Raw genomic sequence first — 57,671 nt, forward strand, 5'->3', positions numbered from 1 at the left:
TTTTCGCGCTCAGTTGCTTCTAATTTTCTCTTCATGTGCGCATTTGATCATACTAGATCCATGATTTCAATATTTTTTTTCGGATTTTGATTTCCGATGGGTATATACTTGGAAATTATTTGGCTTAAATAACAACGGACTTAGTTCTGTAGAGTTTTCATGAAATACCTCAAAAAGCCCGTTAGCCGCGATTAGATGCAAATTGTATCTCCACCTTTGTCTTGGTGATAAATTGATTGCGGGGCTTTTGATTTTAAACTTTCAAAGATTATTTTTTTCCTCTCGACCAAGTCTGGATCGAATACAATAGGTACAAGCAAAGCGGTATAGATTGGAAACTGTCCATTTTGATTTGCTACTTCAGGTATAGCACCATTTTCTAAAAGGACGTTCACTGTATGAACGTAACCTTTATTAGCTGAAATATGAAGTGGAGTCATCCCAAAGTTATTCTTTAAACTCCAGGTTTCTTTCGGCAATGATGAATGATTTTCTAAAAACCGATCATAGCCTTCTGCTGCAGCATATTGAATTGCTGTTAAATTATTTAGCTCAGGAATAATAACAGAAAAATCTGCAGAGACATTAGACAAAAACTGATCAAGATATGATTTTGCTAATATTAAATATTGCTTATATTGTTTCTCCGGCTCACCATAAAAACTAATATCTCTAGAGACGTGTTCATAGCACCATGTTTTCAACCTTTCTAAGTATTGAATAGTATAGTCTGGAGATAAATTTAAATCTTTACAAAGATCTTGATAGTTTTTAACCATAACTACCTCGTCGTTCAGAAGCTCTACAGCCCGGGGCGATCATTCCTAACATTTAGTTCTTCCTTTTCTTGTTGTTCTTGTTCGTTTGAAATTTTTACTGCGTTTTTAAATTTATCTTTAAATTTAACAAATGTATTTGCTGCTTTATTTTCTTCAAGAGAAGGCGTGCTGGATCTATGAAGATGTCGATGAGATGCCATCGCCAGGAGCACGTTCCGTGCTTGCTGTGTTTTTCCTTCATTAATATTTCCACGCTCAGCTATGGGAACGTTCCTCATCGCTGACTCAATTCGATCGGCTTTTTTGTTCATTCCAACGGTAAATATGCCAGCATTTTTCCGAAATGATTCAACTGCTTCTCTAATATAGGCGATCGCTGGATTTTTATTCATCTGCTTGTGCATGCTATCCAACTCGCTTTGTATAGCAGCAATTTCGTCTTTTGTATTAGCATTTAATATAGCCGCTTTTTTTTCTGCAACAAACCGCTCCATTTCAATATCGTCTTTACCAAAGCGGTACTGATTTATTTGTTCTAGCAATGTTAAACAAGACTTTTGATTTCAAAGACAAGCCATGATGGGCAATTATTAGACTGCTCCAGCATGTTAAGGTTCAGTTCAGCGCTTGATAAGGTTATAATTTGCTTCCTACAAAACTCGAATGCACTGCCAACATTGTTTAAACATCATGAAAAAATTATTTCTTCAAAAGAACCATCAAAAACGTATACTCCAAGGCCATCGTTGGATTTACAGCAATGAAATTAATACCAAACTTTCATCTTTAAAAGACTTCGATGCAGGAGAGATGGTTGAGGTTTGTGATGCTCAAGAACAACCCCTTGGAGTGGCGTATGTAAACCCTCATTCTCTAATCACAGCAAGACTCTTGACTTCTGAAGCGACTTTACCTGAGGACTGGATTAAGTTACGCCTTCAAAATGCGCTTCATTATCGGCAGCAATTTTATGATAAGCCTTATTATCGCTTGGTTTATGGCGAAAGCGATGCCTTACCTGGTTTAGTGATTGATCGTTTTAACCATGATGTTGTTGTCCAGATTAATACGGCGGGTATGGAACAACACATTGATGTGATTAAAGAGGCATTAATTGAGCTAATTAAACCCAATTCTATTTGGTTAAGAGCCGATAGCAGTATGCGTGAGTTAGAAAATCTCTCAAAATATACCAAAGGGCTGTATGGAGAATTACCGGACTATTTAACCATCATTGAAAACGGCGTTCAATTTGAAATACCGCGCGAGAACTCACAAAAAACAGGTTGGTTCTATGATCATCGTGAAAATCGCGCTTTTTTAAAGAAATTTGCCCCTGGTAAGCAAGTGTTAGATCTATTTAGTTATGCTGGGGGCTGGGGAATTCAAGCTGCAATGGCTGGTGCAACCCGCGTTACTTGTGTAGACTCATCTGCCATCGCAATACAGCATGTTGAACATAATGCCCGATTAAATCAAGTTGAGGATCGCGTCAACGTATTGCAATCGGATGCATTTGACGCGTTAAACGCATTAAAACAACAAGAACGCTTTGATATTGTTGTGTTAGATCCCCCTGCTTTTATTAAACGACGAAAAGATGTTAAACAAGGCTTAACCGCTTATTATCGTGCTAATCAGCAAGCTCTAAAACTATTACGTCCTGGCGGCATATTAGTCTCAGCCTCTTGTTCTCATCACCTGTCAGAACAGGATTTACAACATGTCATTCAACATAGCCTCGCTCAAGCCGGTCGAACGGGTCGGATAATTTTACGAGGGCATCCTGGCTTTGATCATCCAATCCACCCTGCCATGCCCGAAACCGATTATTTGAAATCGTTTTTTGTACAAGTGGAATAAATATTTTATACTTTATTACTGCCTTGCCATTCTAATGTTTTTTTCTGGTCCAATGGGACTTGAACTTCTTGTTGGGTTAATATCCAAGCCTCCACGTCGGGTATATCTTGCCGTTACGGTTAATTCAACAGGTTGGCAGTGCGTTTGAATGTCCATGAAGATACGCTCAACGCATTGCTCATGAAATTCATTATGGTTTCGAAAAGAAATGAGATAGTTCAAAAGCTGTGCATGATCTATTTTTGCGCCAGAATATTTAATTTGGATTGAACCCCAATCAGGCTGGCCTGTGACCAAACAATTTGACTTAAGTAAATGGGAATAAAGTATTTCGCTGACGTTCTGGCTCTTATCTGTGGTCATTCGTTCTGGATTGATTTGATAGGAATCCACCTCAATATCCAAGGTATCCAGACAAACTCCATCGAAGGTCTCAATTGTTTGATTGAGAAAATCATCCAGAGCAAATATGGTGATTAACACCTCGCCCCCTGCTGCAATCTGAATATCTTTTGTTAGAAGAGCACGTAATTCGTCTAGCGAATCAAGACGCGTATTGTTAAAAGAATTCAAATACAATTTAAACGATTTTGATTCAATAATATTCACTGAATGGCAATTAATATCAAACCGCACAATGGCGTTTTGCGGCTTTCCTTTGCGATTAAGCCAAGAAACCTCGTAAGCATTCCAAGTATCAAAACCAAAAAAAGGAATGGGCTCAGGCACGCGAATTTCATCGCGTTTCCCTGTTCGAGGAATTGAGAATAATAGCTCCGGATTATATTCTGATACATAGGTAATTTTTTTTCCAAGCGGAGAGTTGTTTGCTTCTTTGCAATGATCATCAGTAAACATGGTCTATCTCTTGAGAATTTGGTGGTGTTTGCCATTTTTTGAAGTCGATTGTCTCATAAGTGTGTATTTTTGTAAAAATAAGGTCTAAATTTTAAATACATATGTATTCAAAAATTAAGTTATTGGTATGATTCATAAAAATGAACCCATTGATCCTTATTTTGAGAAGCTTATCGTAAAAATAAAAGATCTCAGTGGTCTAGATTTTAGTCAGTATCGTCTTTCTTGTTTGAAGCGTCGCATTGATAGTCGCTTACGTTTTAATAATCTCAAGACTTATAAGGAATATATTTTTTTTCTAGAACAAAATCCATGCGAACTTAGTGCATTATTGAATTATCTTACAATTAATTTAACTGAGTTTTATCGTGATATAGAGGCCTGGGATATTATTACGAACGAGGTTGCTCCTAGTATTATTGCACAGAAATTAAAAGAAAAACGATTACGCATTAATATCTGGAGTGCTGGGACCAGCAGTGGAGAAGAAGCTTATACCTTAGCGATGATCTTTTTAGAGGCACTTACAAAGCAAGAAATGCAGTTCTCGTTAATGATTTACGGAACGGACATTGATGAAGCTTCCTTGGAACGAGCTAAAGCCGGACGCTATCCCGCCAAAAACCTTGATTTTTTACCAAAGCCTTTATTAAACCGATATTTTAACCAAGACAATGAACATTATATTGCCTCGCCTTTGCTCAAAGAAGTGACCATTTTTAAGTGGCATGATCTAATTTCATCAAAACCCCTCAAAGCTATGGATCTTATTGTCTGTCGAAATGTCTTGATTTATTTCAACCGAACATTGCAATCCACGATTTTTGAAATGTTTTACAAATCGTTGCTGAAGAATGGGTTTTTAATGCTTGGCAAAACTGAATCCCTGTTATCCAATGTAGCCAATCAATTTGAGATTTATCATTCTCGAGAGCGAATTTATAAAAAAGTACCGGATTAGTTTTGTGCTAAACTGTTATAAATCAAGGGAAAAAAATCAAGGGGAGATTAGATGAAATTATACGCCAAACTCATGTTATGTTTTGGTTTGTTATTTCTCATTTCTCTTAGCGTTGTGTTTGTTGTGACAACAAAAAGCGCAACCGATGCGTTACGGGAATCTATTGGTAATGACTTAAAACATATTTGTCAATCCGCTGCAAATTCAATAGATGACTACCTGGAATCAAAAATCACTGACGCCAAAATCATTTCAGAAACGTTAATCACTCAAAGAGAAGATCCCCAAGCGCTTAATCGATATTTTACGAATCTTAAAAAAGAAACAAATGACTACCAAGATATATTTTTTGTCAGTAAAGATGGGATCATTATGGCTTCCACGGCGCACAATTTAATAAGCAAACGGATCGCCGAAGAAAGCCCCATATTGGACACATTTTTTAACAGCGCCAAAGCACTTAAGCCTGATGAAGTGCTATTTCAAGATGGCTATTACAATGAACAAACAAAAGCACTGGAATTACATATTTTGGTGCCTGTGTATGACGCCGAACCCACGCTGTTAGGCATCTTGGTTCTTTCCTTAGACATGAACACCATTAAAGAGTTCGTTGTTAAACTAGAAGAAAAAACACCTGGAGATAAAGCGGCATTTCTTGTCGATAGACAAGGAAGATTATTAGCTTCTAGCAATCCTGATGCAGCCCTCTGGAAAATTATTCCTGATGCAGAAATAAATCCTAAATTAAAAGCGATCGCAGCCAGTGATGAAGATGGTTATATGATCTATACCGATAAATCAGGAGATAGCGTCTTAGCGGGTTATGCGGATTTAGAAGAGTTTGGAATTAATAAGGGTGGCAGTTGGCAAGTATTTTCGGTAGCGCCAACGGATACTGTTTTTGCTCCAGTAAATCAATTACAAAACACTTTAATTTGGACCTCCTTGATTATTTTTGCACTGGTTTTGATTCTCTCTTATCTCCTAGCACGTTATATAACTAATCCATTAAACCAAATCTCTAAACGAATCACGGAAATTGCCAACGCGTCTGGTGACTTAACCCAACAGATTGAAATCAATACTCAAGATGAAATTGGTAAGCTTGCTGACGCCTTTAACCGCATGATTTTAGGAATTCGCGACATCGTTAAGCGGGTGTTAGAAACATCCGATGGTGTATCTTCATCTAGCCAGCAATTATCCTCATCTTCAGAAGAGCTAAGCGCTGCAACAGAAGAAATTGCTGCAGCAGTCCAGGAAATTTCACGTTCTTCACAAAGCCAAGCTCAACAAGTTCAAGAGGCAAGTCGAGTCATTGACGGGCTTAATAAAAACGTAGAAGAAGTTAAAAAATCCGCCCAGCAGTCCGCAGCCACCTCCGCTCAAGCAACTGAAGTCGCTCAACAAGGTGGTATGTCCATGTCAAACACGTTAAGCAAAATGAACGCTATTTCCGATAAGGTTATGGATACCGCTAAAGTAATTCAATCCTTACATCAACGTTCCGACCAAATTGGCGAAATTGTTGAAACCATAACCAACATTGCTGATCAAACGAACTTATTAGCCTTAAATGCTGCTATTGAAGCTGCACGAGCTGGTGAAGCCGGTCGCGGATTTGCCGTGGTGGCCGAAGAGGTTCGTAAACTAGCTGAGGGGTCGGCCAAGGCGGCTGAACAAATTGGGGAATTAATTTTAGGTATACAAAAAGAAACAGGTAATGCTGTTAAAGCAATGCAGCTAGGCAGCCAGGAAGTAGAAGAAGGACGTGAGATAGCTCTTAAATCCAGTGAGGCTTTAGAAAATATTATCTCAACCGTCGATAAAACATCGGAATCTATCCAGTCAATTTCGGATTCAACCCAGCATTTGGCCGAAGGCCATGAACAAATGGTTCACCGTATAGAAGAAATTGCATCAGCTGCGGAAGAATCCGCCGCAAGTTCCGAAGAAGTTGGTTCTTCTACTCAGCAGATGTCTGCGTCTATGCAAGAAATTGCTTCTTCTTCACAAGAGTTAGCGCAAATGTCGCTTATGCTACAAGAGTTAGTAAAACGATTTAAAGTGGATGAATCGATTAAACATGGATTAAATGAAGATGACGAATAATCAACAAGGTGGCGAAAGACAAGTGGTTATCTTTCGACTACAAACTGAAGAATTTGGTGTTGATATTCAGCAAGTCCGCGAAATCGTCCCAATGATGACTATTTCACGTCTTCCAAACGCTGCTGATCCTATAAAAGGGGTTATTAATTTGAGAGGACGAGTCATCCCAGTAATAAACTTAAAAGAACCGTTAGGGCTATTGAAATCTTCTGAACTGGATCAAGCCAATCGGATTGTGGTCGTTGAGGTAGATAATACCACCATTGGATTGCTGGTAGATGATGTTCCAGAAATTTTGAAATTACCAGAAAAAAAAATCCAACCCACATCAGAAATCATTAAACAGTGGGAACAGGTAAGCTACATTAAAGAGGTAGGAAAATTAGGAGAACGTTTAATTATCATTCTTAACTTATCAGAATTAATTACTATACCCGAACCACAAATATTAGAAAATCCCTCATACGGAGAAACGCATGAGTAAAATTGTAATCGTTGATGATGCGTTGTTTATGCGAAAAATGCTTTCTGACTTATTAAGTCAATTAGGTCATGAGATTGTAGGTGAAGGCACCACTGCAAAAGAAGCCATAACATTACATGACCGCTTTAAACCCCATCTAATCACGTTAGATGTGGTCATGCCAGAGGAGGATGGCATTAATACATTAAATGCCGTACAAGCCATAAAAAATAAAAACCAAAACACAGCGATTCTGATTGTGAGCGCTATGGGACAAGAGGCAATTAAAGAAGAACTTTTAAACGCTGGGGCAAATGATTTTATTACCAAGCCCTTTCAAGAAAACCAAATCGTTGAAGTCGTTAATAAATTACTTAAATGAGCGCAAAACAAATACACATTAATATAGCTGATCTTCAAGTAGCCAAATGCCCTGATGAATTAATTTGCATTGGTTTAGGCTCATGCATTGGTTTAGTGTTATACGATTCTCGCAACAAAGTTGGTGGTGTTGCTCACATCATGTTACCCAACTCCCGTAATGTTCAAACGATAACGCACCCTGGAAAATTCGCAAACACGGCACTTCCCGAATTACTAAAAAAAATGCGTGCAAAAGGCGCAAAGCAAGAACAAATAAACGCTTTAATATTTGGAGGGGCTAATATGTTCCCTGCCCGTGACCAGAGATATACCATAGGGAAATTAAATGTTGAAGCCGTGCTGCATGAATTAAAGTCCGCCGGTATTCCAGTTCTTGCAAGAGATATTGGTGGTCACAGTGGTCGAAGTATTTATTTTAATATTTGCAGCGGGCAGGTATTAATGAAAAAATTAAAAGAATCTATAGAAAAAAAATTTGCTTTTAATGGTGGAAGAGAATGAAAAGCGCCTCATCCAAACTACCAAGTAGATTAAAAAAACTTGTCCTTATTGGAGCTTCAACTGGTGGGCCTAAAGCCGTCAGAACAATTTTGCAAGATCTTCCGAATGATTTGCCCGCAGCTATTATTGTATTACAACATATGCCCGAATTGTTTATTGCAAATTTTGCAAACCGTTTAAATTCAGTATCTGCGCTTACAGTGGAGATAGCAAAAAATATGGATAGGCTTAAGCCTGGACATGTTTTTATTGCCCCCTATGGCTTTGACTTAATCTTAGAAGAAACACATGTTCCTGATGAGCCATATCGATTAATTTTGATCAAAAACACGGATTGCACCACATCGCCTTCCGTAGATGCAACGTTTAAGTCAGCTGCAGCTCTACTTGGTCACCATGTATTAGGTGTAATTTTAACCGGAATGGGAAAAGACGGTGTTAAAGGCTGTCTAGCCATTAAATTATCTGGAGGTAGGACCATTGCGCAAGATGAAGCAACATCAGCGGTATTTGGCATGCCTAAGTCTGCCATTCATGCCGAAGCCATTGATCGAGTTTTACCTATTCATAAAATCCCTAGTGCCATCATTGAAGAAGTAACAGGAGCATCATGAGTTCAGATCAATATCTAGAGCTATTCATTAGTGAAGCTCATGAACTACTGAGCACATTAACTCATGGATTAATTCAGCTTGAAAAAACTCCAGAGGATAAACAAACGCTGGATGAAGTGTTTCGAGCAAGTCATACCTTAAAAGGTAATGCTGCCGCCATGGGTTATGAGCAAGTTGTCAACTTAGCTCATGCTATGGAAAATACGTTTAGTCTGATCCGAGAAGGTCAGTTGCAAGTTTCGAAAGGTGTTGCCACTGAATTGCTTAAAGCGGTAGATTTACTCCAAACGATTATTGAGAATATCGAAACCGGCAAATCAATTGCTCTGGATGAAACACCTGTAATAGAAACACTAAACCAGCTGAGAGAGTCTTTCCCTAAAGACATAACGCTCGCAGTTGAAGCTACAGAAGAATTGGACGAACCTATCGTTAAAGACCATAAAAAAGAACCCTCTAGTTTAAAGTATGTTCGGATAAACTTAGAGCACCTCGAATCCTTGATGAATTTGGTCGGGGAATTGCATTTGAATAAGATGAGGTTTAAGCAATTATCAAAATCTTTTGAGAACGAAGCATTAGAAAAAAATGTACATGAATTGGAGCGCATAGCGAATCAACTACAAAGTGAAACCATGCAAATGCGTCTATTGCCTTTGCAATATTTGTTCAATTATTACCCTCGTCTAATTCGAGATGATGCCCAAAAGGAAAATAAAGAAGTCACATTGACCTTTAGTGGCTCAGATATTGGATTGGATCGAATGATTCTTGATGAAATTAATGACCTTTTGCTTCATATTCTTAGAAATGCACTAAGTCATGGCATTGAATCTCCAGAACAACGCAAGGCATTGGGAAAGCCAACTACAGGCCATATTCATGTGAGCGCGCGCCGCGAACAAAATCAAGTGGTGATTGAAGTAGAAGACGATGGCGCAGGCATAAATCTTGATGCGGTAAAAGCCAAACTATTAGAGCAAGGTTTGTTAAATAAAGACAGATTATCCCAACTTAGCGAACATGAACTCTTAATGATGATCACAAAGCCAGGCTTTTCTCTTCGAGAAGAAGTCACTGAACGGTCTGGCCGCGGCATGGGAATGAATGTTGTCAGGCGTAAAATAGACGCCGTTGGGGGAAGTCTTTCTATTGAATGCAAGCCTGGAAAAGGCTGTGTCTTTACCCTTTGCTTACCCATTTCCATGGCCATTATCCACGCATTATTGATTCGCTTAGAGCAAGAAACCCTCGCCATCCCATTACATTACATTCTTGAAGCTCAAAAGCTAGATCCTAAAGCGCTTCGAAAATCAGCAGGTCAGGAAATGTTTCTTTATCGTGATGAAGTGATTCCTATGTATCGTTTGTGCAAAGAACTTAAGTTTTCGTTATCCGAATCGACAAATGCACCTTTAAAATCGATGGCCGTTGTTATTTGTCAAGTAGAGCATCATAAACTGGGATTGTTGGTTGATGAATTTTTAGGTGAGCAGGAAATTGTTCTTAAAACACTTGAGACGTCCATCAATAAACTCGATGTCTTTTCAGGAGCAACGTTATTAGCCGATGGGCGAGCGGCGATGATCCTAGACGTTTCGACGTTAGTTAATCGAATAAGTTAATAAAAGGATAAATCATGAGTAAAGCCAATCAATTAAAGTTAGATGCCTTAAAAGAAATAGGCACTATTGGCATGGGGAACGCAGCAAAAGGCTTATCTGAATTATTGAATTGTCGAATTGAAATCACACCCCCTAAGGTGAAACAACTTCAGCTAAACGAGGTAACTGATTTTTTAGGGGGCGCAGAACAAATAACCTGTGGGGTGTTTTCCAGTCTAGAAGGAGACCTAACTGGTACAGTATTAATGATTTATCCTAATGATACGTCGCTGCAACTGCTGGAAACTTGGCTTGGGAAAGCACCGATTTCATTACACGCCTTAAAGAGTATAGAGAAATCTGCTTTAACCGAACTGAGCAATATTTGCTTAGGCGCGTATTTAAGTGCGATAAGCCAGCTTACAAGCTATACAATCATGTGCACCCCCCCTGTATTAGCAATCGATATGCTTGGTGCACTTACGCAAGACATGTTAATTAGCATCGCAGAGCAAACCGATGAAATCATTTTAATTGATACGGAATTTTCCTTACGAGATAAAAAGATAAAAGGATTTTTTTTATTGTCATTTTCACCCAACAGTCAGAAAAAACTACTCAAACGCTTGGGGATAGTACAGGATTAAAGAATGAAGATATTAATTGCTGATGATTCAAAGTTAACCCGAAAAAAACTTTCAGATGCTCTAGAAGAGCTTGGGCATGATGTGGTGGAAGCAACCAGCGGTGAAGCCGCACTAGAACTATTTCGATCCCAGCACCCTGACTTAGTGATTTTAGATGTAGTTATGGAAGGTATGAGTGGATTTGAATGCGCAAGAAATCTTCGTGCATTGAATCAAAGCGAGTGGATTCCTATTATTTTTTTAAGCAGCTCAATCGATGATGAATATATTTCTAAAGGCATCGACGCCGGAGGGGATGATTACTTAACAAAACCATTTAGCAAAGTCACCTTAGCAGCAAAAATAAAAGCCATGCAGCGGATTGCTGACATGCGGTCAAAATTAATAGACACGACAGACAAACTAAAAGTTTTATCTCGAACGGACCCATTAACAGGACTCAACAATCGCTTAGAGTTTGATAAAGTATTAGAAAAAACCATCGCGCGCGCTGAGCGTTATCAATTAAATTTTTCTTTATTATTCATAGATATTGACGGATTTAAAGAAGTAAATGATACGCTAGGTCATCATGCTGGAGATGAACTCATCAGCCAAGTGGCCCATCGACTTGCGTCAAGCATCCGAGTCGAAGATTTTATTGCACGACTAGGCGGGGATGAGTTCGCTATTATAATGCAACCCATTAAAACACCGACCGCTCCAGAAAAGCTCGCTGAAAAAGTGGTCGCCCAAAATAAACTTACTGTTCATAATAATCTATCTATTTCTCTCAGTGTTGGAATAGCCACCTACCCTGAAGCTGGAACTCGTCGAGAAGAATTGCTAATCCACGCTGATGAGGCCATGTATCAAGTGAAACAACAAGGAGGAAATGGATACAAACGATATATCCCAACGACCTAATCTTCTTACGTTTAAGTCAACAGTCAGTATCCATGATGTCTATGATGAAAAGATCCCGAAATTAAGGCTGCTGGATTTCGGGATCAGGATATACGTTTATAATTTCTTATTACTGGATCGCCGGCGAATATATGCGATAAAGAGTATTAGCACCAATAGCGGTAATAAGAAAGGAAATACGACAGGAGCAAGAACGACTGCCACAACAAACCCAACAACCCCCACAAGGCTTAACACAATAATGCCAATCCCCGTAAAAATAAAAAATAATAGAATTAAAATGACTGTTAAGACCGATGCAGACACCAAAATGCCCCAAACCAAGGCAGTCATTCCTATCGCTACGCCCAGTATAGGCAGAAAGAAATGCCACAGCAAAACTGCAGCCAAAATCAAAAAAAGCACAATAAATACCGCACGTTTTGAAACAGGTTTGTTGGAATGTGTCATATTCAGTCCTTTGTTAATTAAAAATCACAAAAAGCAATCACTATCAAATTAGCGCTAGATTTTTTTCATCTGCAATGAAAGCCCCCGTACTCCAATCAAAAAGGCCAAGGGAGCTATCAACACTATTAATGATACTAAAATTATTAGTAATATATCCAAAAAGTACAAGCAATTTATTATTTATTGAAGCAATAGAAACTGTTCAATGAGTCGATCATATCGCTCAATGTGGTTCTGTAAGTATGCCTTGATATTTATAAAAACCTTTTCTATAAGTAGAGAACCAATCACTTAACAAGGAAGGCTTATGAAATGCCCGGTTTGCCCCGATTCGGTTCTGCAAATGTCCGATCGCCAAGGGGTTGAAATTGACTATTGTCCAAATTGTAGAGGAATATGGCTTGATCGAGGTGAGCTCGATAAAATTATTGAAAAAGAGCAACAATTTCTATCTCGTTCTTCTGAAAAGCAAGAGCGATATGAACCCGATTATAGAAAGCACGGTCAAAAGAAAAAAAAGAGCTCATTTCTTGGTGATTTGTTTGATTTTTAATCTTTCATTTTAACTGTTTATAAGGAGATTGCAGGATGAAAACGTTTAAATATTTTATTAACTTACTGACTATTATCAGCTTTTTTATAGCCACCGCTGTATCTGCCCATACCTCACCTGATAAGAATGAACAAGCAAAATTAAGCACCATTTTAAAAAAACTATCGGATGAAGGGTATACAACCATTCAAGACGTTGAACTTGAAGATAATGTGTTAACGGTTGAAGGCGTTAATAAAGAAGGAACGCCCTTTAAAGTTCAATTGGACCCAAAAACAGGTAACATTTTAAAGCAAAAACAAATACAACCTAAATATTCCATCATAGAAGTAGTAAAAAAAGTTGAGGGTGCTGGTAACCTACAAATTGTAGAAGTTGAGTTTGATGAAGGTATATATAAAGTAAAAGCGTTGACGCCAGATCAAAAAGAAAAAGAACTTCGTATTGATCCACAAACAGGTGATATTAAGGCTGAAAATAATAAACATTAATTCGCTTACAAATTCTTCTTGTAAAAATTGAATAGCCTATAAAAAGATGGCCAGGATAACCTGGCCTAACTCTCTATAAAATGAATTATTTTAGAACTAATATGAAACAACTTATTTAAAACCAGATTACAAATGATTAATAATTGAAACAAATATCTAAATATGATACAGTATTGTATATTTTGAACTTGGTGTTTAAATTTATGGCAAAACCAGCGTCTCTCTCTAATAAAACCAGTAAAGCAGGTTTTTTTAAACAAAAAAAAACCAAAGCAACCAAGAAAACCAAGTCATTACGCCAAGTTAAAGCAAAAACGAATCTATTAACTAAACTTGGTATAATGAATATGACTGAGAATAATTATATTTCATCACCAGTCGATAAGCCAAATTTGTTTTCAGTTAGACCGGTGCATCTTTTAAGCAGACATGATGGCTATGGTGTATTTGCTGAAAAAGAAATCTCAGCAGGCACTTGGGTTGGTGAATACACAGGCCAAGAATTTTCACACCAAGAGTTTGATCACTATTTAGAAACCACCCCTGGCACTGACAATAGTTATGCCATGAGGATTGGAGATAAGGTCGTTGATGCAAGTAGTAAAGGCAACTATACCCGTTATATTAATTTTTCAGATAACCATGCAAATGTAGAATTCGTAAGCACTCAGCTTGACGATGAAGAAAGTGTCGTCTTGATTGCAACGCGTGATATTACTCCTGGTGAACAGCTACTAGTCGATTATAATACTTACGATGAGCGTGCGTCGAAATATTTTTATTTTTTAAATAGCCAAGACGGCTGGCTATCGACATCCGAATTCTATAAGGCTCACTTAGAATTCTATGAACAACATACCAGTCATCAAACTATTGAGGTTATAGAATTAAGCGCAGGTCAAAGCTATTATTCAACCCCCATTGGAATGAAAGTGCTTTGCAATGAATCATTGACTGCCATTAGTAAGTGTTCACCAAAAGAAGTCAACCTTCCCTATATTCGACTAAAAGACAATGTAATCATTGATGCCTTAGAAGCAGATTTATTCACACCTCTGATGATTGCCTGTTTATTAGGCCAAGTCGAGAATGTAAACTGGCTAGTTTCACAGGGAGCAGACGTCAACCAACAGCAAAATCATTCTGGCAATTGCCCTTTGTTTTTCGCACTAGAAGGCTATATGCGAAATCCAGAGCAAAGAAAGTCCTATGTTGATATCATAACATTGCTAATAGCCAATCAAGTCAATATAACAGTGCATGACCGCTTTGACATGACCTTTATTCATAGAGCATGTTCAATATTAACCACGGATGACTTTGAAAAAGTCATCCGTGTGATAACTCAAGTTTTAGGCGCATCCTGTAAAGAACCATTTACCTATCTTAACGAAGCTAACGAAGATATTTTAATCCACTGCCTGAATCTTAGAGATTTTTCAAAAGCCTCTATTTTGCTCGCTACCTACCCTGATTATTTTGAAGAAAATCTATATCAAGGTGAATTACAAGAGTTTAATAAAGAAATTTTTAGAAAAACCATCGATTCTTATTCAGAGCATGAAAAACATGAAGTTGTAACAATTATAACGCGCAATAGCAGCAAAATAACCACGGAATTTTTTTCTGAATTTAATTTGACGAATTTAACTTCTAAAAGTTCACCCTCTATGTACACCAGTCTGTAATCAATAAATTGGAAAACGATTACAGGGTACCATGGTATGTGACAGTTTCATTTTGCTACGACACCCCTATTGATTTTTTAGCATTAAATTGCAGTACATGTTATAATTGTTTAATTACAATACAACACGCTGATCCCTCCTCGCTTAGATGATCAAACAGAATTATCTCAGTCAGAAGCGCTATCTCTATAAAGGAAATGTTATGAGTTTTAATTCACTAGGGCTTATTGAGCCCTTACTTCGTTCAATCAATGAACTTGGTTATACCGAACCCACTATGATTCAAGTCAAATCCATCCCAGTTATTTTTAATGGTGGTGATTTATTGGCTTCTGCTCAAACTGGTACAGGGAAAACAGCAAGTTTTCTGTTGCCATTATTGCAGCAGATGAGTAAAAAGCCAAAGGCAAGAAGTAATGGTACAAAAGTTCTAATTCTCACTCCGACTCGAGAATTAGCCGCACAAATCCATGAAAATCTTCTTCAATACAACAAATACTTAAGCCTTAGAACTGAAGTTGTTTTTGGTGGAGTAAAAATTAATCCGCAAATGAAAAAATTACTTCCAGGCGTTGAATTCTTAGTCGCAACCCCAGGAAGACTCCTAGATTTATACCAACAACGCGCCATTCGTTTTGACGAAGTAGAGACATTTGTACTCGATGAAGCCGACCGTATGTTAGACATGGGGTTTATTCATGATATTAAACGAATTATTAAATTACTTCCCCGTGCCAGACAGAACTTAATGTTTTCCGCTACCTTTTCTAATGACATTCGCACCCTGGCAAAAAGTATCTTGAATCATCCCCAAGAGATCGATGTCGCCCCACGCAATACTTCGGTGCACACGATTAAGCAACGCGTCCATCCGGTTGATAAAAGTAGAAAGTCGGCCTTACTGAGCCATTTAATTCACAAAAACAAATGGGGACAAACGTTAGTTTTTTCACGTACCAAGCATGGTGCCAATAAACTGGTAAAACAGCTCGCTGAAGCCCAAATTCATTCTGCAGCAATTCATGGGAATAAGTCACAAGCACAGCGTACAAAAGCATTAGCTGATTTCAAATCAGGCGAAGTTCCTATTTTAGTGGCAACGGACATCGCAGCACGTGGTATTGATATTGAGAAACTACCTTGTGTAATTAATTTTGATTTACCTCAAGTACCTGAAGATTATGTACATCGTATTGGGCGTACTGGGCGGGCTGGAGAAACGGGGCTTGCCATATCGCTGGTAAGCGCTGATGAAGTCTTGCAGTTGCAATCAATCGAACAATTGATCAATCGTAAACTTGATCGAATTGAAATTGAAGATTTTGAGCCAAATCACGCCCTACCAACCACCATTACAACCATAAAACGAAAACCATCTCATACGCAAAAAAAATCAAATTTAAGCCCTAAACAAAAAATTCGCAAAAAATTTGTGGGCCGAAAATCATCTTAGTTGCAGAGAAACCATAGACTGAGTTTACCCATGATTGCAAGAGCCAAGTAAGCTTGTTTCGTGATTTCATGGGAAAACACTTCCGATAAATCCTCACCCAGAGGAAAACGAAATTACGCCATGTTGCTATTGGCCTGTTGATTAGGATTGAGGTTAGATGATAGGACTGCTTAGCGGGAAAAATTTTCGAGAGTACAGGATCTAAAAATACAACGCTCTAATTTTTATCAGCTAAAACTCACAGCTTGGGTTACATTAGATTTTCGTATTGAGCGTTATAAGTCTCTTCTATTTCAACACAATTATCTCCTTTAGCTTTAAAAAACAAATATTTTCTATGATGTTTTTTCAACGTACTACGGTGAGCTATGCTTACAATAGTACAATTTTCTATTTTTTTAGCCATGTTAAAAACACGCTCTTCAGTTTCCTCATCTAATGCAGAAGTTCCCTCATCCCAAAACAACCAATTTGGTTTTTTTAAAAGAACGCGCGCGAATGATAGAAGTTGTTTTTGTCCACCAGATAATATATTTCCCCATGATTTTTTCTCATTCAGATAAGGAATGAATTTCTCTAGACCTACTTTTTTTAAAACCTCAGAGTACTGTTCATCGTCGTAAGTTTGCTCAGTTTCAGGATATGCTAAAGCTACCCTTAAAGTATTATTAGGTATAGTCGGTTCTTGTGGTAGGATATATAGTTTTTTATGCGCTGGTATTGAAACTTTACCGTCTCCGTAATTCCAGCTCCCTGATATAACCTTGAATAAAGTACTCTTACCAAATCCGGATCTCCCTTGGAGCATCACATGTTCTCCAGGGTTTAATTTGAAGGTGAGTCCCCGCATTAAGGGGGTTGAATCTTTTAATAAAGGCTTGTTGATGGTTAAATTTTTTACTTTTATAGACTCTTTTTCTCTAACTTTTCTTGTTATATTCTGAGGGCTGCTATTTAGATCACTTTCTAATATATGAATTAGATCGGTAAGTCGATTAATACTGTTTTTATATTCAGAAATATTCTGATATGAATTCACAAACCAGTTTAAAGCAATACTTACCTGGCCAAAAGAAAATCCTACCTGCATCATCTGACTAAGGTTGATGAAATTATTAAAATATAAAGGTACTGCAAGTAAATACGGAATAATCGTATTAAACTCTAGATTAAAACTTTGAAATGCAGTTAACTTTGTATCAACGTTCAATTTTTCATTTTCAATCTGTTTAATCTCGTCCACTTTTGCAATCAAATTGGTCTTATAAAATTCCTCGGCGTGCTCCTCAGCAATATTCTCAGATTGTTGCGTTAATTGTGCTAAATCCTGACGAAACTCAGCTTCAACCACCTCCGATTTTTTATTTATTTTTGGAAGTTGCTTACCTATATAATAGGTTATAACAGAAGCCACTAAAGCAATGCCTATTGCTGTCAAAACTAAATATCCTGGAAAGATTACCGTTCCACCCAGAATCCATAACGATCCAATAAACGTGCATAAAATTGAAAAGGAATATAAAAAATCCAAGCTTAAAGCCAAGGTCAACTTCACATATTTATCAACATCGTCTTGTATCATTTGTTCAATATTTGCAAGCTCAGACGCGGTTCGTTTTAATTCTAAATAGTTATTCTTGCTTCCAAATAACTTATTTATAAATTTTAGAGTAAGCCAGTTGCGCCAAGATAATGAAAATTTTCCCACTAAATAATTTTTTAAGGAACTCACTAAAACATAAGCACTTACCAATCCTCCAAACTGTGCTAATGACATTAAGAACGGAGAAATTGCTTTCGCTTCCATAACAGCCCAAAAAACTGTAAACCATCCTGAGAATGCAAAAACCAAGCCAACCATTGCAATTACGCATAAGATCGCACCGATTAGCCATAACCATTTGATTAACTTATCTTCCTCAGATATTAAGTATTCTTTAAAAAAAGAGAATCCTTGAGCCAAGGTTGATGGGCTCTTTCTTTTCAGTGTAGGCATTTTTTGGCTTATTTGTTAAAATTTAATCTATTATATAGAAGGTAATTTTATTTTCAAAAGAATTTTTTCTGATATCCCATTCACGTGTTGCATCATAATTAAAATATCCCGAAGTTGTGGGCTAACGAGGGCTAAACCTTATGAAAAAAGTCTATGTAATCTGACAGCCATCCATTTGAAAGATTACGGGTATATAGGATTGTAGGATTTCAGTAATCATGTTAGCTTAAAAAATGTCAAAATAGTTCTTTATTTTTTTGATGAATAACAAACCCAGCTTTAAAGAAGCCTTTTTTGTTTTTCTACAAATTGCAGCTTATAGCTTTGGTGGCCCTGCTAATCAAATTGCTGTTATGCATCGCTTAGTGGTTGAGGAAAAACAATGGATTAATGAAAAAAAGTTCTTAAATGCTCTAAATTACTGCATGTTGTTACCAGGACCTGAAGCGCATCAATTGATCATTTATATAGGTTGGTTGTTGCACGACGTTCGAGGTGGGGTGGTCGCTGGAGTATTATTTGTATTACCAGGATTTTTGTCGATTCTTATACTTAGCATCCTATATGTCAATTATCAATCAACCGACTTAGTGCACATCCTATTTTATGGCATTAAACCGGCCGTTATTGCAATTGTTTTAAGCGCCCTTCTTCGTATCAGCCAAAAGTCATTAACATCTAAAGGTCATCACATTATTGCTTTACTCGCATTTATAGCTCTTTTTTTTCTTAACATTCCTTTTCCTATCATTATCCTGAGTGCTGCGTTAATAGGTTACCTACTAAATCGATACGATCTGGCCTTCGGTGTTGATAACGACAAGTCGCTTGATCAAGATGTTCAGGCCATTTCATTTTCGCCAGTGCAGTTGATAAAAACTTGCAGTATTTGGCTAACCATTTGGTTCCTACCTGTTTTTTTAATTATTTTCATAACAGGAATACATCATGTATTCACTCAAGAAGCACTCCTGTTCAGTAAAACGGCAATATTAAGTTTTGGCGGCGCTTATGCGGTTTTGTCTTATATTGCTCAACAAGCCGTACAAACATATGGTTGGTTAAAACCCGTTGAAATGCTGGATGGATTAGGAATGGCTGAGACAACACCTGGCCCCCTAATTCAAGTCGTTCAGTTTGTTGGGTTTTTGGCTGCCTACCGCTATGCTGGTGGAATGAACCCATTACTGGCAGGAATACTCGGTTCCATCATCACGACATGGGTTACTTTTACTCCTTCATTTTTATGGATATTTTCTGGTGCGCCCTATATTGAACAACTAAGAAATATACAGGCGCTTCATGGTATATTAACCGCTATTACAGCGGCAATTGTTGGTGTTATTCTTAACCTTTCGCTGTGGTTTGCTATCAATACTTTATTTGGTAAAGTTGATAAAATTCAAATATTTATCTTAGATACTTATCAACCCATCTGGTCTACCTTCGACTATGGTTCGGCGTTTATTATGCTGATTGCTTTAATACTCGCGTTCCGCTATAAGGCAGGCATAGTTCTGATTTTACTTACCGGCATCATACTCGGAAGCATTGTCAATTATGTGTTTTAATAGAATCGGACAGCGTTTTTCTTTACTGAAAAATTAGGAGAAAAAGAAAAACTTACCCCTGAACGTATTCCAATTTAATGGTTCACGTTCACATTTTGACTCTTATCCATAGGTCCTGTAAATTCAAACAGCTTAGCTTCACTAAATGCATCTTTAATATTACCCACTAATTTATAATTATCCTGCAACGTTACTTTCATAACCTTGGCCCCATTGGAAAAATCCAGCTCTTTAAACTCCACCCAAACACTGCTTGGTAAATTAGATTGCTGATAGTAATAAGTTTTACTGGTGTTATCGGCTATGGATTGCCATATCGTTGGTGAAATATTAGGAACTTTGGCATCAACCTTTCCCTGAGGTTGGGCAGTGTTTCTCATAACGGCCATCACGTCCGTCACTGCTTTTATATTATTATCTGGCGTGGGTATTTGATCCACATAATAACTGGCTCTCACATATCTATCCGAAGCTCTTACTGTTCCTGGTAACATATTTTCACCGCCGACTATTTCCCAATAGGTATTTAATGCCAACTGTTGAGAATATATTGGTGAGTTCGTCATTACTTTATATTGTTTACCGTGATGAATTACTAACTTTCCATTTAAGTATTCAAAAATTGCTGAGTCACCCGTTGAATCGGATAAAGAGAAATGCAGCGTAGGAGGCTTGGGATCAGCGCCAGGAATAGGAGAGGATACAACTTCGATTCTAGAATCTTTCATCGCTTGAACGGCTTCCGAAACACTTGCAAAGTTATCTAATAAATATTGTACATATCCCGCCCATGATAAGCCGGGGTTATTAATATCACGTTGACCAAATTTCGTTTCACCCAAATATAACGCGTTTACAGCCAGTCCTTGTTCATTCATTCCATCTGCGACAGCTTTATCGAACCCTGTAACGACAACACTTCCATATTTTGATATCCATTCCAAAGAATTTTGACCAGCAGCACCATTGCGCTTAAGACCCCGGGGTAAAATCCATAAGCTTGCATCCAGTGATTCAAACCAGTCCATGTTTCTACCAGTAATCACAAATTGCCCATCAGGGGAAGTATAGACAGCACGGGTGCAGGCTGTTGCAGGTTGTATGGCCATTAAATTAATGGAGAGGACACTTGCTGTACTCACTAAAACAGCAATCAATTTTTCCTGGAATTTAAACACAACACGCTCCATGTGATTCGTTTTAAAAGGTTATTGTTAATGTAACAGATAATTTAGACTTTACATATCACAAGATCAACCTTTGAATAAGGAATACCTCTGTACGGTACGTTTTCAAAAATCGTACCGTACAGAGAAGAAATACTGTTTTTAAAAGGAAAAGTTAATCCATTTCGACTTGTATACCAGGAGTTATCATTTTTCTTTTATTTTATCGCGTCCAGGTAGATAAAACATATACTGTATGAAGATTGCTCAATACGGGTAGTACTGGGGCACAAAGTTGGGTTTAATTTCCGTATTCCGCAAGCTTCATACAGGCTAAGCTTGCTAAATTTGTCATGCTCAGTATTTTTGATCATCGTTCACTAGTTATGAGGATTGAGCTCTGTACATGACAAAAAAACCTGTCATGTACAGAGAGGATTGAGTCTTTTATCTTCTCTTAAACCTTTTTTACAAAATAGTTTAAATGCCTCCGCAATGATCTGCTTCCCTGAAAAACATCATTTCTCAATGCATTTTTGTCGTGATCTTTATCATGACAACCCATGTGTAGGGGCTGTAGATGGTGGACTTGGTTGCGCATGAACTATGCGACCATCTGGCTGAGGAAAGAATGTTCCTCGAGTAAACAAAGAAGTGGGTGGCGTAGATGATACGGGCATCCGCAATGGTGAAGGCGCTTTAGGCTGCCAGTATGAACGCGTGCACTCATAAACAAGCTTTAGCAATGGAAATTTTTTAAAATCAATTTTAACGTGACGCTCTAAATGATCTTGCCACTGTTTTATCATCTCGTGATGCTGATGATTTTTTGGCGTTAAACAATACCAAGGGGTCTGCTGTAACGGGTAATCCGGCTGGCAACGTTTTACTTGATGCATTAACGTTAAAACAAGTAGGTATAAAGACACATAGGGATCATAATCTTTACGTGCTCTTTCATTCTCTTGAAGCAGATACTCAAGCTGCTGACTTTGATCAATCAATGGCAAAAAATCTTTTGCTCTTATATGACATAATACCGGTAAAACACAACAATCAATAAACTCTTTTAAGGCTCTGCTTAACCCATAGCGGGCGAGAATTATCTCCATTTTGGTAATGAATGATCGCCGGTGAAATACTGCTTTTTTATTCTCTTCTAAATAATTATGCAACATGGCTGACAGAAGCGTATTATTATTATCAAACAAGCACTTCAAGGAGGCATTCAATTGCTGACCAAACCGCTTATGTGGTGACGCTAAATGAGCATTAATTAACCGCAATATACGTGGCGGATCAGATAAAAATATCTCTGCTGGATTGGCTTCATTATATAAATAAGGATTTATATCAAGTTCATCTTTGCGCTCATAAGCCCCTAAACTATCAACGATAGGATAGCTTTCTTGATTTTCTTTGCCACAAATCACATGCATCGTGGTACCTAAGAAATCTCTGCTTTTAGCGTCTTCGGCTAAAGCATCCAAGACACTTTGATTCGGAAGTATCTTTTTAGATACGATATCCAATTCAATGTATGACACGACCGTTGCGTCACTACCATCCTCTGATTTTTCAAACTCTTCGATAATCACCCTTAACAGAGAATGATCCTGATTACCTTGTGTGGATACTTTTTCCAAGCCAAGTTTAAATAAGAACCGCTGTAATTGGTTTAAATCAACATTGAATAGAATACAATCTAAATCCGTTAGTTTTTGATGTTCAATTAACTTCAAAATTGAACTACCCGTCAAAATTAAAGGCATACCCAAATGCTCCAGAATACTAGAGCAAAGCGTTTTAAAAGGTTTAGGCAGCGCTTGTTTTTGTAGCCAATATTTTGTTTGCGATCCGTATAATTGTTGACACTCCTTGGCAATACGTTCCTGGTCATCAATTACATAACACCATAATTTTTCTTTCTCCGGAATGGCTGCTGGCTCAGAATTTGCCTGTTCTATAGCCAACACAGTTGTTGATGCAGCAGGGTTGAGCATCTTCTCAGCACCAGACGCGCGAGCAGCTATCTCATCCTCCTGGGAAATAGTAACGTCATCAGAGGATGGTTGTTCAGAAGAGATAGCCGCAGCCGCAGCAGCATCTCGCTTAGAATCTGCTTTTCTACGGTGTTTCTTTTTGAATCTAGGCAATGACATACTACTTTTTTGATCGCTATGAGTGTCTTTAGCGCGGATAAGTTGGGACTCTAATGCATGCTGATAAGCTAAATAGCTCTCAAACTGTATTAAATTTTTAATTTGTTCTCGTTCATCATCTGAAATATTCAGCTCGTTAAAAATGTTGGATAGCATAAAATACAGATCAATCAATTCTTTATGCCTTTCCTCACCAATATGACTTTCTAGCCCTTCACAAAATGGCTCAAGCGATGAATATAAAACCCCAAGAAAAACGTGTTTAAAATAATCTGTTGCGGCTGGATTTAACATTAACCCACTAAAAAGAGTTGATATTGCTTTTAAATTTTCAAAGTGCTTTTTATCTGGCAAGGTTTTTCTGATACTAAGTGCATGCAGAAAATCGATTAACTCAAGAAACGAAGAAAATGGACGCTTTAATTCTTTAGGCATTTTTATTTTCATTTCATTCATTTCTTGTTTAATGAATGATTGAAATAATGGCCATGTATCCATCCGCTCTATTTTGAGCAAATAAATTGCAATAAAAAAACAAAATTTATAAGTCAACAAATCGAGGTTGTGCTTATTGAATAAATTATCTTGATATATAGGTTTATCCTCGACACTCAACGTTTGTTCAAAATCCTGGAGACCGTTTTTTATGTTTTTTGCTAGCCAGTGCAGTATCTTTAAATGATAAACAGAGCGCTCTGATAAAAGAGCTTGTCCCCCGAATAAACGCTGTATCATATTTTGCATAGTATCAACCACATCAAGCACTTGATAGAGCACTCCTAACGGTCCATGCTGATATAGTAGATGAAGTAAAGACGGGACAATCGCTGGATATTTACTTAATAAGTTCATGGGAATGCTTTTTGGCAGTAAAAACATTCGTCCATAACTATTGGCAAGTTGACTTGGTGAGTAATGAAGAAATGGGTGCTGAAAGCCATTATGCGTCAATCTGTTCATCATATCATTTAACACAAGATAAAAAGCTGAGATGCGATCATTATCTAAGGTGGGGATACTTGTCTCATATTGGTTAAAAGCATCAATAATCTTTGCAACCATTGCCAACTGATACACATTAAAAATTGCTTTGCCATTTAAATAATTACTGTTTACAACAGAAAAGTTTCTTAATATCAACCAATGTTCAGTCAATAAATCTAAATGCAGCAACATAGGCCGCGGCTCAGGAGTCTCAATTAATTTAGTTTTGCTATTAAGTAGAAGTAGTAATTCATTTTGTACGGCTTTATATTTACAATGGGAAAGAATTTTTAAGGCAAGGATACTGTGTAAACTCACCAATAAATAATGTCTTGTCCATCTAAGAGATTGACCAATAGTTGAAAAATCTGATTCCTCAATATACCTTCTAATCAAAAAAGGCGTATTAAGCGACGTATTATTTAAATTTTTAATCGCGAATTGATAGACAAAAAACCTTACCCCATTATCTTTAGTTTGCCCATGTGTGTACGCCGTATTAAACAAAAATGTTTTAAATGTTGAGAAATCGGTTGTATCTATATCTTGGGGCGGGGGTTCTATTTCTGCAAAAATACATATTAACGCATCATAACAAACCAATTGATTTAGAAACTCATATAATAATTCGGTGTCATTTTTTTGCATTTCTTGCAACAAGCAGAACAGTCGCTTGAAGAGAGCGCGCTTTTTGTGTTGGTAATCTGGAAAAAATTCAATGGACGACCCAACATTAATACGAAAAACGCTTAAATAATTGTACATCGCGATGATGAGTTGCCAAATTTTTTCTATTGGCATATCGCTCTGTTTACTGGTTTTTTTTATATCAATAAAAGATTGTGAGAGAGGAGGCAAAACCACCTGGGTTGGCTCTTCAGTTTTAGAAGCGGCGATTATTTGTTGCAAAAGCCTTGCAATATCTAGTATTAAATGAGTGGTTATATTCCGTTGCTCATCGGTCAGTCTTAACGATTCAAACATTTACTTCGCAAACAAATACAAAAAAGAACAATTATACCTTATTTTAAACAAACCTTAAACTGCACAGACGAGTAAACTCGCGGGTTACGCATAATAAGCGTTAAAATAACGTTACGGTGTAGCCTCTAGAAATTCACTGTATAATTGCTAAATGAACTTATGTTTGAACACTGTTATTAGAAACAAACAAAAACCTCGAGAGATAATTGTGCGCCTAAAACACTGGATAAAACTGATTTTCTGGATAGCTCTTTTTCAACTCATAGGATTTTTATTGGGGATATTAACGCAAGCTAACCTCCATCCATGGTATGAGAGTCTTCATAAGTCGTCCTTAACACCTCCGGGCGTAGTATTTTCTATTGCTTGGGCTGTTTTGTATATCCTGCTCGCACTCATTGCTTGGATTTTATCAAATCAGGATAAAGAATCATTTAAACCAGTCAAGTATCTGTTTGCGTTGCAAATGTTGATGAATTGGACTTGGACAATGCTTTTCTTTCAATTCCACTGGTTAGCATTTAGTGCCGCTTGGCTTATTGTCTTAACCTTCATCAACTGTATTTTGATGGTGAACGGTATGAACAAGCACAAAATCGTTGGTTTGTTATTAATTCCATATGTACTCTGGCTTATGTTTGCATCTTATCTCAATCTATTTATCGCTCTCACGAACTAAAAAAATGACGAGGCTTATCGCCCCTGCTGATTGTTGCTTGTAACGAGCTACAGAAATCGGGCATTTCTTGATTAATAAATAGCTTGAACGAAAAGAACATTTTTGTTAGTTTTACCCAACTTATCAAATTATATTCATTTATGTTTAAAACAAAAGATCTCAATAAGCTCAACGATTTTTTCGATAAGACGCCAATATTAGTGGATGGCTATCAAGCGGAAATGGTCGAACAAACGGGCAACAATTGCAAACTGATAGCTATTTATAATGCACTTCAAGTGTTATTAAAACAAAAATATCCACATTTATCTGATAGAAAAATTCAAGCACTCCACGCTAGACGACTTTATACGTTAGATAAGATGACGATGTTAGATCACAAAACCGATATGTCCCAATTAGCCATTGCAAATCGGCAGGGTTCTCTGATTGGTGAGTTATATGGAATAGAAGCAATCGAAGGAATATTAAAAGCAAACATGTTAAATCCTAATTGCTTAAGTTTTGACAGTAAAGCTGCCTATGCAGAAGGACTAAAATCCCAACTAAAAGATCATAACTTACCCGCAATAGTTTTTTTTGATGCAGGATTTGACAAATTCTCCAGCCCTGCCTTTTATAAAGGCAAAAGAGAACATGGGGCTGTTGCACTAGGATATGGAGAAAAGGATGGCAAGACATGCATTGTATTATTTCATAGAAATCAATACATTGTTGTTTCTTTTGATTTATTGGTCGATTCAACATTTCAATTACAAGAACATTGTCCAGAAAGGTTCTATCGCTTTTGGCAATTTAAACAAAAAGAACCTCAAAACATTCAAATGCTCAAACTTTACAAAGACCTACACGCCGAAGTGCCTCCTTTGATTGAAAAAAAACAAAAGAGTCTTATTCGACTTCAAGCAAGGTATATTGTCAATAAAAGTTTAATTAATGCATTAGAAATATTGGGTGAAACTCCGTCGCCATACTATGAAAAACTTAGTACAAACCAATCAAAAACAGAAAAGAAAATCAATAAAACAAGGCTATGGCTAGATACATGGATTCCAGCAAATAGCGCAGCCCCAAGAGCGTTTGATGATAGCTATGTGTTAAGCGGCTTGGTTTCTATTAACCCAAAAAAACATACTCCATTACGCGCAACTTTTTTCGCGCCAAAAAATCCAAAAGCGATAGCGACCAAAAGTTCTTCGGATCCTGCACTGAGTTCGCAACCGCCAACTCAGAGAACATTTTAACGAACTGAGAAAGAGTCGCCGCTTGAGAGCTTGCAGTAGCTCAAACTTTATCTGACCGTTGCCAGTTTTTCAGAAGTATCTTTTAGGTCAAATTCAGTTGATCAATTTTCCTTCCAGATTTATTTGCCATCAATCTATACCCGCAGTGTCTATTGCCGTATTGCTACGGATAGGAGGCACTATGAGATCTTTTCGGTTCAGATGCCGAGACTTTGCCGGCATCATCATTAGCTGCAAGGAATGTTCGTTTAGGTTTAAACAGTGTGACAGCGGTGCAATAAGGTTCAGTTCGTTCTGCACTGAGTGCAGAAGTCGCTGCAGGCAAGAATACAGAGGCAGCCGCCCTTCTACTATCACTACTTTCTTCAACTGCCCTTAATTCATGGGCGTTGTCATCATGTTCATTTGCTGTAAATTCTTGAGAAATAACGGTAGGACTTTTAAATAAGCTCAGTTCATGAAGTGCACTAGAAGCACCTGCAACAAAAACCGATGCCCTATCTGCAGTAATTCCCGCACGATATTCTCTTTTTGCTGCAGGTGCTGAGTCTGTGCTAGCTTGGGCACTAGCAGCATGCGATTGACGCAACTCAAGATAGGCAGAATTTGCCCGCTCAAGAGCTATGGCATCGGCTTTTAAATCGTTTTGAGATTCAGCAAAAATCAAGCTGCTATCCACACTTTTAAACGCTAGAATATAGGCAATTTTGTTTTCACGAAAACGCATTGCACGGCCAGCAGATTGAGTGAATTCACTAGGATTATCTGTTTGTAGATAAATCACCCACTCAACCGCTTTATCGCTATAACCAATTTTAGCCATGCCTTTACATATCAGAATATTAGGGCTGCCGGGTTTACTGGCTTTAAATCTTGTTAAATTAGCTTGAGCATCAGGTTCATCCGAATTAATCTCGTAACACTTGATCCCTTTAGTATCCAATGACTGCTTGAGCATGCTTGAATATGATATATTTTGGAGATTGTCATTATTCGGTATATAAATGATCCCTTTTGAATCCTTCAGTTTCTTTCCATTTGGCGTTATTTGCTCAAGAATTGTGGGCATCATTTTTATGACGTCTAACACGGCCTGCAAACCATAGTCGCTACCAAAATAATCTAGAATACAAGGAGCTAAGACATTATCTTGAATGGCCTGTTGACGGCTGTATTCAAGTTTTAATACCCCAGGCTTTTGCCAGAATTTCTCTTTCCGACAGGGGGTTGCAGTTAAACCGGCAATAAACGTACTGGTTGCATTTGCATGGGTGGTGCTGAACATTTTAACTAGTCTACGCTGCAAATGCGCCTCATCTATCAACAACATGGCTGGGGTTTTATATCGGTCAATTGCTGGGTGCTCTTGATGATTCTGTATCATCTGATAGCTATTTTGACAAAATATTAACACGCATGGCTTGTTGTCTAGCGATCGATTGAGTATCAATGTTTCAGGACTCACTGAATCTACCCTGCCGTCTACTTTGATTATCTGACTCTTATTTACAGGATACTCTTCGGGAAGTGTCTCAAGCACACCCATAAAATCTTCATAGGCTTGTTGAACCAACTGTTGATAGGGCGTCACAATCACGATAGGTCTTTTTGTACCTGTAAGTAGAGCTGCGATGGCAAGATAAATTTGGATAAACGTTTTACCAGTTCCTGTTGCCATAATGAGGTTGGCAACGATGTTATCTTGAGTCAGATGAGGATTAAACTGTTGCAAAAGTTCTTTTTGGTAGGGTCGCAAATTACAATGGTCCATTATATTATTTATTTGCTTGCCTAGCTCAATTAAAAATTCTGCTTCGTTTAAATCGGGGAGACAAGCCATACTGTTATAAGATATTTTGTTCGCTACAGCATGTGTTCTCATTAAATCAGTTGTTTTATTATGATTAAGAAGTCGTTCATATCTTTCAACATTACTTTGAATAAGGGTTGTTAGAGTATTATGAACTCTACCCACCAGTTGTTGATGCATTTGTGATAGCCGCTCATACCCATTGCCAAATAACTCTTCTACGCTGGTGTGGCATAAGGAATCAGCCTTTTTGACATGTTTACTGCATAGGCTTTGTAAACTTGCACGACGTATACCAAATTCAGAACTGTTTAACACCTTATAGCCCGAAAGCTCCTCTTTGGAGTCAGCGAAGAGCATCGATAGAATGAGTTGCATAAAGTAGTCTTCACCCCACATGTTGTTCGCTGAGGCGGGATAAAAAGGCAGTAACCAATGAGCAGAACTGCTGCTTAAATTTTTAGCAATGGCTTCAAGGTTTAGCATAAAGATTTTAGAGCCTAACTCCCCAGGCCGATTTGGTCGTAAACGTTGGTGTGTGAACGTTGCTAAGCTTACACAAGCTGCTTTATGAGTTTTGGACTGTGCTGCAAAAATGTCAAAAAATTTTGGCCAAGATGGTAAGGCTTGAGAAGCATGAATACTGATGAGATTATCATCCAACATGATGGCATGCTCTGTTCGAATCTCCCTATTTAGATACATAGCGACATAAAATGCAGCAATTCGACGACTGTTCAAGAGCCCTAGTATTTCGTATTCACCATGCGCCAATGAACGTATTTTTTTTAGCTCTAAAAAATCAATTCCAATTTGTAAATATTGTTGAATTTGTTCAAATTCTTCTGTAGTACCAACCAGAATAATACGAACATTTGAATCGACTCTGTTATCAATTTGAGGGATATAAGCCTCTTCTTTACGACCAGAAAAAATAAAGATGAGCCGATCTGTTCCAGCAATATTAGGATGGTGAGTATGTAAATCGAGATCTATCTCCAGATCATCATATCGACTAGTTGAAAAAGGTATTTTCTTTCTTAGAGACTGGCTGATTGGGGTAAGGCTTTTTATTTGTGTAAGATTCAGTTTATTTTCATTAAATATTGCAATTTCGGGATCAATGGCATGTTCATGACGTTGATATGATCTCTCTGGCAGCAGAGGTATCTTTCCTCCTAAATATTTACTGCTAATCCCTGCAAGAACTTCTTGAGAGGCATGATTGGTGGCTTCAAAAAATTCGTCTGCAGCAGCCTGCTCTAGCAACGCTTTTTGTTCGGTTTTAAGCCGCTCTTCTTCAGGAAATAATTCTAAAGCCGTTGTAAACCCATATTTACAAGCCAAATCAGATGCAGTTTGACCTATTTTATTTGTTATGGATGAATTGACGTTGCCGTCCAGCAATGCCTTGACAATTTTGAGGCTTGACTCATGGTGTGATGCCAACATTGACGCAAAATGTAGTGCGGTGTCACCTGTTTTTGAGACAGCATTTACATCAATGGTTTGATGTTTTAGTAGTAACTGGACCATATCAAGATTGGCATTTTTGACAGCGAGGTGCAATACAGTATGGTCAAATTTATTAGGTTGGTTTAAATTCGCGCCCTGTGCAATAAGATATTCAGCCAATTTAATATTTCCCTGGGCAACCGCGATATGTAGTGCTGTATTATTTTCTGATCCACTTAACGAATTGATTGGCGCACCTGCTCTAATTAACATTTCTACGATATCGAAGCTATTCTTTTTAACTGCTAAATGCAGTGGGTAATTTCCCCTTATTTTATTTTCTAAATTAACCCCATGTTCAATGCATTGTCTTATGTCGTCTAACGAATTAGTTGAAATGGCGCGTTTAAGTTGTTTAATGAGTTCATTTTGAGCAGCGATTTCAGATTCATTTGCAGGTAATGGTTGGGAAACTATCGAATAGATATTATATGGAGCCATTAATAGCGTATTCGTTGCAGCTTCTAGCAAAGGTGGAGGAGAAGCAGGTGGTCCAGATCGTATGCAATAAGATAATAATTCATGGAGGAAATTGACGTGCAGAGCACTAAACGTACTATCTTGTTTTTTAAATGAAATTGAATCAAATCTAAGATTGGGGTATCTATCTGAAATTTTTTTGAAGTTTTTAACAATATTACCTTTAAATGCAAGTAATAATAACCCTAAACTATCTGCATCCAAGGTATCATCGATAATTTCAAACTCTAAATTTTCAAATGGTGATGATGAAGTTTTATATTGAAAATCATCGGCAGCCAATTCGTTTATGGTAACAACTATTGACATGAATTTTATCACTTTGGTTTTCTTGGTTGCTAAAATTACAGGAAAAACTCACCGCTGTCAAAATATATTACTTTTAGCGTTTTTATACTACACCCAAAAGCCATATAACAAAATAGATTAGGTGGTTGACGTACTTACATGAGCCCTTTGCTTGATCAATATATCCAGAATATAAAAATTAATCTATCCAAGGTTGTTAGGGGCACAATTGCTTGAAGACTCCTCCAGCCTAGAACCCGCTTTTTTTCTGTTAACCCCACCTGCTGGCTGAAAAAATTTGAGATCTTTAGTTGAAGACAAATCTACACCCTCTCTTGTAGCAGATTTTCGTTTAATCGATGCATCCTGAGAGGCGTATGGGGCAATTTTTTCAACAGGAGAAGACTTCAGGAGTTCTCCAAGAATAGGTTTTCTAATCGTCGCTGAATAGTATTCGGCGCTCTTTGGAAATTGGCTAACCAATGAAAATTGCGCACCATATTCTGTCTCCACATCAATCCATTGGTGATCCTCATGAAGATGACAAACGTATTTATCCCCATGCTTACTCATTAATTCCAGAGCATAACGCTGCAATAGGTTAAAATGAAATTGTTGTAAATCGCTAGATAAGATCAGTTGCTCATAAACAGTAAATACTGTTTGCATCTTCTCGCTAACATAGCAGCGAGGCAAGTCTAATTTATGCGCCATCGATAAAATATAATAGCAACAAAGCTTCTCGCGCCGAGATAAGTCCATTGTATTTATTTTGCTGGGATAATCAGGATCACCCATATATTCTATAATTTCAGCTATCAAATCCACTGACTCATGAGAACAACTTTCGGGGAATAAGGCCCAGTAGTTTAAGAAATTTACTTTTGACCTCTTCCGATATTCCTTATACTTCTCGGGATGCTCAATAAATGACACTTCACTTTCACGCCCACTTACACTAAAAGCAGCGGCGATTTTTATCATCTCTTCTAGATTGGTATTCCGAATGAATTGACATTGTGATCGAAAGGCCTCGTCATTTGCATGGATTGCAAAATAATCGATTACTAAAGGGATGTAGCTCATCACACGCTGTGTATGCGCCACCCCATGCACTGGTCTATGAATTTCTGTTTCATCAATCCATATTGAATCGGTTTCGTCTTTATATGGCTTACTCAAATAATTTAAAAACACATACCGTAACGCATGTTGTGACCAATATTCATCTCGATCATAGTCAGGGCTTGATACAATGCGAGCGGCTAGACCTTGCTCTTCTGGTAGATGTACGACTTGTAGACCCGGGGGTAAAATAACCTCATTTTCATCTTGCGAGTCCGAAAGTAAGCTTACGCTAGGATAGATAGGAGGAACCACGTAAAAAATGTATAAATTGTCTGTGGAATCAAAAAAATTTGGATTAATAATGCTGCTGGTGCTAGTCAATGCTGGTAATTTTGTGACTTGTGTTGTCCGATAAGCTAGAATATTTTTTCGCTCGTCCTCATACTCGTAACGTTCTCTACGATATAAGATCAAGTTTTTATCTGATAAAAGAGGGATTATTTCTTCATAATTTTCAGTCATCCGATCATATTCTTCTTGGGAGATGACGTTTCTCGAAAGCGCTTGCATTATCCATTCTTGATAAGAGTTGTATTCTATCTTATCCAATGGTTCTATAGCGCTTATCCTTTTAATTATTTCTTTTTCTCTGGTTAAAATATCCTTACGATGTAAGATACTGGGCAGCATGTTCAATGCATAAGTCACTAAAACGCCAATAAAAAAAACAAATTTAAATGGCTCGTGCTTAAGCAGTGCCTCGGTGTTTTCTGACCATTTCTCTCCCCTGAAAAACTCATTTATTCCAGAATAGTACTCCAGCGTATAAATAAAAATCGCTTTTTTTAATACTTGCGGCAAATAATTTAGCGCACTAATTGAATCTGAAGCTTCTAAGAACGGCTTTATGTTATTTTGTTTCATGAAGTCATCCAGCAACGCATTTAACTTACTCCATAAAGCATCGGAGGTTTCATCGGAAGGCATTAATTGAGTCAAATTTGCATTTTTAAATAACAAACTTAAATTCACTTCCTGTTTAACTTGCATGTCTTCATTAAGCTCAAAAATCACATACTCGTTTATTCGTTCATCGTACTCAAACCGAAATAAGTGGGGATTATCTATAAACGCATCTATCAGTGCCTGTAAATACCTCGTTGATGAGTTATAAATTAATGGTCCGTTCGACATGTATACGGATTGTTGGTAAGTATTGATGCTGTTTAGAAAAACCTGTTGGTTTAGTGAGGGCGTCACCTTAAGACCAAAGACCTCAACAATTAATTTTTGCGCATCATTTACTCTCACGCTTAACTCTGGGCGCTCGTTGAAAGCCTGTTGAACCTGTTTAAGTAAAATCTCAGAATAAGGAGGGGTTGACGTTAAGGAAGTTAATGCGGCCCCAAGTGCTTCAAGATACTGAATGTGTGTGTCTTCATTCAAATCAAACCCATAAGACAAAAACACATCTGGATAATGCATTAAAAAATTAAATAATTCGGGCGTTCGCTTCGATTGAAATTGAGAAAAGTGAGAGAGCATACTCAAAAAAGATTCACAACGATACTCGTGATTCGTATTTAGATAAAAAGCAAACTCATATAATTGATGATTTTCTTCTGAATAAGGATAACCTCGCTGAAATAAATCATTAAAAATTATGGTTTCACTGTAATATTTGTTCTGGTCAGTCAACACCGAATACAAAAATGCATGACTAGATGGAGTGTATTGAAAACCGGATTGTGCCAAGTTAATCACATATAAGTCGTTGGGATACTCCCTCAACAAGAAGTAGATTGATTTTGTTTCTTCTGAATAAAAACATCCTATCTTATAGAGTGCTTCAAGCAACCGTAAGCTTTGGTTAACAAGCGATACGGTCACGCCAGTGATAGTTAGAGCTACACAATTATAACTAGGTTGAATCAGAGTATTATAAATCGAATGTTGTTCCTTGCCATATAAACAACCTAGCTTTCTAAGCAATTCAAATATCTTCGGGGTATCCTTTGCACCAAGGAGTAATTTTTTATAAAAATCTTTTTTCTCTGGGACTAATGGCCCTATTTCTTGGAGAATGCGGAATGTTTCTCCTAGCTGTTCGACCGAAGCCTCGCTTTTCATTGCTTCAATATATAAAAAATGCCCCTCTGGCTTGCTCAAACAAAATCCGTATTGATGGACTTGTTGAAATATCGCGCCAAACTTATCCGCGTTCATATGATAAGGTATGGCATTGCAATAAATTAATTTATTTTCTTGATAATCAGGAATCAACTTTTTCAATATTCTCATCACTTTCAAAATATTGAGAGAACCGCCAGCCGAAGTCTTTCTAAAGTCAAGAAGTGTTTGGTATAAATCCTTGGTATCTAAGGAATAAGAGAACCCTGCTTGAAAGAGTTGTTCGATATCTTGCAATAGAGCTGAATCAAACCAATACTCTAAGATTAAAGTGAGTAATTGCCTACGCTGCTCTAGCTCTGGATATAATCGATTGATGAGTTCAAATAGTTTATTGATATCTTTTTCGTCTGCCTGAGAGCAAGTGATGTTAACGTATAAACTATGATTTAATGAAGTATTAGAAAAACCATTCACGCTTAATAAGGTAAGCATCTTACCTATAAAATCTGGAGTTTTTCTACCCCTAAGAAACTTTCTAATGATTCTATCGAATAATGCATGGTTTTCTCTTGAATAAGTTATGCCTGCTTTTTTAAGCTCAGTGAGCACTTCGGGAATGACAACAACGTCTTGCTTATCCCTTAAGTGGTTGCGCGAACCGCGCCTATTTAAAAGCGAATAGCTTATTTCTGAACTGAGCATTTGAACAACCATATGATGAATAGGAAGCGTTTCAAGTGAGAGCGGAAATAAATACAAAACAGTTAGAAAACAGCGCTTAAGTCTCGAGTTCTCAAAATCTTGAAGCAGAGATGCAATTCTTTCATAGTACTTGCGTGTTATATCAACATCTCCGTACCTTACAAAATTTTTATAAATTAGATGATAGAGTTCGCTTTGAGAAATCTGATTCGGTAAAGCTGTTTTATCATAAAAACATTCCAAGCTATGGAGAATTTTTAAAAGAGGCTCAATAGTTTCTACCTTTAAATTATGCCGAATAGCTTCTATGTAAAAGGAAACACTTTCCTTAGAATAGGGAACATATCGATTGAGACAAGTCAGTAGATTTGATAAACCTTGTGGTCTGACTGAAGACCTCCATGCAACCTCATAGAGAGGAGTCACACTATATTGCTTTGCTATATCGCTATATTCCAATGCGTCGGTTTTATCGAAGATATGAGAATATTTGGGGGGAAACACAAGCACTCCAAAAAACAGTGATCAATGTCTTAAACATTTTTGTGATGATTCGGTAATCCCCCCATTATTAACTGAAACCAAAAGTAGAGACTATGCTACCAGTTTCAATTTTTGTCTGGGTGGTATTCCTCCAATTGCTGTATTAGGCCGCTCATTATTGTATGACCATAACCACTGTGTAGCCATATCCTGAACTTCGTCAATGGTACAAAATAAATACTGGTTTAACCAGTCATATCTAACCGTCCTGTTATAGCGTTCAACATAAGCATTTTGCTGAGGATTGCCTGGCTGAATGAACAATAGAATAGTGTTATTTTATGCTTCTCAGCCCATTGAGCGAGTAAATGGCTAATGTACTCTGGGCCATAGTACATTTGTAGTGGCTTTCCTCGCCATTCAATAATTTAATCAAGCGCTCTAATAACACGCTCAGCAGGCAAAGAAAAATCAACGTCAATAGCAAGTCCTTCGCGATTGAAATCATCAATAACATTAAATAATCGATAATTACGGCCATTCTGTAGCTGATCATGCATAAAATCCATTGACCAACATTCATTTATCGACTGAGGCACTGACAGTGAATCAGGCTTTTCCCTAATTAACCGTTTTCTGGGTTTAATACGCAAGTTCAACTCCAGCTCCCTATAAATTCGATACACACGCTTATGGTTCCATTTGAGGCCTTTAACATTGCGTAAATATAGAAAGCAAAGACCAAAGCCCCAGTTACGGTTATTTTGAGTCAGACGCAATAACCAGTCAGCAATGACAGCATTTTCGTCATTCAATTTTAATTGATATCGATAACAGGTTTCGCTGATACTAAATAACCAACATGCCATCCTAATAGAAACGGATTTTTTGTGCACCACTTTTTCAGCAAGCTCTTTACGTCTTGATGGCTTTGTTACTTTTTTCAAGTACTTCACGAAGTATTTCAGATTTCAAGCGCTCCTCGGCATACATCTTTTTTAGTCGATTGTTTTCAGCTTCGAGCTCTTTAAGACGGGTCATCATAGACAAGTCCATTCCACCGTACTTGGCACGCCATTTATAAAACGTCGCGGAACATAAGCCATGTTCACGACATAACTCAGGTACTGGAATACCAGCTTCGCTTTGTTTGATAATCGACATGATCTGACTATCACTAAATTTTGATTTTTTCATGCAGAATCTCCTGCGTGTAGATTACGAGAAAACTCTACTTTTGGCATCAATTATTTTGAGGGGGGATTACCATACCACGCAATTTGACAATGCCAAAGAGTGCGTGAATTGAAGCCACTATATCCAACTATAAAAGACTTGGACTTTGGCCATTTTGAAATAAAGTCCGTTTTTTGTTCTGCCGTTTCAACAGTGAAGTTCCTCTGTTGCACTTCACTGTTGGTGCAGCGTGGTTATAAATTCCCTAATGAATTTGAAAAAGAACCGATGTGGTCAACAGTGGTTGTGTAACAGGTTTGTCGCACTTTAATTGACCACATCACAGCTAAGCGGGGCTACCGAGGTGACTTCGTTGGTCTACTCACATGATTGATTCCGAATAAAACTGAAGATATGATAAAAAAGATCGTCGTATCTTCGACCCAAAGATTGCAAATGGAAAAAATAATGAGAACTCTATTTCTAGTCATGGCTATGCTATTATCTTTTGTGTCCTTTGCAACAACCTTAATGATTGGTAGCTCTCCCTTAAACCCTCCTTTTGAAACGTTAGCAGAAGCACCGAATCAATTTTATGGTTTTGATACGGATCTGATGATGGAAATCTGCAAGCGCACACAAAATAATTGTCAGTTTAAATCGGTTCGCTTTAATGATTTATTTGCTCAAATTAACACGAAGAAAATTGATCTCGCTATTTCAGCAATCATTATCACACCTGAGCGACAAAACAATTTTCTTTTCAGCATCCCCTATTTACAAAGTTCGGCCCGGTTTTTAACGCTCAATAGTTCTCCCGCAAAAGATATAAATAACTTAGTGAATAAAAGAATTGGTGTTCGTTTAGGGACCCCTTTTAAAGCATTAGCCTTCAAGCTATTTAAAAACAATGTCACCATTGTTGAATATCCATTCACTGCTGATTTATTAGACGGATTAGGAAAGCGTGAAGTTGATGCTGTGTTAATGGATGCGCTTGCCGTAGAGTATTGGGCGTTTAATAATAGCGATAGTTACAAGCTTTTAGATAATCAATTTCCTTTGGGAAATGGTTATGGGATCATGGCATCTCTAGAAAACAAAGAACTCATAGCAAAGGTTAATCAAGCTTTAAAAGAAATAGAAGCAGATGGCACTTATACTAAGCTATATAAACAATATTTTACTTTGTAGGGGCATTCTACTAGGCAACGGATGAGTCTATATACGTTGCCTAACTCCAAGTAGATTCTTATTTGAATTTAAAAAAAAATTACTATGGCAACCAAGCATTTAGTAAGACAGGAATTTATTAACTTTTAAACTCGAGAAAAGCATACAACGAGGCAAGAGTTTCCTTCATTTTTTCAACCGATTTTGGTGCAACAAAAATAGTATCATCTCCAGCAATAGTACCTAATATATCAAAATTATTATTATCAATAATTCTTGCTATCAAGCCTGCTGAACCTGGGCTTGTTTTAACAATAATCATCATTTCATTGGCTGAAATTGCAAGTATCAATCCGGATAAATTAACATTCATAGTCGGAGGTATAACATCATGTGGCAAATGATAAACCATTTCTCCTTGAGAGTTTTGTGTCTTCACGGCGTTAATTTTTTTTAATAACCGCGATATTTGAGGCTGGCTTACAATATGCCCTTTGCTTTCGAGAGCACTACAAATCGTGGCTTGTGTTGAAGCTGCGCCCCCGCGCGACAGCAAATTTTTCAAATCACTCTCTAACTGTTTATTCGTCCTCATACATTACATCAAATAAAGAACCAATCACATAATTATACACGTTATTAGATAAAACATGAATAAATATATTGACTATGGATTTTGTTTCGTTATTATTTGAAGCTCAAGTTTTTATCAGCAAGCAGTGAATCTGCTCATTTTATTTTATTATGGAGTTGCGCCAACATGTCTCGAGAAAAAATTGTATTAGCTTATTCTGGTGGCCTGGATACATCAATTGCGATAAAGTGGTTTCAAGAAAAATATAATTATGATGTGATTGCAGTAATTGGCGATTTAGGCGAAGGGAAAAACCTCGATTCTATTAAGCAAAAAGCCTTAAATACAGGAGCGATAGCCTGTTATGTAGTAGATCTTAAAAAAGAGTTTGCAGATGAATATTTATCTAAAGCACTTAAAGCAAATGCACTCTATGAAGGCGTCTACCCTCTTATTTCCTCTTTGTCTCGTCCCTTGATCTCTAAGAAATTGATAGAAATTGCCAAAAAAGAAAACGCCAACATAGTTTCACACGGTTGCACTGGAAAAGGAAATGATCAGGTTAGATTTGATGTGTCGCTTAACACTTTAAAACCAGGTATAAAAATCATTGCCCCAATGCGGGACTTTCCAATGAGCCGTGATAATGCTATACGATACGCCCAAGAGCATGGTATTGAATTACCTATCCAGCTTGATAACCCTTTTAGTATTGATAAAAACCTATGGGGTAGAAGTTGTGAGTGCGGGGTACTTGAAGATCCGTGGATTGAAGCCCCTGAGCATGCTTATGAATTGACCGTTTCACCTGAAAATACGCCAGAAAAAGCAGAAATTATTGAAATCACCTTTGAAAAGGGCCTTCCTGTTTCCCTAAGCAACAAAGTGCTCCCGTTAGAAACACTTGTTTCCGAACTAAACAAAATAGCAGGTGCTCATGGCGTAGGTCGTATTGATCATCTTGAAAACCGTTTGGTTGGCATTAAATCACGTGAGATTTACGAAGCTCCAGCCGCTCTTACGTTGATTAAAGCGCATCAGGCTATTGAGTCTTTGTGCCTAACCCGCGATGTTGCCTTATTTAAACCAATAATTGAGCAAAAATTTTCAGCGATGGTATACGAGGGGCTGTGGTTCTCCCCCTTATTTGATGCGGTTAATGCCTTTATTGATGAAACACAAAAAAATGTTTCAGGCACGGTTCGCGTTAAATTATTCAAAGGAAATGCTTCTGTGATTGGCAGGAAGTCTGAAAAATCACTTTACCAGCATGCGCTTGCAACTTATGAAAAAGGCGATACATTTGATCACCAGGCTGCTGTTGGATTTATTAAAATTTTCGGCTTACCCCTTGCAGTCAATTCAACGGTTAATGCTGAGTACCAATTATGAAGCTCTGGGGCGGCCGCTTTAACAAAGCCACAAATCAATTAGTAGATGAATACAATGCATCGATATCATTTGATTATCAACTGGCAGAATACGATATTCAAGGAAGTCTTGCCCATATTGATATGCTGGCAAAGTGCTCAATCATTACAGCGGAAGATGCCAAGATTATTCGAGGAGGCTTACTGTCTATTCTTGACGAAATCCGGGCGGGTCAAGTGTCATTTCGCCAAGAGGACGAAGACATTCACATGAATATTGAGCGCCTTTTGCACGAGAAAATAGGGACTACTGCTGGCAAATTACATACAGGTCGTAGTCGAAATGATCAGGTTGCATTAGACGTTCATCTCTATTTACGCCACCAAATTATCGAAATTATCAGTTTATTGTCAGAATTGCTTAATGTAATTCATACCATAGCGAGCACTCATGTCGATACTTTTTTGCCCGGCTATACTCATCTGCAGCGTGCGGAACCACTTCGCTTCGCACATCATATGCTTGCATATTTTAATATGTTTAGCCGCGACGTAAGCCGTTTGCGCGACAGCTTTTCAAGAGTAAATCAAAATCCATTAGGGGCTGGAGCCCTCGCGGGTAGCGGTATTGCTGTTGACCGCGAATACGTAGTCAACGCGCTTCATTTTGATGGGATGTATACCAACAGCCTGGACGCTGTTAGTGATAGAGACTTCGTAGTGGAGTTTTTAGCAAATGCCTCGCTCATTATGATGCACATCTCTAGACTAAGTGAAGAAATTATTCTCTGGAGCACACAGGAGTTTTCATTCGTGCAACTCGATGATGCCTTTTGCACTGGTAGCAGTATGATGCCGCAGAAAAAAAATCCTGATATTTGTGAGCTTGCTCGTGGTAAAACAGGCCGTGTTTACGGTGCGTTGATGGGGTTGTTGACCGTACTTAAAGGCTTACCGCTTGCGTACAATAAAGACATGCAAGAAGACAAGGAAGGTTTATTCGATACGGTCAATACACTTGTAAAAACCCTTACGGTCTATATTCCCATGCTTGCCTCGATGCGCGTCAATAAAGATATCATGTGTAAGGCCACGGAAAACGATTTTTCTAATGCTACTAATTTAGCAAATTACCTCACACAAAAAGGCATTACCTTTAGAAGTGCGCACGAAATAACCGGGAAAATTGTTCTACATTGCATCGATAATGACAGGCTTCTAAAAGATCTTCCCCTAAAAGAGTATCAAAAATTTTGTGAACACATTGAAGAAGACATTTATAAGTCGTTGACCGTTGAGGCTGTTATAGAAGCGCATCGGGCCGTTGGAGGCACGTCAAAACAAAGCGTCGAGAATCAGCTTTTAGCATGTAGGCAGGTGCTAGATGATATTGAGCTTTGGATTAAACATCACCAATCTTTTCAGGGTGCAGTATAAATCGACGTCAAGATAAGGGGTGCTTTTTTTTGTGATGGATATTTACAATCAGGAATCAATCGATGTTAAAATTTTTGGGCGGTACATTTTTAATGATTGGTTCCATGGTTGGCGGTGGAATCTTTGCTATTCCAATTGTATCAGCTGAGTTTGGATTCTTAACAACCACCTGCTTCGTCCTGTTATCCTGGGCAATTATGACAAAAACAGGGCTGTTTGTGCTAGAGCTTAGTTTAAGTTGTCCTGAGAAATACAACTCTTACTATAGCATTGTCGGAAAATTTTTAGGTAATAAAGCGCAAACCATTACCATTGTTTTGTTCTTGTGGTTGCTTTATTTTTCGCTTTCTTCTTATATATCAGGATGTGTCTCAGTTCTTATGAGTCGGATGGGGCACTTAAGCCCTCTTTTTTCCTACTTTAACCTGAGCCTAATATACATATTAAGTTTTGGTACATTAATTGTAATAAGCGCAAAAATTATCGTGCGCTTGAATGTGGTTTTGGTCATACTAAAGCTCGGATTATTTTGTGCAGCCATTGCATTCTCCTATCACTTCTACTCGCCCTTTACTTCAGAAAACCTTATTATATTTCGACGAGAAGCCTTCTCATTAATTCTCATAATTATTAATGCGTTTGGATTTCAATTTATCGTGCCGAGCTTGGTGTCTTATTATGGTCGCGAAAATCGAATTATTTACAAACGGATGCTCATTACAAGCACCACTATAGTATTATTTCTTTATCTGGCGTGGCTTTATACTATTTATTCAATTATTCCAATGATGGGTACTCATGGATTAATTAGTATTTATCACAGCGATAACCAACTGTTAGCGTTCAACACGAGCTTGTTTTTTCATTTAAACTCAGGATGGATCATGCATCTTTTGTCGTTGTTTGAAACAATCGCTTTGTTTGGCTCATTTCTCTGCGTCGCACTCGGGATATTTGATTTTTTGGTGGATGTATTTAGATCACAAAATCGTGCGGTTATTGGCATTTTGACATTTCTCCCTCCCCTACTGCTAACCCTTTGTTCTCAAAATATGTATGTTTACGCGATGTCTGCTGCCGGGTATATTGCTGTCGTACTTGAGGTTATCATTCCAACATTAGCGGTTAAGCGCTTTACACGCCCTATTTATAAAACCGCATTTAAAAAAATATAACCTAGAGATGTTAACTCTTATATGGATCATCTCGAAATTGAGGATGTTGGCTACTGAATTGCTCTGGGCTTTCGGCAGACCTGCGTGCTCATGGACAACTTTATTAGATAAGCTATAGCCTCGATAATATCCAAGAGGTATGGCTCATGAATAAAGATACTGATAAGCTAGAATCAGTCAAGCGTGCGTTCCAGCACTGGCGAAAGACAAAAAAGAAACAAGGTAAAGTTCCTGATTATTTATGGAAGCAAGTAAAAGGTCTTATAGGTTCTTTATTTCTGCGATCCCAATGGCCATTTTTTAGAAATCCTTACGCGTCCTTATGGCAGTCCCACATAAAACTCTAGGGAGAATTGTCAACTGGCCCTAATTTAATGCCTATAACTACTTCTATTGTTTTTTATCAGTTAGACCTAGATTCTGTACCCCATACTTTTCAAACTCATTTTCATATCGAGATTTCTTCTCGGATACCAATTCTATTCTCTCTATGGGCTCTAGCGATTTGAATTTTTCAACGCCAACAGATTCTATAGCATCTCGCTCAGCAAGCCTCATTATGAGTTCATCCCAGAAGCACTCGCTTTCATAAGGATCTATGAAGTTTTCCATCATTCTTTCTTCTAAATCCCTGCTCTCAAAATGCTTGTCTAATTCAGGGGCGTACTCTACCAAATCTTCAGCATCAAACTCTTTGTATAGGGACATGATTTTTTCTCTTAGCTTGCTGTGCTGGCAATCTTCATGACCACCTACATCATCATGAGCATTCATAACCCAATCTGAGATTGAAATCATGTCTAGCAAAGCTCTGTATTCCTTCTTGGTAAAGTTGATTTTCATAATCAGCCCTCAAAAAAATTCTAAATTTGTAAAAATAAGGAGTGTATTATAGATTGAGCAGAACTGTAAGCCTTCATTAACTAGACTCTCTGTACATGACAAAAAACCTGTCATGCCCGCGCAGGCGGGCAACCATCCATCAAAATAATCCGATGCCCAAATCAAGCCACTGGGGGTTGTTTTGCTCGATAAGGTTTATTTTTCATTGTCGGTTCCACTTCTTGATGCATTTTTCTCTGGTTATTGCTTCGTAGACATCAGAATGAATTTCATAATAAACCCAATGATGAACGTTGTACTTTTTAGTGAATCCTTCAGCCAAGCCTTCCTTGTGTTGCCAAATGCGTTGCACAAGGTTACTTGTTATGCCGGTATATAGGGTTCCATATTTTTTACTGGATAATATGTAAACCTAATATTGATCCCTGGCAGTAATTCTGGACACTCAATTAAGCTATGTTCTTTAGTTCAAAATTAAGTGGGCTTATATAGCCGTTCGCACTATGCCTTCTTTTACGGTTGTAATCAATATCAATATACTCAAATACGGCTTGTCGCATCTCGGCTCGATTCATAACTTGCTCATACTGGATGGATTCAACCTTTAAAGAATGAAAGAAACTCTCAGCAACGGCGTTGTCTCAGCAGTCACCTTTTCTGCTCATACTTATTTTATAATCATGTTCTTTGGCTAAATCCCGATAAGCACGTGAGCAATACTGGCTCCCTCTATCGCTATGAATGATAACGCCTTTTGGCATTCCTCTGCGAAACATAGCCATGGTTAATGCGTCAGTCACCAACGATGCCTTCATGCGCTTATTCATCGACCAGCCAACGATTGCACGCGAATATAAGTCGATGACAACAGCGAGATATAGCCAGCCTTCACTGGTCCAGAGATAGGTAATATCCTGAACCCATTTTTGATTGGGGACATCAGCTCTAAATTCACGCTGCAAAAGGTTATCAGCGATGGGAAGTTGATGCTCGCTATCAGTAGTCACCTTGAACTTCTTGGCTGCTTTGGGAACAAGCTGTTGTCTGCGCATACTGTCACTGATTGTTTTTATCGCAGCAGGTGATCCATCTTCAATTAAATCTTGTTGAATTCGAGTCCACCATAACGCCCTTTGCTATCGTCGAAGAATTCTTTGATTTGCATATCTCTAGTCTGCTGCTTCAAGGCGCGATTACTTAACTTAAAGCCATTATTACGCCAATCATAATACCCACTTCGCGATACTCGAAGCACAATAGCCATACGCGTCACAGAGAAGCAGTGCTGTTGCTCAAGCATAAACTCGAATCGTTTTATTTTTGGTTCTTCGTGAAGTAGGTGGCCGCCTTTTTTAAAATGGCTAGATCCTCCGCTTGTTCAGAAAGTTGTCGTTTAAGCTTCGCCACTTCTGCTGCAAGCTCTGCTTCACGCTGGCTCGTGCTGACTTTCTTAGCCAGTTTGCCACGCCAATCGTAGATTTGGGATTCATAAACACCTAGCTCTTTTGCGGCTGTAGCAACCCCTTGCTTAGCAGCCAAGTTGACTGCTTCTTGTTTAAACTCTTCGGTGTGGATTTTTCGTATCTTTTTAGTTGTCATGAAGTACCTCGGTTAGTGATTTTACTCACTTAACCGAGTGTCCGGAAGTGTTGCCGGGGATCATTGCCCCCTTTCGAACAGAAATTTGGACGTATCAATCTTCTCCTCAAGATGTTATCTACCAAGTTTACTTTACCGACAAGATGGTGACTTCTATTCCTTCAAGCTGGAGCCATCCTTAGGGATCGATCTCAATCTCCATTTCCTCCTGCCACTTCCCAGAAAACGATCTTCTGCAATACAAACGTTTAAGGACATAACCTGCGCTTGCTCTTTTAATAATGCCTTAATGTTTATATATTAACCTATATTTATATACCCGTAATCTTTCAAAATGCGTGATTTATGCTTTTTCTTTTTCGCCCTGCCGCATTTTAAAAAACTCGCAAGGGAATGAGCCATTACTCGCTTTTTAAAATGCGGCAGGACAAAAAATAAAGGCGCCTAAAAACACGCATTTTGAAAGATTACGGGTATATTACCTATTAATTTATCTGGGTTAAATAGGAATAACTGAACTATATTGCCTATAAATTGATAATATAGACTGTAGTGGGAGCAATTTTAAATTGAGTAGAAAATCAGATAAAAAAACGAATATAGAACTTAAGGGTGGTGATGTAATAAAAAGAGCCACCGTTAGAGATGATGATGGACAAGGTATAGTAAAGATAGATTCAGACTTAGAGGTGGTGGATAGCAATGTTGTCCGGCATACAGGTACCTCAAGAGTAAAGTCGAAGAAGAAAACACCGTTTCAAATATCATTGGCCGGTATCAAAGACACGGTAAGCGATGAAACAGCGCGTCAAGTATTAAGAGTTCCGTCCCTTGTATCTCGCACTGATGGTAAAGTTGGTATGTTTAGTAGCCAAGATCAGGATATTTTAGATGCTTGGAACGATAATTCTCGAAGATTTTTTGAGACCATTCTTACCGAAAAGTTTCTAAAACACCTTGTCAAAACACAAGGACCTATGCTTGAGGCGCTCATTGATGATATGACAACATGCCTATTGAGTGAATATGATAAGGAGGGATTTAGAAATGCTAATGAATGGAGAGAAATCACTACTAAAGGTACAACAAGAGGCATTAGAGACCCTAACCTTGAAGGATTCGCATACTTTAGACTCTCTTTAGTTGAGCTTTTAAAAGAAAAAGAACCGAAGGAAGCAAGTCTTTTATTAAAGCTATATGATTTTCACTATCTCACGCATCAATCAGCAGGATTGGAGAGTTATAAAAAGCATCACCCAGCCGGTAGGCTTAAATCTTACACTCTTAACAGCAAATATTATACAGGGGGAAATCGAGGCAGAATTATGGGTTATGGATATAATACCGGTGCGAAAAGTAGGCATTTGGGTATTATGAGACAGATTGACCCAACCCCAACTGATTTACGATTACCGCAGGAGTCTTTGATTACAAGATGCCCTGATAGATTGTATTTAGTTAAACCAAGTGCGGGTCATAAAGATAGACCCGATAGCTTTATTCATCAATCCTTTCAATCTCCTCAAAACAGTATGTATGTTAATGGTTTGTCAGGCTCAACCCTTCTTGAAATCAATACAATACTGTTGTGGGCAATTTGCAAGCAACAAAACTTGTATCAAGGTAGCAGTGAACTAGAGATAGAAGCGCTAACAGAAGACCGTGGTGAGCTTCTTAAAAATTACTGGCTCATGATAGTGAGCATGTTTGTGTACTTTGAAGGGGGCCACTGCTTAATCGAAACGATGTCCGTATTTAAGCTTAAAAACATACAAGATAATATAGTGAAAGTGCTTGGCTTACCACCAGATACCTTCTCTGCAGACACGATCATTTTCGACAGACCAGACTATTTAAATCTAGTTAAGGAAGCTTTAATAGAAACCGCTCAATATCAGAGGATAATGGATAACAAAAGTAAACTTCATCACGAACTAAACCGTAACATACCCCCTGAAAAAGTTCAGCAAGCATCTGATCTAATTGATAACGCGTTAAAAAACTTTAAAATCATCGCTGATAATAAAGATAATTTTAATACTGATGAAGCCTTTGAAGAAGCCAAAGCGCTTTATAACGATCTAAGTAATAAAAAAGCGGGAGTGTTTACTGATCCAACTAGACAATCGATTCTTGATTTTGAAGAGTATGCTGAGAGTAGAATTGACCTGTCCATGAATACCTTTAGAAATGACCTAACGACCTTACAAATATTTGGAAACTTGCTGATAAGCATCGGAAATGCCTTCGTTTATATTCTTACATTTGGACATAAATCAAACTTTTTCTCCAAATATAAACCTAAAGCTGAGGTAGAAGAGAGCTCCAAACAATTAAACAAACAATTAAAAAAGGAATTAGTCGGTATGCTTCAACAATCATCATTCTTTAGTACACCACTTACAAAGGATAAAACAAGGGAAGAAGTGCCAGATACAGAACCAGATAAACCGTGACGTTTCTATAAGCGATCCCGCCACCTAAAAATATATTTGGCTGATTTTAAATAATATTTTATTCTTGCCGCCCTTTTCATGCGCATGGTTGCGATTCATGGGAAGTATCAAAGATGCGATGAAAATCATCGAAAAAAACGTCTGAAGAAATTGAGCAAATCCAGGCTGATATTCTAAAAACGGGCCTACCAGAGGAGGCCGTATCGGTCATTCTCTATGGGTTAAATCTCATTCTATGGCTTCCCAAGCTAATTCTTGAGCAGCGAATCACAATTGCTCGCTTATTAAATAAAAGAGTTGCTCTTTGGTAAAGGAGAGCGTAAACGGCGCCAAAAATCCAAAGATGACAGCTGTGGTAGTCAAGATGATGGTGAGCCAGAGGAGTATCAAGAAGCCAACAACTCATCATCAGCCGCTAAGATGATTTGCTGTATGATGCTGGCGATGATAAAGACAGGGAATCTTTTGATGACGAAGCCACGGGTGATGGCCATAAAGCCCGTAATCCCCATACCGTTTATAATAATGCGATAGAGCACCAAATCCCTATAGAAGGCCTTGAGTCAGGCCAATCTTGTCCCCTCGATTGTGGTGGCAAGCTTTATCATTTCCGGCCAAGCACTATATTCGCATCAAGGTCAACCAAACAGGTTGCGCTCACCGATATATCAATGAAAAACTCAGATGTAATTTATGTGGTGAAATTATTACGGCGAAGCATCCTAAGGACATGGGCAAATATACCCGTAATCTTTCAAAATGCGTGTTTTTAGGCGCCTTTATTTTTTGTCCTGCCGCATTTTAAAAAGCGAGTAATGGCTCATTCCCTTGCGAGTTTTTTAAAATGCGGCAGGGCGAAAAAGAAAAAGCATAAATCACGCATTTTGAAAGATTACGGGTATATAAGTATGACGCAAGTTTTATCGCACAGTTGGGGATTCAAAAGTATTACATGGGGGATACCTTCCTGCCGACAAGGTTGCTAACAAAGCACCACAATTTTGTCAAAGACATCGTTGAGTTCGTTCAGAAGATTGATACAACGCAGAGGTATTTGCTGTCCATTCAAAATGGTCTAATGGGAACTCAACCCATGCAACTGCTGGCGCACCAGAAGATTTTGGCACATAGTACATGAGCATAAATGCGGATTTTTAGGCTAGCCTTTAGCGATATAGGTAGTAGAGGCACATAAACATCCACCTTCAAACCCAACCATTTTATCTCCGATAGGTTTGTTGCATCAACTTTATATTTAATTTGAACAAAACACCACCAAATGAATGCGTTGTAATGTGGTCTAATTGGATATCGTGCGTCAAGGATCCCAATAATAATCTGCCAGAACCGAGCAAAACTGGAACAAGTGTAATAGTTAATTCAACCCCTAGTTGTGTCTTTATAGTAAGACTTAAAAACGAACCCAGCGTAATCTTAATGCATTTGTGATGACAGAAACTGAACTTAAAGACATTGCTGCGGCTGCAACAATAGGATTTAGCAGCAATCCAAACGCGGGATATAAGACGCCAGCTGCAATTGGTACGCCCAATAGATTATAAACAAAAGCAAAAAATAGATTTTGTCTAATGTTTCTTAATGTTACTTGCGACAAATGATACGCTTTAACAATCCCGTTTAAATCTCCCTTGAGGAGGGTAATTCCAGCACTTTCAATGGCAACATCGGTTCCTGTACCCATGGCAATACCAATATCCGCTTGAGCCAACGCAGGTGCGTCATTGACACCATCTCCAGCCATGGCAACCACCTTGTGATTGTTTTGAATCTCTGCAATCACTTGATTTTTATCATCCGGCATGACTTCCGCTTTAATCTTTTTTATCCCTAGCTTTTTACCTACGGCTTCTGCTGTTTTTTTGTTATCCCCCGTAACCATAATAATTTCGAGGCCTGCCTCTTGTAGAGTTTGAATTGCATTTTGAGTACTCGGTTTAATAGGATCTTCAACTGCGAGCAAAGCCGCAATGTGCTTATCAATGCTAACAAACATAACTGTGGCGCCTTTGTTTCTTAATTCATCTGCTTCTGAAAGCATGGGATTCTCATCCGTTATAAACTCGTCCAAAAATTTAGCCGAACCAACAGCTATTTCTTGGTCGCCTACCATCCCCTTAACCCCTTTTCCTGTAGGAGCTTCAAAGTTTGATGCCTCCCCAAAACGTATTCCCTTTTCTTTTGCCGCATCGACAATAGACTTACCCAGTGGATGTTCACTGTGTTGTTCAATGGCTGCAGCAAGCCTTAAAATCTCTTCGTCATCAAATCCTTTATTGGGAATAATTTGTGTGAGCTTTGGCCGCCCTTCAGTTAAAGTTCCTGTTTTATCAACAACAAGTGTTGTAACCTTTTCCATGAGCTCAAGCGCTTCTGCATTTTTTATTAAAACCCCTTGTTTTGCCCCCTCCCCCACCCCAACCATAATCGACATAGGTGTCGCAAGCCCCAACGCACAGGGACAGGCAATGATTAACACCGATACGGAAGTGATCAACGCATAGGCTAACGAAGGTTCGGGGCCAACGAAAAACCAAATAATAAAGGTTATTAAAGCAATAAGAATAACTATGGGGACAAACCAACCAGACACTTTATCGGCTAAGCTTTGAATTGGCGCACGACTGCGCTGAGCTTCGCTAACCATTTTGATGATTCTAGCTAACATAGAATCTTGGCCCACATGAGTGGCTTTCATCACAAAACTTCCTGTTTGATTAATCGTGCCACCAATAACCTTTGAGCCCTCCTTTTTTTCAACTGGCATTGATTCTCCAGTAACCATGGACTCATCAACATGGCTCTTACCGCCTATTAATTCGCCATCAACTGGGATTTTTTCACCGGGTTTAACGCGCAAGCGATCGCCTTGTTCAAGATCATTTAAAGGCACATCCACTTCATTTCCTTCTTCATCAAGTCGATGTGCTGTTTCAGGTGAAAGATTTAAAAGTTCACGAATAGCATCCCCAGTTTTCTCTCTTGCTCTTAACTCAAGCACTTGTCCTAAGAGCACTAGGGTTGTAATCATCGCTGCGGCTTCAAAGTAAACCCCGATAGATCCGCCAGGTTCTCTAAATTGGGAGGGGAAAATAAAGGGAAACAAGGTTGCAATGACGCTGTAAATCCAAGCAACGCCAACTCCCATTGAAATTAAGGTAAACATATTTAGATTTAGCGTTACTAAAGAATGCCAAGCGCGCTTAAAAAAAGGAAGACCACACCAAAGTACTACTGGAGTGGCTAGCAAGCATTGCAACCAATTTGAAACCCAGGGTGAAGTGAAGTTACCAATTAAGTGACTACCCATCGCGAGAATAAAAATAGGCGTACTTAATACAAAAGCTACCCAAAACCGAAGCAGCATATCTTGGTATTCAGTACTTTTCTCTTCTTGTAAGGAAATTGATTCTGGCTCCAAAGCCATACCACAGATTGGGCAATTACCAGCGTTGGGTTGACGAATTTCAGGATGCATGGGACATGTATAAATGCTTTGTTCTGAAGATTCGTTTGATCGGGCTTTGATAGATTGCTTAGCATGCTCCATTGTTCTTATCCTTCTATGCTTATAATATACCGGCGATCGTTCAAAATGCGTGATTTACGCTGTTTCCTTTTCGCCCTGCCGCATTTTAAAAAGCTCGCGAGGGAACGAGCCATAACTCGATTTTTTAAAATGCGGCAGGACAAACAATAAAGGCGCCTAAAAACTCGCATTTTGAACGATCACGGGTATATACCCGTAATCTTTCAAAATGCGTGATTTATGCTTTTTCTTTTTCGCCCTGCCGCATTTTAAAAAACTCGCAAGGGAATGAGCCATTACTCGCTTTTTAAAATGCGGCAGGACAAAAAATAAAGGCGCCTAAAAACACGCATTTTGAAAGATTACGGGTATATACACAGTCATCTCCCAAGTGGGCAAAACAATCCTTTAGAAAACCTTCTGTTTCTTCAAGAGTAAATTCTACAAAGCCTCAAAAATTGCGGCCGCTCCCATTCCTGTTCCAATACACATGGTAACCATCCCATATTTCCCATTCACGCGCTTTAACCCGTGAAGTAATGTTGCGGTTCGGATTGTTCCAGTAGCACCAAGTGGGTGGCCTAATGCAATGGCTCCACCTTGCGGATTCACTTTATCACGAGGCAAATCGAGCTCTTTAATCACTGCTAATGATTGCGCCGCAAAGGCTTCATTTAATTCAATCCAATCCATTTGATCCAGGGTTAAGCCTGCTTTTTTTAACGCTAATGGAATCGCTTCAATTGGACCAATCCCCATGATTTCAGGAGGAACACCAGCCACAGCATAACTAACCAAACGACCAATAGGTTTTAATTCAAATCGCTTTAAGTGTTCCTCATTGGATAACAGCGCTATGCCAGCCCCATCGCTCATTTGCGAACTGTTCCCAGCCGTGATTGTTCCCTTGGCTGCAAATACAGGCTTTAATTTAGAAATTGCCTCGAACGAAGTATCTGCTCTAGGGCCTTCGTCTTCAGAAATAACACGCTTTTTGGTTATAAGCTCAGACGATTTTAGGTTTACTAGCCGATCGATTACCTCAATGGGTGTAATTTCAGCCTTAAAGTAACCATTTTTTTGAGCATCGATTGCTCTGCGATGACTTTCTGTAGCGAATTCATCTTGTTCTTCTCTGGATATTTCCCATCGCTTTGCAACAATTTCAGCCGTTATCCCCATTCCATAGGCAATAGCAACGTGATCATCAGTAAAAATTTTTGGATTAGCCGTGTATTTGTTCCCCCCCATCGGGACTTTTGACATACTTTCAACCCCACCAGCCAACGCGAAAGGAATATCGCCTTCAGCAATCGTAGCAGCTGCCGTGGCAATACTTTGCACACCAGAAGAGCAAAAGCGATTGATGGTCATGGCCGGTACGGATTCCGGTAATCCCGCCAATAATGAAGCAATCCGTGCAACATTCATACCCTGTTCTGCTTCAGGCATAGCACAACCAATCACAACATCACCAATGGCTCGCCAATCAATCGTTTGATGGCGATCGGCCAAACTTCGGATGGTGTGCGAAAGCAGATCATCCGGTAATGTATTTTTGAACACCCCTTTTGGAGCTTTACCCACTGGAGTTCGTATCACATCCACTACATACACATTCGTCATGAATTATTCTCCTGCTTAATTGCGCAATGGTTTGCCGGTTTCTAGCAAATGACTAATACGGGCTTGCGTCTTGTCTGTTTCGGCAAGGGTCATAAATGCTTCTCGTTCTAACTTTAATAGCCATTGCTCATCAACCAGTTCACCGGCATTGACATCACCGCCGCACAGAACGGATGCTAGTTGATTGGCTAGAAAATAATCATGCTCGCTGATAAAGCCGCCTTCTCGCCAATTCACTAAGCCTACTTGTAACATCGCATGCCCGTCTCGCCCAGCTACTTTAAAACGAGGGGGTATTGGCGGGACAAAATTTTCAGCCTGCAATTGGCTTATTTTTTCTAATGCAGCGTAGAGTACTTCATTGCGATGCATCACCCAGCTATCATTAGCTTGAAGATATCCTCTGTTTTTCGCATCAGCCGCACTGCTGGATACAATACCCATTGCAATTTGCTCAAAATAGGGCTTGATTCGGCTCATTAAATCCCCATTACTTGTCTCTTTTGAAGCTCGTAATGCCATTTCCTTACAACCTCCGCCGGCAGGAATTAATCCTACGCCCGCTTCAACCAACCCAGGATAGGCTTCAAAACCTGCAACAACACGAGCACAATGTATCATTAACTCACACCCACCACCTAAAGCTCGACCACGGAGTGCCGCAACAACAGGAACAGGGCTATACTTAATCCGCATAGCAAGCGATTGGAAGTCTGTTATCATTTGTTTCAGGCGACTCATCTCTCCTGCCTTTACCATTGAACCCACGCTTCTTAGATCCGCACCTGAGCTAAAATTGTTGTCATCTTGCTGGTAAATGATTAATCCTTGCAGCTCTCTTTTTGCCAAGTCTAACGATTGACTAAATCCATCTAAAACCGCTTGGCCAATCGTATTGGCTTTACTCTTAAAACTTAATACGGCGACATCATCCTTAAGATGCCAAAGTTTAATCCCCTCATTTTCATAAAGTACTTCTGTAGGAAATTTTTTCTCAGCCAGTACTTGCTCAGGAAAAAATTGACGTTGATACACTTTGAGTTTACTTCGCTCTTCATAACTTGATTTCGTAGGTGAATAAGCGCCTTTTTCGGTATAAAAATCGGCGATATCATTGAGCCAGCTAGGAAAATCCACGTCACTCATGGTTTGGTTGTGTTCAATGGCTGCCTGAATCTGTTGTTTAACGCTCGTTACTCCTGCACGCTGCCAACTTTCAAACGGGCCTTGTTGCCAACCAAATCCCCAACGCATCGCCAAATCAACCTCCCGCACAGTATCAGCAATTTCTTCGAGATGATAAGCACTGTAGTGGAAAAGATCCCGAAAACACGCTGCCAGAAACTGAGCTTGAGGTGCCGTTGAATCAAATAGTTTATTAAATCGAACACCAGGATCTTTTTCTTTAAAAATGTCCTGTACTTCGGCACTCACTTCTCCTTTGGCTGGTCTGTATTCGCCTTGCTTAAGGTCGTATACTTCGATGGTTTTACCATTTTTCCGGTAAATTCCTTGACCAGACTTTTGCCCTAACTTACCTTCATCGATCAAGTTCAAGAGCCATTTAGGTAAAGTAAAATATTGATGCCATGGATCATCCTTGAGTTGTTCTTCCATGGTGCGCACCACATGAGCCATGGTGTCTAAACCAACCACATCCATGGTTCGAAATGTTGCGGACTTTGGCCTACCAATTAACACGCCTGTTAAAGCATCTACTTCATCGAAGCCTATCTGCATTTTTTCCGCATTGTACATCGTAGATAACAGTGAAAAGACTCCGATTCGATTTGCGATGAAATTAGGCGTATCTTTTGCACGAACAACCCCCTTGCCAAGATAACTGGTTAACCAAGATTCAAGTTGATTTAACAAATTATCAGAGGTTGACTCTGCAGGAATAAGTTCAGCCAGATGCATATATCGAGGAGGGTTGAAAAAATGCACACCACAAAAACGATCTCTTAATACTTCGGGCAACGCTCTAGCCAATGAATTAATACTTAAACCTGATGTGTTCGTCACTAATACAGCTTTATCGCTGATATATGAGCTTATACGTTGATAAAGATCGGTTTTCCATTCCATCTTTTCGGCGATCGCTTCAATGATCAAGTCGCATTCTGCAAGGTCGTTTAGATCATTTTGATAATTTTTAGCTCTAATAAGAGAGGCTGTATACTCAGTCCCTAGTGGGGATGGTTTTAACTGTTTTAAGTGTTTCAGTGCTTTTTCCACCACAGCATAATGATTTTTTTCTTCAGCTAGGTCATACAACAAGGTTTCGATACCTGCATTAACACAATGAGCCGCAATTTGCGCGCCCATTACTCCCGCACCTAAAACAGCAATTCGTTTAATATGAAATGGTTCTTGCATGGTTCTTCCTATACTATTAATTGCGAAAACTAATGAATGGGTTTGCCGATCCAAACTATACCGACTAAAACTGCTATTGATACTTCCCTAAGCTAGATCAAATGTTATGCCTTGTGCTAAAGGCAAAGAATCCCCCCAGTTAATCGTATTGGTCTGCCTACGCATATACCCCTTCCAGGCGTCTGATCCAGATTCGCGCCCGCCTCCGGTTTCTTTTTCACCTCCAAATGCACCACCAATTTCAGCCCCAGATGTGCCGATATTCACATTGGCTATACCGCAATCACTTCCCTTTGCGCTTAAAAAAAGTTCCGCGTGTTTTAGGTTTTGGGTAAATAATGCTGACGACAACCCTTGAGGCACTCCATTTTGAAGCTGAATTGCTTCTTCTATAGTTGAGTAAGAGAAAACATACAAGATAGGAGCAAATGTTTCCTCTTGAACTAATTCCGATTTATTTGATAATCCGGTTACCAAGGTAGGCTGAACAAAGCAACCGGGACGGTCTAATGCTTCGCCACCAGCAATAATTTCTCCGCCGGCTTTTTTAATTCGCTCGATCGTATATTTAAATGAAGCGACCGCTTGCTGATCAATTAAAGGCCCCATCAGATGGTCGGGATCGAGCGGATCACCTATGGTAATTTGCTCATAAGCGTGTTTAAGTTGGTGAATGACTTGTTCAAAAATTTTGTCTTTTATAAAGAGACGTCTTGTGGAGGTGCATCGTTGACCAGCCGTTCCTACCGCTCCAAACACAATAGAAGGTATGGCAAGGTTTAGATCAGCGTCTTCATCTAAGATAATGGCATTATTGCCTCCTAGCTCTAAAATAGAGCGGCCTAACCGTGAGGCCACTTTGGCCCCCACTTGTCTTCCAACCGCCGTAGACCCTGTAAATGAAATTAAAGGAACACGGCGATCTTTGACCATATCCTCAGCGATATCATGTGATGCTGGAATAATCAATGAAAAAATATTTGGACAATTATTTGCCTCCAAGACCTCATTGCAAATTTTTTGAACAGCAATCGCACAAAGTGGTGTTTTGGGCGAAGGTTTCCAAATAGTTACATTTCCACACACCGCAGCAATAAATGCATTCCATGACCATACAGCAACGGGAAAATTAAACGCAGAAATGATGCCCACGACACCGTAAGGGTGCCATTGTTCATACATGCGATGTTCGGGGCGTTCGGAATGCATCGTTTTTCCATAAAGCATTCGTGATTGACCTACCGCAAAATCAGCAATATCAATCATTTCCTGCACTTCACCATCACCTTCTGGTTTTGATTTGCCCATTTCAAGGGAAACCAAACTTCCAAGAGCATCTTTTTGCTCTCTTAAAGCATCTGCAATTTGACGAATTATGATTCCGCGTTTTGGCGCAGGAACCTCCCTCCAGGCTAAAAAAGCCTCTTCAGCATGTTTAATTACATGCTCATATTCATCTCGGGTACAACTGGCCACGGATGCTATCTTCATTCCATTCGCGGGGTTATAAGATTCTATTAGTGTATCATTCAGATTACTGTTCCAACTGTAGCCTAAATACGCGCCAGGGTTTACCGCATCAAGTCTAAGTGTGTTTAAAAGTTCCATCAAAAAATCTCCTAACAAGCGGGGGTTATGCGTAATATTTTCCAAATCGATTGGCTAATAATTTATCCAAGCCAAAGCGCTCTTGTAACACCAACCCATGATATTCATTCGTTTGACCTAGAACTAAATCAACCACCGCGCAAACGCCAGAAGCGGTGCTGACTTGAATCGCAGACCAGACTAGCCCTCGAATCGTAGCTGGGTATATTTTCTTCTCATAACTATACTCAGAAAATTCGCCATTTTTAATACCATCGACTGCGACATATACTATGACTAGATCTTGATACGTTTTTGGGATAGCACGCTCCAAAATACGCTTTAAACTTTGGCGATCGCTGTTTAATTGCAGATCATTCATTAAAAATCGCATTTTTTCACAGTGACCCGGATAACGCATTGTTTTATAATCTAAACTTTTAACTTTACCCGCATACAATTCAGCAAGACTTCCTATGCCCCCAGAAGTATTAAATGCTTCATATTGGGCTCCGTCAATTTGAATAACCTCAAGCTCTTCAAGAGGCGTAAGGACGGCGGCTTTTCCTTCTTTGATCCCGTAGCAAGGATTACCATATTCATTAATTAACCCTTCTGTAGACCAGGTTAGTGAGTAATGCAGTGCATTATTAGAGCGTTGCGGTAAAGCACCTACGCGCAATTTGGCATGATGGCATTCATCAAACCCTTGCATAATACTGTTGGCCGCAATACTAATAAAGCCAGGCGCAAGTCCACATTGAGGAACAAAAGCAGTATTCGCATTCGTTGCAATAGCCTTAATTGCGCTAGTGACCGCTGTGTCTTCGGTCAGGTCGAAATAGTTCGCTTTTGCGGCCTTGGCTGCGCGAGCCACATGGAGGTTAAGAAAGAACGGTAAACTTGAAATAACAGCGATGATATTATGCTTAATGAGGTAGGCTTCTACAGAAGTTTCATCGGTTACGTCCAGCGCCACCGTTTTGATTTCTGGCATTACTTCTAAAAGACGTTTAGCATCAGGGCTTTCAAACTCCAAATCCGCCAGATGAACTTCATAATCCTTGCTTTCGGCTAACAGGCAGGCAATCAAGCTACCTATTTTCCCTGCCCCTGTAATCATGACATGATACA

The 57,671-nt window shown here is 38.7% G+C and carries 41 protein-coding genes and 2 pseudogenes (1 of these 43 running past the window's edge); 24 read left to right on the forward strand and 19 right to left on the reverse strand.

The genetic code is table 11. From position 1 onward, the window contains the following. Positions 1–191: 191 nt before the first annotated feature. Together E1O47_RS06655 and E1O47_RS06660 are read right to left on the reverse strand one after the other, a co-directional pair. Positions 192–779 carry an ankyrin repeat domain-containing protein gene (locus E1O47_RS06655; RefSeq protein WP_133130486.1) on the reverse strand — a complete coding sequence of 196 codons (588 nt, stop codon included), beginning with the start codon at positions 777–779 and terminating at the stop codon, positions 192–194. Positions 780–802: 23 nt separating this feature from the next. Next, positions 803–1,321: a hypothetical protein gene (locus tag E1O47_RS06660; protein ID WP_133130487.1), complete on the reverse strand. Its 519-nt coding sequence runs from the start codon at positions 1,319–1,321 to the stop codon at positions 803–805. A gap of 148 nt (positions 1,322–1,469) precedes the next feature. Between E1O47_RS06660 and E1O47_RS06665 the strand changes: the two genes are divergently transcribed. Next, a complete protein-coding gene (locus E1O47_RS06665; protein ID WP_207384299.1) occupies positions 1,470–2,642 on the forward strand; it encodes a class I SAM-dependent rRNA methyltransferase in 1,173 nt (390 codons plus the stop codon). 15 nt (positions 2,643–2,657) lie between these two features. On the opposite strand, the gene queF is transcribed toward E1O47_RS06665, so the two are convergent. After that, positions 2,658–3,500, reverse strand: a complete 843-nt coding sequence (gene queF, locus E1O47_RS06670) for an NADPH-dependent 7-cyano-7-deazaguanine reductase QueF (protein WP_133130488.1) — start codon at positions 3,498–3,500, stop codon at positions 2,658–2,660. Between the two features lie 127 nt (positions 3,501–3,627). Here queF and E1O47_RS06675 point away from each other — a divergent pair, with 127 nt between their 5' ends. The 9 genes from E1O47_RS06675 to E1O47_RS06715 are packed head-to-tail and all read left to right on the forward strand — an operon-like array spanning position 3,628 to position 11,695. Continuing rightward, a complete protein-coding gene (locus E1O47_RS06675) occupies positions 3,628–4,461 on the forward strand; it encodes a CheR family methyltransferase (protein ID WP_133130489.1) in 834 nt (277 codons plus the stop codon). A gap of 51 nt (positions 4,462–4,512) precedes the next feature. Next, complete coding sequence (locus E1O47_RS06680) at positions 4,513–6,576, forward strand: methyl-accepting chemotaxis protein (protein WP_133130490.1); 2,064 nt, start codon at positions 4,513–4,515, stop codon at positions 6,574–6,576. After that, positions 6,566–7,060, forward strand: a complete 495-nt coding sequence (locus E1O47_RS06685; protein WP_165475058.1) for a chemotaxis protein CheW — start codon at positions 6,566–6,568, stop codon at positions 7,058–7,060. Before E1O47_RS06680 ends, E1O47_RS06685 begins: the two co-directional genes overlap by 11 nt. Beyond that, positions 7,053–7,421 (forward strand): response regulator, encoded by a 369-nt coding sequence (locus E1O47_RS06690; protein ID WP_133130492.1) that lies wholly within the window; start codon positions 7,053–7,055, stop codon positions 7,419–7,421. The genes E1O47_RS06685 and E1O47_RS06690 overlap by 8 nt, the downstream gene beginning before the upstream one ends. Next, positions 7,418–7,924, forward strand: coding sequence for a chemotaxis protein CheD (locus E1O47_RS06695; RefSeq protein ID WP_133130493.1), 507 nt, complete (start codon positions 7,418–7,420; stop codon positions 7,922–7,924). The genes E1O47_RS06690 and E1O47_RS06695 overlap by 4 nt, the downstream gene beginning before the upstream one ends. After that, complete coding sequence (locus tag E1O47_RS06700; protein WP_133130494.1) at positions 7,921–8,538, forward strand: CheB methylesterase domain-containing protein; 618 nt, start codon at positions 7,921–7,923, stop codon at positions 8,536–8,538. Before E1O47_RS06695 ends, E1O47_RS06700 begins: the two co-directional genes overlap by 4 nt. Next, positions 8,535–10,163, forward strand: a complete 1,629-nt coding sequence (locus E1O47_RS06705) for a chemotaxis protein CheA (RefSeq protein WP_133130495.1) — start codon at positions 8,535–8,537, stop codon at positions 10,161–10,163. The genes E1O47_RS06700 and E1O47_RS06705 overlap by 4 nt, the downstream gene beginning before the upstream one ends. A 14-nt stretch (positions 10,164–10,177) precedes the next feature. Next, a complete protein-coding gene (locus tag E1O47_RS06710) occupies positions 10,178–10,789 on the forward strand; it encodes a chemotaxis protein CheC (RefSeq protein WP_133130496.1) in 612 nt (203 codons plus the stop codon). A 3-nt stretch (positions 10,790–10,792) separates the two neighbouring features. Continuing rightward, complete coding sequence (locus tag E1O47_RS06715; protein ID WP_133130497.1) at positions 10,793–11,695, forward strand: GGDEF domain-containing response regulator; 903 nt, start codon at positions 10,793–10,795, stop codon at positions 11,693–11,695. 96 nt (positions 11,696–11,791) lie between these two features. Here E1O47_RS06715 and E1O47_RS06720 read toward each other — a convergent pair whose 3' ends face one another. Next, entirely contained in the window at positions 11,792–12,145 is a 354-nt protein-coding gene (locus E1O47_RS06720) for a hypothetical protein (protein WP_133130498.1), read from the reverse strand. Positions 12,146–12,452: 307 nt separating this feature from the next. On the opposite strand from E1O47_RS06720, the gene E1O47_RS06725 reads away from it, so the two are divergent. The 4 genes from E1O47_RS06725 to E1O47_RS06740 all read left to right on the forward strand — a co-directional run bounded on the left by E1O47_RS06725 (position 12,453) and on the right by E1O47_RS06740 (position 16,330). Beyond that, positions 12,453–12,698 carry a TFIIB-type zinc ribbon-containing protein gene (locus tag E1O47_RS06725; protein WP_133130499.1) on the forward strand — a complete coding sequence of 82 codons (246 nt, stop codon included), beginning with the start codon at positions 12,453–12,455 and terminating at the stop codon, positions 12,696–12,698. A 35-nt stretch (positions 12,699–12,733) separates the two neighbouring features. Beyond that, positions 12,734–13,189, forward strand: a complete 456-nt coding sequence (locus tag E1O47_RS06730) for a PepSY domain-containing protein (protein WP_133130500.1) — start codon at positions 12,734–12,736, stop codon at positions 13,187–13,189. Positions 13,190–13,392: 203 nt separating this feature from the next. Continuing rightward, entirely contained in the window at positions 13,393–14,877 is a 1,485-nt protein-coding gene (gene ankI, locus E1O47_RS06735) for a Dot/Icm T4SS effector AnkI/LegAS4 (protein ID WP_133130501.1), read from the forward strand. 202 nt (positions 14,878–15,079) lie between these two features. After that, positions 15,080–16,330, forward strand: coding sequence for a DEAD/DEAH box helicase (locus tag E1O47_RS06740; protein ID WP_133130502.1), 1,251 nt, complete (start codon positions 15,080–15,082; stop codon positions 16,328–16,330). A gap of 250 nt (positions 16,331–16,580) precedes the next feature. On the opposite strand, the gene E1O47_RS06745 is transcribed toward E1O47_RS06740, so the two are convergent. Next, positions 16,581–18,326, reverse strand: a complete 1,746-nt coding sequence (locus tag E1O47_RS06745; RefSeq protein WP_133130503.1) for an ABC transporter ATP-binding protein/permease — start codon at positions 18,324–18,326, stop codon at positions 16,581–16,583. Positions 18,327–18,586: 260 nt separating this feature from the next. Between E1O47_RS06745 and chrA the strand changes: the two genes are divergently transcribed. Then, positions 18,587–19,897 carry a chromate efflux transporter gene (gene chrA, locus E1O47_RS06750; RefSeq protein WP_133130504.1) on the forward strand — a complete coding sequence of 437 codons (1,311 nt, stop codon included), beginning with the start codon at positions 18,587–18,589 and terminating at the stop codon, positions 19,895–19,897. Positions 19,898–19,971: 74 nt separating this feature from the next. On the opposite strand, the gene E1O47_RS06755 is transcribed toward chrA, so the two are convergent. Continuing rightward, complete coding sequence (locus E1O47_RS06755; RefSeq protein ID WP_207384300.1) at positions 19,972–21,075, reverse strand: linear amide C-N hydrolase; 1,104 nt, start codon at positions 21,073–21,075, stop codon at positions 19,972–19,974. Between the two features lie 539 nt (positions 21,076–21,614). Further along, positions 21,615–25,193, reverse strand: coding sequence for a hypothetical protein (locus E1O47_RS06760; RefSeq protein ID WP_133130506.1), 3,579 nt, complete (start codon positions 25,191–25,193; stop codon positions 21,615–21,617). A gap of 208 nt (positions 25,194–25,401) precedes the next feature. Between E1O47_RS06760 and E1O47_RS06765 the strand changes: the two genes are divergently transcribed. Continuing rightward, positions 25,402–25,872, forward strand: coding sequence for a TspO/MBR family protein (locus E1O47_RS06765; protein ID WP_133130507.1), 471 nt, complete (start codon positions 25,402–25,404; stop codon positions 25,870–25,872). Positions 25,873–26,012: 140 nt separating this feature from the next. After that, entirely contained in the window at positions 26,013–27,116 is a 1,104-nt protein-coding gene (locus E1O47_RS06770) for a hypothetical protein (protein ID WP_133130508.1), read from the forward strand. 163 nt (positions 27,117–27,279) lie between these two features. Here the strand turns inward: E1O47_RS06770 and E1O47_RS06775 are convergent, their stop codons facing one another. From E1O47_RS06775 to E1O47_RS06785, 3 genes and pseudogenes are all read right to left on the reverse strand, one after another. After that, complete coding sequence (locus tag E1O47_RS06775; protein WP_133130509.1) at positions 27,280–31,230, reverse strand: ankyrin repeat domain-containing protein; 3,951 nt, start codon at positions 31,228–31,230, stop codon at positions 27,280–27,282. Between the two features lie 183 nt (positions 31,231–31,413). Then, complete coding sequence (locus E1O47_RS06780) at positions 31,414–35,616, reverse strand: SidE phosphodiesterase domain-containing protein (RefSeq protein WP_133130510.1); 4,203 nt, start codon at positions 35,614–35,616, stop codon at positions 31,414–31,416. Positions 35,617–35,706: 90 nt separating this feature from the next. Then, positions 35,707–36,792, reverse strand: a pseudogene (locus tag E1O47_RS06785) (IS3 family transposase). A 447-nt stretch (positions 36,793–37,239) separates the two neighbouring features. Here E1O47_RS06785 and E1O47_RS06790 point away from each other — a divergent pair. After that, positions 37,240–37,965, forward strand: coding sequence for a transporter substrate-binding domain-containing protein (locus E1O47_RS06790; RefSeq protein WP_165475059.1), 726 nt, complete (start codon positions 37,240–37,242; stop codon positions 37,963–37,965). Positions 37,966–38,083: 118 nt separating this feature from the next. On the opposite strand, the gene E1O47_RS06795 is transcribed toward E1O47_RS06790, so the two are convergent. Continuing rightward, on the reverse strand, positions 38,084–38,509 hold the full coding sequence (locus E1O47_RS06795) for an arginine repressor (RefSeq protein WP_242602040.1): 426 nt from the start codon (positions 38,507–38,509) through the stop codon (positions 38,084–38,086). A 195-nt stretch (positions 38,510–38,704) separates the two neighbouring features. Between E1O47_RS06795 and E1O47_RS06800 the strand changes: the two genes are divergently transcribed. The 4 genes from E1O47_RS06800 (at position 38,705) to E1O47_RS06815 (ending at position 42,847) form a co-directional block, all read left to right on the forward strand. Beyond that, the gene (locus E1O47_RS06800; protein ID WP_133130513.1) at positions 38,705–39,910 is read left to right on the forward strand and encodes an argininosuccinate synthase; all 1,206 of its coding nucleotides are present in this window, start codon (positions 38,705–38,707) and stop codon (positions 39,908–39,910) included. After that, positions 39,907–41,325, forward strand: a complete 1,419-nt coding sequence (argH, locus tag E1O47_RS06805) for an argininosuccinate lyase (RefSeq protein ID WP_242602042.1) — start codon at positions 39,907–39,909, stop codon at positions 41,323–41,325. The genes E1O47_RS06800 and argH overlap by 4 nt, the downstream gene beginning before the upstream one ends. Before the next feature lie 62 nt (positions 41,326–41,387). Beyond that, positions 41,388–42,500, forward strand: a complete 1,113-nt coding sequence (locus tag E1O47_RS06810; RefSeq protein ID WP_133130515.1) for an aromatic amino acid transport family protein — start codon at positions 41,388–41,390, stop codon at positions 42,498–42,500. Positions 42,501–42,646: 146 nt separating this feature from the next. Then, positions 42,647–42,847: a hypothetical protein gene (locus E1O47_RS06815; protein WP_133130516.1), complete on the forward strand. Its 201-nt coding sequence runs from the start codon at positions 42,647–42,649 to the stop codon at positions 42,845–42,847. 43 nt (positions 42,848–42,890) lie between these two features. On the opposite strand, the gene E1O47_RS06820 is transcribed toward E1O47_RS06815, so the two are convergent. The 3 genes and pseudogenes from E1O47_RS06820 to E1O47_RS06830 form a co-directional block, all read right to left on the reverse strand. Then, complete coding sequence (locus E1O47_RS06820) at positions 42,891–43,343, reverse strand: hypothetical protein (RefSeq protein WP_133130517.1); 453 nt, start codon at positions 43,341–43,343, stop codon at positions 42,891–42,893. A gap of 202 nt (positions 43,344–43,545) precedes the next feature. Then, entirely contained in the window at positions 43,546–43,749 is a 204-nt protein-coding gene (locus E1O47_RS06825; RefSeq protein WP_133130534.1) for a GIY-YIG nuclease family protein, read from the reverse strand. 43 nt (positions 43,750–43,792) lie between these two features. Then, positions 43,793–44,942, reverse strand: a pseudogene (locus E1O47_RS06830) (IS3 family transposase). Between the two features lie 47 nt (positions 44,943–44,989). Here E1O47_RS06830 and E1O47_RS12705 point away from each other — a divergent pair. After that, positions 44,990–45,124, forward strand: coding sequence for a DUF2845 domain-containing protein (locus E1O47_RS12705; RefSeq protein ID WP_133130518.1), 135 nt, complete (start codon positions 44,990–44,992; stop codon positions 45,122–45,124). 387 nt (positions 45,125–45,511) lie between these two features. Next, on the forward strand, positions 45,512–47,398 hold the full coding sequence (locus E1O47_RS06840) for a hypothetical protein (protein WP_133130519.1): 1,887 nt from the start codon (positions 45,512–45,514) through the stop codon (positions 47,396–47,398). 1,411 nt (positions 47,399–48,809) lie between these two features. Here E1O47_RS06840 and E1O47_RS06845 read toward each other — a convergent pair. The 5 genes from E1O47_RS06845 to E1O47_RS06865 form a co-directional block, all read right to left on the reverse strand. After that, positions 48,810–50,966, reverse strand: coding sequence for a copper-transporting P-type ATPase (locus tag E1O47_RS06845; RefSeq protein ID WP_133130520.1), 2,157 nt, complete (start codon positions 50,964–50,966; stop codon positions 48,810–48,812). 420 nt (positions 50,967–51,386) lie between these two features. Beyond that, entirely contained in the window at positions 51,387–52,571 is a 1,185-nt protein-coding gene (locus E1O47_RS06850) for an acetyl-CoA C-acyltransferase (protein ID WP_133130521.1), read from the reverse strand. 15 nt (positions 52,572–52,586) lie between these two features. Then, positions 52,587–54,950 (reverse strand): 3-hydroxyacyl-CoA dehydrogenase/enoyl-CoA hydratase family protein, encoded by a 2,364-nt coding sequence (locus E1O47_RS06855; RefSeq protein WP_133130522.1) that lies wholly within the window; start codon positions 54,948–54,950, stop codon positions 52,587–52,589. A gap of 87 nt (positions 54,951–55,037) precedes the next feature. Continuing rightward, complete coding sequence (gene amaB, locus E1O47_RS06860) at positions 55,038–56,558, reverse strand: L-piperidine-6-carboxylate dehydrogenase (RefSeq protein WP_133130523.1); 1,521 nt, start codon at positions 56,556–56,558, stop codon at positions 55,038–55,040. A 25-nt stretch (positions 56,559–56,583) separates the two neighbouring features. Continuing rightward, on the reverse strand, positions 56,584–57,671 hold the 3' portion of the coding sequence (locus E1O47_RS06865) for a saccharopine dehydrogenase family protein (RefSeq protein WP_133130524.1). It continues 1 nt past the right edge of the window; the window shows 1,088 of its 1,089 coding nt (coding positions 2–1,089); the start codon is cut by the window's right edge — 2 of its three bases fall inside, at positions 57,670–57,671; the stop codon is at positions 56,584–56,586.

This window comes from Legionella yabuuchiae (genome assembly GCF_900640115.1).
Lineage (GTDB): Bacteria > Pseudomonadota > Gammaproteobacteria > Legionellales > Legionellaceae > Legionella_A > Legionella_A yabuuchiae.

Coding starts and splice junctions, on each gene's coding strand:
- E1O47_RS06655 (WP_133130486.1), bottom strand. CDS start 779: ATGGTTAAAAACTATCAAGATCTTTGTAAAGATTTAAATTTATCTCCA.
- E1O47_RS06665 (WP_207384299.1), top strand. CDS start 1,470: ATGAAAAAATTATTTCTTCAAAAGAACCATCAAAAACGTATACTCCAA.
- queF (WP_133130488.1), bottom strand. CDS start 3,500: ATGTTTACTGATGATCATTGCAAAGAAGCAAACAACTCTCCGCTTGGA.
- E1O47_RS06675 (WP_133130489.1), top strand. CDS start 3,628: ATGATTCATAAAAATGAACCCATTGATCCTTATTTTGAGAAGCTTATC.
- E1O47_RS06680 (WP_133130490.1), top strand. CDS start 4,513: ATGAAATTATACGCCAAACTCATGTTATGTTTTGGTTTGTTATTTCTC.
- E1O47_RS06685 (WP_165475058.1), top strand. CDS start 6,566: ATGACGAATAATCAACAAGGTGGCGAAAGACAAGTGGTTATCTTTCGA.
- E1O47_RS06690 (WP_133130492.1), top strand. CDS start 7,053: ATGAGTAAAATTGTAATCGTTGATGATGCGTTGTTTATGCGAAAAATG.
- E1O47_RS06695 (WP_133130493.1), top strand. CDS start 7,418: ATGAGCGCAAAACAAATACACATTAATATAGCTGATCTTCAAGTAGCC.
- E1O47_RS06700 (WP_133130494.1), top strand. CDS start 7,921: ATGAAAAGCGCCTCATCCAAACTACCAAGTAGATTAAAAAAACTTGTC.
- E1O47_RS06705 (WP_133130495.1), top strand. CDS start 8,535: ATGAGTTCAGATCAATATCTAGAGCTATTCATTAGTGAAGCTCATGAA.
- E1O47_RS06710 (WP_133130496.1), top strand. CDS start 10,178: ATGAGTAAAGCCAATCAATTAAAGTTAGATGCCTTAAAAGAAATAGGC.
- E1O47_RS06715 (WP_133130497.1), top strand. CDS start 10,793: ATGAAGATATTAATTGCTGATGATTCAAAGTTAACCCGAAAAAAACTT.
- E1O47_RS06720 (WP_133130498.1), bottom strand. CDS start 12,145: ATGACACATTCCAACAAACCTGTTTCAAAACGTGCGGTATTTATTGTG.
- E1O47_RS06725 (WP_133130499.1), top strand. CDS start 12,453: ATGAAATGCCCGGTTTGCCCCGATTCGGTTCTGCAAATGTCCGATCGC.
- E1O47_RS06730 (WP_133130500.1), top strand. CDS start 12,734: ATGAAAACGTTTAAATATTTTATTAACTTACTGACTATTATCAGCTTT.
- ankI (WP_133130501.1), top strand. CDS start 13,393: ATGGCAAAACCAGCGTCTCTCTCTAATAAAACCAGTAAAGCAGGTTTT.
- E1O47_RS06740 (WP_133130502.1), top strand. CDS start 15,080: ATGAGTTTTAATTCACTAGGGCTTATTGAGCCCTTACTTCGTTCAATC.
- E1O47_RS06745 (WP_133130503.1), bottom strand. CDS start 18,326: ATGCCTACACTGAAAAGAAAGAGCCCATCAACCTTGGCTCAAGGATTC.
- chrA (WP_133130504.1), top strand. CDS start 18,587: ATGAATAACAAACCCAGCTTTAAAGAAGCCTTTTTTGTTTTTCTACAA.
- E1O47_RS06760 (WP_133130506.1), bottom strand. CDS start 25,193: ATGTTTGAATCGTTAAGACTGACCGATGAGCAACGGAATATAACCACT.
- E1O47_RS06770 (WP_133130508.1), top strand. CDS start 26,013: ATGTTTAAAACAAAAGATCTCAATAAGCTCAACGATTTTTTCGATAAG.
- E1O47_RS06775 (WP_133130509.1), bottom strand. CDS start 31,230: ATGTCAATAGTTGTTACCATAAACGAATTGGCTGCCGATGATTTTCAA.
- E1O47_RS06790 (WP_165475059.1), top strand. CDS start 37,240: ATGAGAACTCTATTTCTAGTCATGGCTATGCTATTATCTTTTGTGTCC.
- E1O47_RS06800 (WP_133130513.1), top strand. CDS start 38,705: ATGTCTCGAGAAAAAATTGTATTAGCTTATTCTGGTGGCCTGGATACA.
- argH (WP_242602042.1), top strand. CDS start 39,907: ATGAAGCTCTGGGGCGGCCGCTTTAACAAAGCCACAAATCAATTAGTA.
- E1O47_RS06810 (WP_133130515.1), top strand. CDS start 41,388: ATGTTAAAATTTTTGGGCGGTACATTTTTAATGATTGGTTCCATGGTT.
- E1O47_RS06815 (WP_133130516.1), top strand. CDS start 42,647: ATGAATAAAGATACTGATAAGCTAGAATCAGTCAAGCGTGCGTTCCAG.
- E1O47_RS06820 (WP_133130517.1), bottom strand. CDS start 43,343: ATGAAAATCAACTTTACCAAGAAGGAATACAGAGCTTTGCTAGACATG.
- E1O47_RS06845 (WP_133130520.1), bottom strand. CDS start 50,966: ATGGAGCATGCTAAGCAATCTATCAAAGCCCGATCAAACGAATCTTCA.
- E1O47_RS06850 (WP_133130521.1), bottom strand. CDS start 52,571: ATGACGAATGTGTATGTAGTGGATGTGATACGAACTCCAGTGGGTAAA.
- E1O47_RS06855 (WP_133130522.1), bottom strand. CDS start 54,950: ATGCAAGAACCATTTCATATTAAACGAATTGCTGTTTTAGGTGCGGGA.
- amaB (WP_133130523.1), bottom strand. CDS start 56,558: ATGGAACTTTTAAACACACTTAGACTTGATGCGGTAAACCCTGGCGCG.